The organism is Cellvibrio sp. 25HG11W-0 (assembly GCF_057815475.1).
Genome location: NZ_CM174230.1, coordinates 2,479,873 through 2,537,543, shown reverse-complemented (window position 1 = coordinate 2,537,543; position 57,671 = coordinate 2,479,873). Strand labels below are relative to the sequence as shown.

Sequence of the window (57,671 nt, the reverse complement as noted above, 5' to 3'; positions counted from 1 at the left end):
CCAATCGCGGTGCTCTCCCAAGCGCGGATCTTCGTGCTCATAAAGCGCGGTGCCATCAAAACGGGCGAGGGCATGCGCATCTTTGGGGAAATGTGCTGGCACCCAATCAAGAATAATGCCTAAGCCGTGCTGATGGAGATAATCGACGAAGTAGCGAAAATCGTCTGGCGTCCCAAAACGACTCGTGGGGGCAAAGTAGCCGGTGGTTTGATATCCCCATGAGTCGTCAAGTGGATGTTCACTAATTGGTAAGACTTCAATATGCGTAAAACCAAGTGGTTTAACATAATCGACTAATTGATGTGCTATTTCGCGATAGTTTAGAAACTCACCAATCCAGCCCCGACGCCAAGAGCCAAGATGTACTTCATAGATAGAGAGTGGGGAGTGCTGCCAATCCCATTTGGCGCGGTTATCCATCCAGTTGCCATCGCGCCATTGATAGTCGTCTTTAGCCGTGACTATAGAGCCGGTGAGCGGGCGCATTTCAAACGCTTGACCATAGGGGTCTGTCTTCAGAAAAACTGAGCCTGACTCACGGTTGCGCACTTCAAACTTATACAGCGCGCCAGGCTTTACTCCGGGAATAAAAACCTCCCATAAGCCACTCCCTCCACGCACACGCATAGGGTGATGGCGACCATCCCAGTCATTAAAATCACCCACAACACTTATACGTTCGGCACTGGGGGCCCAAGTGGCAAAAAGCACACCATCAACCTCATCAACCTTATGTGGATGTGAACCTAAGTGCTCATAAATGTTCCAATGTTGCCCTTCATTAAAAAGATGAATATCTAATTCGCCCAATTGTGGTGCAAAACAGTAGGGGTCAAATTCACAGTGAGCATTGTTATGGCGATCAACCCACTCAATCTGATAAGCAGTAGGAATTAATTTTCCAAGGCCGCTCCACTCAAAAAAATCTGTCCCTTCAATACGCACTAGCGGTTGTGACCCTTGATGAGTCAACAAAGATGCGTTGCGCGCACCAGGCAAGTACACACGAATGAGCGTATCGCAGGCTACATTCGCTGCAGCACCAAGTGGGTGCCTACCTAACACCTCGAAAGGATCGTGATGGGTAGCGGCAATAATGCGTAGGAGTTCATTGGGGAGGCGCTTGTCTTGCTTCGCATTCAGCATTCGTTTCTTCCTAGGAGGATTATTTTTGGCACATTAAGCTACATTTTATTAAAAATATGAGGCAGCTTTGACTTACATTAAAGCGTAATGAGTATGAGTCTACTATTGTGGCATTTTTTCATTGCACCATTATTTATCAAAAAGAGTGAATTTTGAAAAAACAATTGCAGGTTCGGTGCCAAACTTAAGGCTACACTAGCAATTGCCAATTAACTCTTCAGATAAAAGCCTACTGGAGTGTAATGAAAAAAGTAATTTAATTGCTAATCAGACAATAGCAATTTATTGGCATCGATATTGCTCCTGCTAAAGTAATACAAGCTTCACACTTTCGTCCTATAAAAGCCATAAGGAAAACGTTTTAATGAGCAAAAACCAAACTTCGGGTCGTTTCGTCAGTCGTTTAACGCGCGAAACATTGGCAATTATTCTCGCAGGCGGACGTGGTTCTCGCCTACATCAATTAACTAACTGGCGCGCAAAACCCGCAGTACATTTCGGCGGAAAATTCCGCATTATTGATTTCCCCTTGTCTAACTGTGTCAACTCGGGAATACGTCGCATTAGCGTATTGACGCAATACAAATCTCATTCACTCGATCGTCATGTGCAGCGTGGCTGGGGCTTCCTGGGCGGCGAGATGGGCGAATTCGTAGAATTGATTCCTGCGCAGCAGCGTTTGAATGAATCGTGGTATGCCGGCACTGCAGATGCCGTTGTACAAAACCTCGATATTATTAGCCGCCATATGCCTGAGTATGTATTAATTCTGGCTGGCGATCATGTTTATAAAATGGACTACGGCACTATGGTTGCTGCGCACGTTGAACGTGGTGCTGATATTACGGTAGGCTGTATTGAAGTCCCCTTAGAAATGGCATCTGCTTTCGGGGTAATGGATATAGACAAAGACAATCGCGTCGTGAAGTTTACCGAAAAACCTGCGAAGCCTGATCCAACTCCCGGCAATCCTGATTGCGCCTTAGCCTCTATGGGCATCTACGTTTTCAGCACAAAAGTCTTATTTAAAGAATTACAAAAAGATCGCGACAATCCTGGCTCATCTCATGATTTTGGCAAGGATATTATTCCAGCCATGATCAAGTCTCATCGTGTAATGGCGTTCCCATTTAAAGATCCCGTTTCTGGCGGCGATGCCTATTGGCGCGATGTGGGCACCGTTGATTCACTTTGGGAAGCCAACCTGGAATTAACGGGAATCACCCCTGAGTTGGACCTCTATGATGCCGATTGGCCAATATGGACATATCAAGAGCAAGTTGCTCCCGCAAAATTTGTTTTTGATGATGATGGCCGCCGTGGTTTTGCTGTTGACTCTATGATTGCGGGTGGCTGTATTGTTTCTGGCTCTGCCGTGCGTCACTCGCTGTTATTTCCGCGTGTGCGGGTACACTCATATTGTGAAATTACCGATTCAGTTTTATTTCCAGGCGTCGAAGTAGGGCGGAATTGTAAAATTCGCAAAGCATTAATTGATCGCCGCTGTAATATCCCCGCAGGCACTGTCATTGGCTATGATTTGGAAGAAGATAAAAAGCGCTTCCATATATCCCCCAAAGGTGTCGTTCTCGTAACTCCAGATATGTTAGGGCAGGATGAATTTTATGGCTAATAACGGCAAGACTAAGGTTGTTTTACTTTGGCATATGCATCAGCCAGATTATCGCGACATTATGACGGGCGAATATTATTTCCCTTGGACATATTTACACGCCATTAAAGATTATGTGGATATGGCTGCTCACATAGAGGCGCAACCAAAAGCAAAAGCTGTGGTGAATTTTGCGCCTATTTTATTAGAGCAGCTAGACGATTATGCGGATCAAATCACCGCCCACTTTGCAAATAACACTCCCATTAAGGATGTCGTACTAGCATCTTTAGTTGAGCCAAGCTTGCCGGCATCGGGTAGTCCTGAATTTATTAAGCTCGCGCAAAAGTATTTGCGCGCCAATCGTGAGCGCATGATTGAGCGCTTCCCTGTATACAGAGAGCTCGCTGATTTAGTCAATAATCTTGATCAACATCCCGTTATCAGTCGCTATCTCAATGACCAATTTTTAATTGATCTTGGTGTCTGGTATCACTTGAGCTGGATGTCAGAGATTGTGCGTCGGCAAGATGCACGCATTATTCGCTTACAAAAAAAAGAACGCGACTACACATTTGAAGATCGCTGTGAACTCCTCAAAATTATTGGTGAGCTAGTCGCATCTATTGGTCCGCGTTATCGCAAGCTGGCTGAATCAGGGCAAATCGAACTTTGTATGAGTCCTTATGCTCATCCAATCGTGCCTTTACTGCTCGATTTAGAAACAACCAAAGAAGCTATGCCTGATGCGCCCATGCCAAATGCCACTTGTTATCCTGGTGGTAGGTTGCGCGCCCAGTGGCACCTTAACGAAGGCATCAAGACATTCGAACAATATTTCGGTAAGCGGCCACGGGGTTGCTGGGCCTCTGAAGGGGCGTTAAGCGACGCCACTTTGGCGCTATTACAAGAAGCTAAATTTGATTGGACGGCAACAGGTGATTCGGTCTTGCATAATAGTTTACGTGCTGATGAAAATCATGCCGTTAATCAAGCAATTCATCTCAATAAAACATCCTTGCACCGCCCGTATCACTTTGCTGGTGTTAAACTTAATACATTTTTCCGCGATGATGGTTTATCTGATTTGATCGGGTTTAAATATGCCACTTGGCATTCTGATGACGCTGTCGGTGATCTGATTAATCACATGGTGACAATTGCTACAGCAAGTAATGATACAAAAAATACGGTTATCTCCGTTATTATGGATGGTGAAAATGCGTGGGAATATTTTCCAGAAAATGCATACCACTTTTTGTCGTCACTTTATAAGCGATTAACCGATCACCCACAGTTAGAGCTATCGACATACAGTGAAATATTAGATGCACAAAAACCTGTCCCGATTGAAATGCCTCACTTAGTTGCAGGTAGCTGGGTATATGGTAGCTTTTCAACATGGATTGGCGACAAAGATAAAAATCGCGGCTGGGATATGTTGTGCGACGCTAAAAAAGCAGCCGATACCGCCCTGAGTGAAAAATCCTTCAGCGCAGATCAGCTCGTGCAGATTGAAAAGCAATTAGCACTCTGTGAAGGCTCTGATTGGTTCTGGTGGTTTGGAGATTACAATCCATCACAGAGCGTAAGTGATTTCGAATATCTATATCGTCGCCACCTCAGTAATTTATATGCGCTAATAGAAACGCCAGCACCAGCTTATTTGTCTGAAGTTATCAGCGTAGGTGGCGGTGCGCCAGCAACTGGCGGAGTTATGCGACAAGGTCACAACAATTGATTTTAAAATCAATTGTTGTGATTGACCTAATTTGAGAATTATAGGGAAGGGCATCAATGTCAACCAATACACCGGAAAAGTCACCATACTTTGAGGTTCGTAGCGCCGGTGTTTTATTACATCCCACATCATTACCTTGCTCGGAGTCATGCTGGGGTGATGCACAAGAAAAAGCTTTTGGCACACTCGGGCGAGATGCCTATCGTTTTCTTGACCTGATCGCAGCTGCTGGTTTAAAAGTTTGGCAGATGTTGCCCACAGGGCCAACGCAAGCCGACATGTCACCCTATCAATCTATTTCTGCACACGCAGGAAATGCCGAACTCATCAGTCTCGACTGGCTGGTAGAGCAGGGCTGGGTTGCAGCAAAAGATATAGTCCTCCGTGAAAAAACAGCCACAGGTGTCCGCGGTGCAAGGCGTCAATGTGCACAAAGCTTCATCGATTTCATTAAGCGAGAGGAGGGCGCATCAACCCAAAATGAATATCAAGAATTTTGCCGTCAACAAGCTTATTGGTTAGATGATTTTGTTCTTTTTTGCGCGATCCGTGATCACCATCAAAACAGCTCTTGGGTTGAGTGGCCCGAGAGTTTACGAAAGCGCGATCTTACATCATTGGAAAAAATAAAAATTGAACTCAGCGCAGACATAAATGTTTATATGTTTGAACAGTTTGCTTTTTTCTCACAGTGGCAAGCGCTGCGTCGATATGCAAAAGATCGCGGCATCTGGTTATTTGGCGATATGCCTATATTTGTTGGGCACGACAGTGCCGATGTGTGGTCGCAACAACATTACTTTCAGTTAGATGAATTGGGGCATCCTTTAACTGTGGCCGGTGTTCCTCCCGATTATTTTTCAGAAACAGGGCAGCATTGGGGCAACCCTCATTACGCATGGAAAGTAATGGAAGCCGATGGATTTCAGTGGTGGCTTGCACGCTTGCGTACACAATTAGCGCTATTTGATTTCATTCGGATTGATCATTTTCGCGGCTTTGAATCTTACTGGGAAATTCCAGGAGACAAGCATGATGCACGCTTAGGAAAGTGGGTAAAAGCACCTGGTGAAGCCTTACTGGAAGCCTGCTTTGAAGCCTTTCCAGACTTACCGCTAGTCGCTGAAAACCTCGGAGTTATTACCGATGAAGTTGAAGATTTGCGCCATAAATTTTACTTGCCGGGCATGTTGGTATTGCAATTTGCATTCGATGGTAACAGTCAAAACCCTCATTTGCCCCATAACCATCGCCCAAGCGATGTCATCTACACCGGCACGCATGATAACGACACAACCCTCGGGTGGTGGGAGAATTTAGCACCACAAAATCGTAAGCAGTTTCAAACCTATCATTTTGATTCACAAGAGCCGATGCCTTGGTTGTTAATTCAAGCAGCATTGGCCTCTGTAGGCCGCATGGCGATCATCCCCATGCAAGATTTTATGGAACTGGATGGACGGCACAGGATGAACATGCCGGGTACAACAGATAAAAATTGGGCTTGGACTTTCACTTGGGATCAAGTTGATCCGCATTTGGCTGAGCATATTCGGCCGCTTCTGGAGATTTACCATCGCTTAACGTAAGGGCTGAGCGCCGTAAATCAAAAGCTCACTCAATTTATAAGGATTGCCCATGGAACATAGATGCAGCACACGCTACTCAGCGGACATCAAAATTTTGATCTATCAATATGGCGTACCAGTCGCTATAGGGCGAATCAAAAATGGTACTCGTCATGGTTTATTCATAGAGTCTGATTTTGCCAACGTAAAATCTTTGCAGCATTTAGGCATTGAAGTTTTGGTTTACCGAAGTGCACAAAAACTGCAGCGTTATAAATTCAACTCCATTGTGATACATACAACTGAGCATGGCTTTGGTGTTGAATTAGATACATTAAATGATGAAGCTGCAGCCCAACTAACCGAAATATTGCGCGCAGCTCCAGTTACACCACAAGAAAGTGAACTACACACTATGGTGGCCAATGCATAGTTGGCACACTAAAGACTAGATGTCAGTATGAGATTGGTGGAATATAAGCACTGTAGACTCATGGATTAAGATACATACCTACAACCACATGTGCGCATAATGTATATTATGTTAAATAGTGTGCTTGGTTCTGGTAATGCTCAACTCCTCATAAGCAAGGACGTTTACTGGCGCTGCTCTGCCCACATACTGGCATCTGATTTATTCAGTAACACTTAATGCAGTAGAATAAACAAACCTCCTAAGTGATTGATTATGAAGCATTCTCAACTGTTAGAGCGTATTTACGCTGAAGTCAACACAGTCATTTTAAGTAAGCAACATCCCGTAACTGGGTTATTGCCTGCCAGTACTGCAATCAATAATCATGGCGATTACACAGACGCCTGGGTGCGCGATAACGTCTATTCGATTATCTGTGTATGGACGCTCGGTTTAGCTTTTCGTCATCAAGGTGAAACCCATAAAAGCGATGTGCTTGAGCAGTCCACCATCAAATTAATGCGCGGCCTATTACAATCTATGATGCGCCAAGCGCATAAAGTTGAAGCCTTCAAATACTCCCTCGATAACAATGATTCTCTCCACGCTAAATACGATACGGTAACGGGTTTACCTGTTGTGGCTGATGATGCTTGGGGACATTTGCAAATCGATGCAACGTCCGTTTATTTGTTGATGCTGGCACAAATGAGTGCATCAGGGTTACGTATTGTATGTACCCCGGATGAAGTTGATTTCGTGCAGAATCTAATTTATTACGTTGCCAGTGCCTATCGGACACCCGATTATGGTATTTGGGAGCGCGGCAATAAAGTTAACAATGGTAAAACTGAAATCAATGCCAGTTCTGTAGGCATGGCGAAAGCAGCATTACAAGCGTTAGACGGCTTTAATCTATTTGGTAAACACGCCGATAAACGTGGAGTGGTTCATGTGATTGCCGATGCCATATCGCTTGCACGCACCACCCTCGCCTCGCTTTTACCGCGCGAATCCCTTTCCAAAGAAACAGACAGCGCTCTCCTCAGCATTATCGGTTTTCCTGCGTTTGCAGTAGGCAAAGAAACACTTGCAACAAGCACACGAGATGCAATTTTAGAAAAGCTGGGTGGAAATTATGGTTGCAAACGTTTTTTATGGGATGGGCATCAAACCGTTTTAGAAGAAAGCTCACGCATTTATTATGAACATGCAGAGCTAGGGAATTTTGCTAACATTGAATCTGAATGGCCTCTTTTTTACACCTACTTATATATCTCTGCACTTTTTGATGGCAGTGAAGCTACCGCGCAACATTATCGTAAAAAACTTGAGTCACTGATGGTACATGTAGATGGCATTGGTCTTTTGCCTGAACTTTATTATCTTCCCAAAGAAAACATTGAAGCTGAGAAGAAAAATCCTCGCTCACAGACCCGTGTTCCCAATGAAAATATTCCTTTAGTGTGGGCGCAAAGTTTATATTTAACGGGTTTAATGCTCGACGAAGGTTTGGTAAGCACCAACGATCTAGACCCCTTAAAAATGCGCCGTCGGTCCACCAAATTTATCAAATCCAATATTGCCTTAGTAGTATTGACAGAGAACGATAGCACTAAGCAGCATCTAGCAAAATTTGGGGTTTTGGCTGAAAGCCTGCAAGATATCAAACCGATGAGCGTAGTGTCCGCAGCTGAATTGATGGAAGCCTACTCCCATGTGGGTGAAAATAAAGCCTTAGGATTAACTGGTCGTCCACGCCGACGCGCGCAAAGCTTAGCCACCTCACAAACTTATGAGATTAACAACAAGGTTTGCTTAAGCCTTTCATGGCTACAGAGTGAACGCGAAGACTATCGCATTTATGATGCGCAATGGATTGTTGAAAGCCTTACGAAAGAGATTCAATTCATACACAAACATTGGCTTAGTTCAGAAGTCGCCGTATACACACTGATGATGGATCAGCGATTATGTAAAATCCCCAATGCAGAACTCTTATTCGAAGCATTGCGCAATTTCCAATTGCGTACAGAACATGAATTTGTAGGCTATGCATCTGCAAACTTAGCCTATCGCGCTTCACGCGTTAACTCATTAAACATCCCTAACTTCCATATTCATTCCAAAAATGCGCGCATAGCACAAGAAAGCTCTGTCGATGATGAACCATTACAGGCTGAGCAACTGGAACCAGTGGCAAGTGCGCTCATCAAAAACTTTTATACCGAGAGCGATATTATTACTTATCGCAAGTTTGCCGCTTATCTCAAAAAGCATAGCTTGGAGGAGAACATAGGAATTAATGGCGCTCACATCACCGTTAAAGATTTAATTCGCGATGTGTTTAGCCGCTCGCAAAAAATGAATTATTGGCTGCTATCTCGCTTTTGTTTTTCTGAATTCAACTACACCTTAATTGACTTGGCCGACAGTTTAACCCTGCTAGCAGCGCGCAACTTAGTGATCACGGTGGGTGATAACAATCATACTCAAATTAAAATTGACCGATCTTTTTCGAACATCACTTACTTTGAAAGTGTGCGCCAAATGTTCCCAGACTTGCTAGAGCGTACCTTAGTCCAAGAAATACTTTCTGCAATTGGATCTCTGATTCGCTCTGAGCCCAGCCTGTTTGATGGACTGCATTCTGTGCAGCTACGCAACTTTATGCTGCTTTGTGCTATGGACAAGGGGGATGCAGAAGAAGTCAGTCTGCTTGAGTGGCTAGGACTTCAATCACCTGCAAAGCTCTATAAAAAAATCCGTACTATTTTAATGTCTCGTAAAAAAGTGTTTTCACAGGGCGTGAATCATGTAACGCCCTATAAAGTTCATCACAATGCAAACAATACCGTTGAAAATCCAATATTGGCTGACGCGCTCGATACGGATTGGCTGGAATGGCGTACTGCACGCGGCCTGATCACTCATTTTGATGCAAATTTCTTAAGGGATATTTGGCATAGCCTTATGTTTGCCAACACCTTGGTATTTGGTAATAGCAGTGGTCAAACATCATCTCTCGATTGTGAAACGACTCGTCGCTCGATGACACCGGGCGAAGAAAGTTTTGCTCATCTGATTGATCAACTTACTCATCAGCTATACCCTGCATACTACAAAAGTGCCTCAGTAGAGGCACTTTATGCGTACACACAATTCTGCATCAACAACCCACAAGTACGCTTTCGTCAACCACTGGAGTTTAAGCGTGTTCTTGATCGATCCGCCGAACGTTATGTTAAAGAGTGTAAAACTAAAGCGCTACAACCTGGGATTGAAACCAACATGACCCTTTTTATGCAGCAGTCGCCGCATATATTGAACCTTTACGTCACCCTTACATTGGCTGAAATTACTCAACCCTATTAAGGATTTCCACTCAGCTCTCGCAAATCCTCTTGAGAGCTGAGTGATTAATGGTCAGTTTTACAAATATATCGCACTTAGCCATAGGCTAGCGGTGCAGCAGGGTTTAAAATGCCTGATGTTTTTTGGGGCATAAGTAGCGATATATGAAATTACTGGGGCCAACGCTGCTTATTTTGGGCGCTATATTAAATATTCTTGCATTGTTTATGCTGATCCCCTTAGCATTTTCCATTGCCTATAACAGCGCAAATCAACTAGCATTTTTTTCCGCCGCCACCGTAACCAGTATTGCTGGTATTATTTTTCTTGTCATTGGTAAGCGCTCCAATATTGAATTCATGCAGCCGCGCCAAGTATTTCTTATCACCAGCTGTGCATGGACAGGTGTTTCACTCTTCAGCGCCCTTCCCTTTTTACTTCTTGCAACGCCGCTAACGTTTAGTGATGCTATTTTTGAAGCTGTATCAGGGGTAACGTCAAGCGGCTCTTCCGTTATGTCTGGCTTAGACTACCTATCCAAAGACATATTGTTATGGCGCTCTATTTTAAATTGGATCGGTGGTGTAGGTATCATAGGTATGGCGATTGCTGTGCTGCCTTTTCTGCGGGTAGGCGGTATGCGCCTGTTTAAAACAGAATCTTCTGAGTGGTCTGATAAGGCTATGCCAAGAGCACGTAGCCTTATGGCAATGATTATTTATTGCTATATAGGTCTCAGTCTCGTTTGTGGCCTACTCTATTGGCTAGCGGGAATGGATTTATTTAACGCAATCAATCACGCCATGACAACAGTGTCTACGGGCGGATTTTCCACGTCAGATAGTTCCTTTGCACAATTTGACAGCATACTTATACATTGGATTGCCATAGTATTTATGCTGGCAGGTGCCTTCCCATTTGTATTGTTTGTGCGTTTACTGATAAACAGGAAGTTCGTATTCTACCGAGACACACAAGTACGCGGCTTGATGTTAGTAGTACTCATCACCACGGCAATCATTACTCTGTTACTGGTTGGGCAGGATATGGATATAGTGAATGCACTGACGCTCGCTTGTTTTAATTTGGTCGCCATTATTACTACAACAGGATATGCGTCGGGTGATTATCAAGCTTGGGGGCCGGTTGCCTTGGTGGTTTTCTTTTTTTGTATGTTCGTGGGCGGTTGTTCGGGATCAACCAGTGGCGGCATAAAAGTTTTCCGCATTCAAATTTTTTATGGTCTAGTCAAAGAACAAGTTCTCACCGCAATTCATCCGCGTGCCATTATTAGTCGTCGCTACAACCATCGGCTGATAAGCTCTGAAATTATTGCATCATCAATTTCTTATATGTTTTTAATGATGGGCTCTATGCTAATGATCGCGCTCATACTTGCGTTTACAGGTTTGGACCTGGTCACTAGCTTAAGTGGTGCAATCACTGCCGTAATGAATGTAGGTCCTGGTATGGGCGATATCATTGGCCCCGCCGGAAACTTTTCCAGCTTAAGTAGTACGGCAAAATTTGCGCTCTGTGCAGGCATGCTTTTGGGGCGCCTAGAGTTTCTGACAATACTTGTATTGTTTACTCCTGCTTTTTGGCGCTCCTAATGAATACTCAACAAATATTGCGTAAGTTCGCGTACCCCATAGGTATCTTATTTCCCTGGTTGTTAACCCCACTCGCTTTTTTTATAGCCAGCCATTTACCTAAGGCGAATATCTCACTGCTTTACATTACCTTGGTTGTTTTTATTGCCATTAATGTCACAGTGGAACTTGCCATCATTAATGCGTTATCAAGCTTCTTTGCCTTTAGTTTTTTCTTCGCTGAACCCTACGGTTCCATCATGATTCATCATGATGAAGATCTTTTTACAATATTGTTATTTTTACTCACATCAGCTTTGGTTGGTTACATGGCGACCAAACAAAAACAAGCTGTGCAAAAAATCCGTATCCGTGAATTAATGACAGATATGGAATTGGAGCTCCTAGAAAAACTACCCAAAGCACTCAACGCGGAAGAAATCATTAACGCGCTACGCGATGCATTAACTCCATGGGTAGATCACTGTGTCTTAATTACTCAGCATGAACCTTGGGCAACTCACCCTATGATTCGCCGCCTTGGATTCAAGCGCAAATGCGATCTAGAAGATTTGTTAGATTTACGTATTAGCGGATTCGCAAATAGTGATATAGCACGGCTAGAGCAAGAGCACGGGGTCTACTTCCTACATAACTCCAAGCAGGTTATCGCGCTTATCAAAATCGATATCGCTCAAATAAAATATTTACCTGAAGATATTTTTATATTGCTTATGCACCAGGTAAACATCTCGTTAGAGCGCACTAAGCTAACGGCAGAACTTGAAAAAGAGAAAATCGCTAAAGAAAATGAATTGCTGCGCTCAGCACTCTTGTCCTCTGTGTCACACGACTTTCGCACACCTTTAACCACCATGATTGGTGCCACCTCAACAGTTATTGAGTTAGGAGAACATCTCGATAAAACCCAAGTGAACGAGCTGCTCAATACTGTACTGGAGGAGGCCCAAAGACTTAATCGTTATACGCAAAATCTGTTAGATATGACCCGTTTAGGTTTTGGGCAGCTTCGTCTAGAGCGCGGCTGGGTTAGTATTGAAGAAATACTCAGTGTTGTAAAAAAACGAATAAAACCTTTATTGATCCATAATACGTTGGTGCTCGATGTAGAACCAAGCCTTCCAACCCTGCATGTACATGCAGCACTTCTTGAGCAAGCCATTTTTAATGTTATTGATAACGCGATTAAATTTTCGCCCAAAACCGCTCCCATTAGGGTGACCTGTAAAAAAGATGGCCCTAATATTTTTATCTGTATTGCAGACCTCGGGCCAGGGATTCCAGAAGATGAGCGTGAACGGGTCTTTGAACGATTCCACAGTGCACAAAAAGGCGATAGGCGTAAATCTGGCAGTGGTTTAGGGTTAACAATTTGTCGCGGTATGATCATGGCTCACGGAGGCACCGTTAATATCCAGCACAATCCCGAAATATCCAGCCCCAACCATGAGCGCGGCTGCTGCGTGAATATTTTTCTACCTATAGAATCGCCTGGCGAAGTTCTCGCAGAAAACGACCGACGCAGTGATCGCTCTGAATAGTAGCTAACCTCGCCGAATAAAATAACAGCAGGAATACCTTATGAGCAAAATATTAATTATTGATGATGAACCCCAAATTCGTCGTTTTTTACAAATAGGTTTAACCGCTCAAGGTTACAGTATTCTCGAAGCAGAAACAGGTCGCGATGGTTTAGTCTTGGCGGCTGAACAGACTCCCGATTTAATTATTTTAGACTTGGGATTACCTGACTTAGATGGGCATGTTGTGTTAAAAAAATTGCGTGACTTCTATCATGCCCCAATTATTATTTTATCAGTTCGAAACCGAGAGGCAGAAATTGTTTTAGCCCTTGATACGGGTGCCAATGACTATGTTGTAAAACCTTTTGGCATACAAGAGCTACTCGCCCGCATACGTGGACTTATAAAAGCCTTTGGCCCAAGCGTAGAAACTATTCGTTATTTTAAAGATGATCGCGTTGAAATAGACTTGCAAGAACGCAAGTTACAAGTAGATGGAGAATCTATAAAACTATCACGAAAGGAATTTGAGTTACTAAAGCGTCTTATTAATAATGCCGGTAGATTAGTCACGCAACAGCAGCTATTGCGTGAAATTTGGGGCGGAACCCATGTAGAGGATACGCACTACTTGCGAATTTTTATTGCGCGACTACGCACCAAGCTCGGCGACGAACCGTCAAACCCTCGCTATATCGAGACAGAGCCAGGTGTTGGGTACCGTTTTTTACCAAATATAGATTAACGGCAAATTGCGCCAGCGCGCTCAACGAGGCCTGATGTGGCTTCTCCTATGCAGCCAGCTTTATTATCAACAAACTGTACAGCCAGCATCATATTATTTATACAGGAATTATCATTGGCTAAGAACCCATAGCCTCCAGAACCTGCAATCACAACACTTGTGAAGGTGTTCCCTGTGGCTGGCTTACTTGTATCTGCATCTACTTGAGCCAAAAATATTCCATGCTGGCTGCTATTGCGAATATGTAAATTAATAAACGTATTATCAAGTGAGTCACGCATAAATATTCCAACAGTTTTATTGTCGAGAATAGTCACATCATTAAATTTATTATTGTTAAACTGAATATCCGTTGAAATACCTGCTCCTTTATTGGCATAAAGTGTGATTGCATTGAAACTACTGTCTTCTGTTTCATAACCTGCCAAGCCATCAAACTCATTGTCATAAGATGTGTACTGATTTACATACAGACGGCGACAGCCTAACTCTGTAACCAAGCCCCCCGAAATAGCCCCATAAACAGTAACAGATTGCACTTGGCAGTCCACACAACGACGTATTGATATACCATTATTACGCAACGGGAATTCTGCACTGCATGGCCCCCCCATACATTCAGAGTTTTGATTTAAGCGATTGCCGTCGATAATTAAATCGCGAACCTCAACATGATGTGTACTATGACTTGGGATATTCTCAGCAGATCCCATAATGATAACGGGTGCATTGGTGTTGTCGGCCAAACGCAAAAGCGTTCTGGCGCCCGCACCACGCAGCAATATATTATTTTTATCAAGAATTATAGGCTTGGTACAACTATAAATACCTGCTGGAATAAAAATTTCACCGCCATTACTGCCTAGCTGTTCAAGAGAATTTTGAATTTTGGTGCAGTCTTTCATTTTTGCCGTAGACGCTATTGCAGCCTGAGAGGGTAAGCTTAGCGAAAATAACATAACAATTAAAATAAGATATGAGAGCCACCAAGAATCTTTAATCAAACACATTGATTGCGAAAATCTCATGATCTACTCCTCATACTTTTTGACAAATTAAAGCTAGAAATTTAGTCCCGTGTTAACACCGCGAAAGACTATAAAAGTAGCTTCACTTCTTATTAAGAGTAGTTTTATGTCGCATAAATGCTAGTGGATTAGGCCTCATATCTCTAATGAGTCTAAATATGTTGATATGTGAATGGCTGAGCTATAGCTCGGCCACCTAAGTGTAACCTAAGGTAACTTACTGTTTTTTAGGGGGAGCTTGGGAAGCACTTAAACGATCACAGTTGCTGTTTAATTGACTCTAAGGCGGCAAGCACATTATTTTGTGGGGCACCAATATTAAGCCGCATAAATCCACTGCCTCCTTGCCCAAACACACTCCCTGGGTTCATGCCGAGTTTGCATTTTTTAATAAAAAAATCACGCAACTGCACATCGCTCAACGCTAATTTGCGACAATCCAGCCAAAGTAGATATGTAGCCTCTGGCTTTATGCATGTTATGTGCGGTAACTCTTGTTCGATAAAATCTACTGCTGCATCTCGAGTTCCAGTGAGATACTGCATGAGTTGATCCAGCCATGAGTGCCCTTGGCGATACGCAGCTTCAAAAGCTACTATGCTCAAGGGGTTGCCATTGCCAGAGTGCAACAGTTCAAATGCTGCCTTCATCGCCTTACGTTGATCCGAATTCGGTATAACCAGTGCCGACAAACCTAAACCAGGAATGTTAAATGTTTTATTGGGTGCAATTGTGGTAATGATATTATCGCCCTCTTGCGCCAAACGTCCGAGCATAGTGTGCGTCGTTCCGGGGTACACAAGATCACAATGAATATCGTCGGAGATGATCGTCATATCATATCGGCGGGCCAATGTGAGTAACTGCTGCAACTCAGCCTCACGCCAAACTCGCCCAACGGGGTTGTGTGGACTGCACAAGAAAAGTAACCGCGCACCATTGCGCGCACAGTCTTCCAAATGCTCAAAATTAATTAGGTATTTACCCTCTTTTTCTTCCAATGGGTTTAATACCAATTTCCGCTTATTTGTCGTCACCGCAGAAAAAAAAGGAAAATAGACAGGCGGCTGAACAATAACGCCTTCATTTTCCTGAGTAAATGCATGTACCGCAGCAAAAAGCGACGGCACCACGCCGGGGGCCATAAGAATCCAGTCGCGTTCAATTCGCCAATTGTGGCGCGTGTGAAACCAATCAATAATTGTCTGATAAAGACTTTCGGGGTAAAGACTATAGCCAAAAATAGGATGCTGTATGCGTGCCTGCAATGCTTCTGTTATACACATAGGTACAGCAAAGTCCATATCAGCAACCCACATGGGCCGCACATCCCGGGTGCCAAAATACTCTTGACGTGCATCATACTTAACAGAGTCGGTTCGCTCCCGAATTATTACTTTATCAAAGTCAAATTGCATTAATGTTTTATCCACCCGCTAGAGAATTCTTTCCCAGAAAGTAACTTCTGAAAGACTATGCTGAAATTTCCGTTTGGTTTCTCGAATAACAAAAGGCACCTCTTGTGGCCCATGCAACAGTCGAAAATGTTTAGCTAATTGCGCTTGCAAACCATCAAGGGTAGTAAAGCTCTCGCCGTCTTTTTTAAAGCCACCGACCCAATCCTCCTTAGGTGTGTGCTCCTCCAACCAAGTATAGGGTGAGGCCAACATAAGCACGCCACCAATATTCAAACGCTCATGAATACTACCCAAAAATTTAGCTGGTTTATAAAGTCGGTCGATTAAGTTAGCTGCCAGTATAAAATCAAAACCCGTCAATTGTGGTTTAAGGTTGCACGCATCCCCTTGTGAAAACTCAACCCGGTGCTGGGTTGCTGCCAAGCCTAGCTCAGCAAGGCTGCGCGCTTTGTAGGCAACCAAATCGCCCTCTTCTGCCAAGGTGTAGCGCAGCATTTCGCCACTGGCCAATAACACGCCTTGAGTAATAAAGCGCGCGGAAAAATCGACGCCGGCCACCTGATCAAAATGGCGCGCCAATTCAAAGGTGGCGCGACCGGATGCACAGCCCAAATCCAAGGCTTTAACTTTTGCTTTATCCCCCAGTATCGATATTGCTAGATCAACCAAATTTTTCGAGAAATTAACCACACCAAAATATTCATCACCGTAGTGAAATTCAGCGTATTCCGACATGAGTTTATCAGTTTCATAATGAGAACTTGGCACAGGTTTTAAATCTCCAGAGACAACATAGCGAAATCCCGCATGTTGAAAAAAGTGGCGACGAAAGGCATAGCGTGCAGCATAAAGTGTTTCATTGCCGCAAGAAATCCAGGAGCCGCCTTTAATTAAGTTATGGCGTTCATCAAATGTCGGCGTTGTAAAGTCGTCGTAGATAGTGTGGACTTCAAACCCATCAAAGGGATAGATAGGTGTTTCAGTCCATTGCCAGACATTACCCACCACATCATAAAAATCGCCCTGTTGACACAGGTTTACAGGGCAAGAAGAAGCGCCAAGTTGTAATTGATAATTAGCTGTTGTTGGATGCGCTGTGTTTAATCCCACGTGATCACACAGACGATACCATTCATCTTCCGACGGCAAACGCACAGCCAATCCCGTTTCCGCTTTTTTCCAATTACAAAATGCTTTTGCCTCGTGGTAATTGACCTCAGCGGGCCAGTCCCAATACATGGGAACTTCTTCCGTCATTAAGCGCAAATACCAACCTTGGGTTTTCTTGACCCAAAATGTAGGATGCTGCGCTTGAGAGAATTCCAACCAGCCTCTGCCCTCTTCCTCCCAGTAGTGAAAATTGAGATAGCCACCTGCTTCAACAAAAGCTAAAAACTCTTGATTGCTCACTAAATACTGAGAGGCTTCAAAGCTTGAGATGTCGGCTTGATGCTCGCCGTATTCATTATCCCAACCATACAGTGGATCACTTTTATTTTTATTTAAAACAATACGCCCAGCAGGAACCTTGAGTAATTGATTGGTAGGCGCCTTGGCGCTTTGGGTCAAGGCTTTCCATTGAGGGGATTTTTTCACCAAGGCTACTTTATGTTGACGAATTAAAACCGAGGAAGTTTCAAGGTGAATTCGTTCATGCTCGATACCCATTATGATTGCCCACCAGGGGTTATTCCAATCTATGGTCAATGCCAAGGGCGCTGTGTCGATTACCTCGAGTACCAGTGCACGAACTCGATCACGATAAGCTTTGACTTGGGCAACGCTGGGCCAGCTGTAATGAGCTTCATTAAGATCATCCCAACTCATTTCATCAACGCCAACTGCAAAAATTGACTCAAAATTTTGATCGACGCGCTGGTCGATTAAACGCGCCAATAAAAGTTTGTTTACAAAAAAAGTAGCTGTGTGACCATAATAAAAAATTAACGGATGGCGCAGGCTGATGGACTTGCGGTAATAGCCTTCATCGCTAGCCAAGCAATCAAACAAGGACTCGTAGCAGTCAAAGGTGCTAAGGAAGTAAGCGCGCAGAGTCGCACGCATTTGCTCAGGCGTGCCCTGCTGTAAATTGGGTGTCTGAGCGATAATGGTTTGCTGTCTAGCGTCGAGTGCAAGGGTTTGCTGACACTCAGTGTCCTTGCGCAGATTAGTTTGTCCTGATTGCATATGCTTTACGACCTTGTGATTGATCAGTTAAGTCCGTGAAACCAAATAAATTGAGAGAATCCTCTTAGATTGAGTTATACCCCTCGGGCAGAATTCTATCTATAGCGATTGCCCCAAATTGTCAGTAGTCACTTTTTAGCCTTAATGCAGCCGCTCGCCATAACCTTGATGTAGAAGCTAACGGCCTGCAACATCAGATACTTCAAATCACTCAATGTTACAGCTGGCGGCCGACGTAATCCTTGGCAAACTGCCAAGCCACGCGGCCACTGCGAGCACCCCGGCTTCTATGCCAAAGCAACGCGGCCTCTTGGGCGTCAAGGTTCCACTCGCTGCCAAGATTTTCAACCCAATATTGGGCTGCAGCGAGATATTCATCCTGTGAAAAGGGATAAAAACTCAACCACATACCGAAACGCTCCGATAAAGAAATTTTCTCTTCAATAGAGTCGCTTGGGTGCACTTCTCCGCCTTCATAGCTAACATCGAGGTTGTCGCGCATTTTTTGCGGGATTAGATGGCGGCGATTACTGGTGGCATAGAACAACATATTCGCACTGGGCGCAGAAATAGATCCATCAAGTACGGATTTAAGTGCTTTATAGCTAATTTCGCCCTCTTCAAAGGACAGATCATCACAAAAGACAATGAACTTTTCGGGGCGCTCGCCCAATAAATCAACAATATCAGCCAACGCCAAGAGATCTGTTTTATCAACCTCGATAATCTTTAAGCCCTGATCAATAAAATGGGTCCAACAAGCTTTTATCAGTGTCGACTTGCCGGTGCCCCGGGCGCCCGTTAAAAGCACATTATTGGCTGCGCGACCGCTGACAAACTGCTGGGTGTTGCGCAAAATGGCGGCCTTTTGCTTCTCAACATTTTTAAGCGCTGCCAAATCAATTTGGTGAGGATGCTTAACCGCTTGGAGGTAGCCTCGCCCCTCCCCTTGGCTACGCCAACGAAAAGCAGGCGCGGACCAATCGGGCGCTGGCGCCGTTGCAGGCACCAAGGTTTCGATACGCGCTACTAGCTGCTCAAGGCGCGTCATAAATTGTTCAAAATCAGCCATAAATTTCTCGGAAATAAGCTTGTGCCCTAAGACAACATTAAATTACATCAACCTCTGCCATAAAATCCAAAGCCGCTTGGTTGCGAATAGTGCGACGATGATTCTCCATTAGCTTTTTGATTTTTTCCGGCGCGCAGACTTGACGATCTAATAGCACTCGGCTTTTTAGTTCGCCTACAGCTTCAGTGGTTGGGCATTTGCTAAACACAAACTGATTAGAAATTAAATCCATAAAGGGGCCGGATTTACTACTGGGCATAATAAAAAGCAATTGCAAACCGAGGCTTTCGGTTAAATAGTTGATCACTTCGCGCGAACGGTGCTCATCCATTTTGGAGAAGGCTTCGTCGACCAATACCATGCGCAAATGACTGTTACCTTCATTAAAGCGAAATGCTGAGGTAATAGCCGCGCTGCGAATAATATAGGCCGGTGTTTCCAGCTGCCCGCCCGAGCCCGTGCCGTATTGGCTGAGTGCTATAGGCGCTTTGCCTTCGGGCTCTTTGTAAATTTCGTAGCGGCGATAATTGCGATAGTCTGCAATGCGAGTCAAATCGCGCAGCGCTTTTTGCTCATCTTCATCCAGCAACATATTCATCAAGCGCTCGCGCACCTGCTGATGCTTGGGCTCTAGTTTCATTTCAAACAAGCTTTCGCCATCGCCCAAACTGGGGTTATCGATAATGGCTTTAAAAAACTGCCAGTATTCTTTGAACTCAGGTACCCAATCGTAGCCAAAGCGGAAGCGCTCCCTGTCGGCACCAAAACGATGATGCTCAAGCTCTGCATTTAATTCGTCTAGAACTTTTTTGCCGTCCTGAATCGCTTGATAAATAGAATGGCAAAGGTTGGTTACAAAGGCATTATTAAAGCTGAGGCGCAAGGCTTCCAACTCGGCATGGCGCTGCGCCAAAATATGATTCTTATCACGATTATAGAGGCTGTCGAAATGACGACGAATGGAGCAAATTTCACGGAAGTTCTTTTGCCCAAAATCATCTTGATAATCGAGCACTAAAGACAAGCCATCAGCCGTGCGACAAAACTGATTGTGCTGTAAGACTGCTTGTTGCAGCTTGTGATTATAGGATTTCAACTCAGCCTGCAGCGCCAACAAATGCTGCTCAAAATAGCTTAGCTGCTGTGCTTGTGCATCCAAGTCTGCCTGAGCCAAGCGTGGTTCCGGATCAAAGTCGGTCCAAAATTCACTGATGGCGCGCACATTTTCTTCACAGCCATCCACTCTTTCAAGTGTCTTGTCCTGCTCGTCATTGAGCTGCCGACATTTTTCATCGAGGTTGAGCAACTTTGCTTTAATATCAATACGGCTATTGTTCAGCTGCTGGCTTTCTTGGCCAAGCAGCTGCGTTTGCTGCTTGAGTTGCGTCAACTCTTCATCGAGGTTTACGCAATCGCTCAGATCAAGTTGTTGTAATTTTATTTCTATGCTTTGTATACGGCGCTGCGCGGTTAGCATCTGCTGCAACACATCGGCATAGCCAACTTGATTTATTTTATTCACCGCGCGCCATAGCAGACTGATTTCATTTGCGTAGTCGCTCGCAGCTTGCCACTCTTTAGTTAATTGTTCCAGCTCACGGCGTTTTTCTTCCAAAGCGCGCGCGCGTGCATCGCGGCCAAATACCAGTTCACTCTCCGCAATATCGCAGCGAAACATGGCGTAGTTGCCCGAGCCCATTGCATCCTTGGTAATACCGCGGCGGGTATTTCGCAAGGCCGCCGCATCACTCACCCGCTCAACGCTACCGTAACTCGCTATTACATAATATTCGGCGGTGGAGTGACTAAAGTTCATCACCTGCACAATGGAGCTGTTACCTATAGCGGGCATTTTTTCACAATCGCGGCGTGCTTTATCACCTTGAATAACTCGCGCACTCTTGCCCTGCCCCGGCATGTTACGCACTATACGAATCGCTTCTGCTTCATATTCCGCCGCGACAATAATGCCAAACCGCGCTGCGCCTAAATAGCCTTCAATCGCTGCTTGCCACTGTGCATCACTCACTTCTACATAGTCGCAGAGCACGCGTGCATCGGCCTGCGGGCACTGCTGTTGCAATAGTTCCAAAGCTGCGCGCACAAAATGTGGGTAGACAACTTGATCGGACTCCAAGCTGTGAATATCGCGCTGCTTCGACTCCACTTGCTTGTGTAAACGCTGAACCAGTTGCTGGCGTTTGTCGCGCTCTTGTGCGAGAAAATCGCGCAGATTCTGGCCTGCGGTTAAATCTTCATTGAGCCAATAGGCCGCGAATTGGTTGTGTTGCTTCTGCTGCTCTAAAGCTTCATCGAGCATTTTTTCTAAGGGAGAAATATCAATCCAATCGCGATTCAGTAAACTGTGCAAATCAATTTGCAGGTGATTATCCACTAGTTGTTTGAGCAGTTTTTGAAAATACTTATCCGCCAGCTGGGGGACTTCCAAGGCTATGGATGATTGTTTGAGCGCATGGCTTACCGCTTGTGCAGCTTGCAAGTTAACTTGCAGTTGCTGATCCTGCGCCAACAACTTAGGCACTAATTGATGCAGCTGCTGTTCTTGAGTTTGTTTATCTTGCTGCAACTGATCTTTATCGCGCAATGCAGGTACACCCAAACGACGAGCAGTAGCATCCAGTATTTGCTGATTCAAATCTTCCTGGCGCTGATCATTCAAACTGAGGGCTTGCTCATTAGTTGTGAGCTGTTCGCGCAGTGCAAGTTGCTGCTGTTTTTCAGCTAGATAACGCCCTTGGCATTCGCTATAACGACGCTTAGCCAAGCTGTAGTGCAATACCTGCAGCTCCAACCAATTGGCGATATAGCTATCGGCGGCAGCGCGTCCTTGTGCAAGGCGCGCAATGGCTTCGCGCAACTGACGCGAATCAGATTCCATAGTGTGAATGCGTTTAAGCATGGCGGATACAGTGCGAATTGCTTCGCCTAAATCGCGCTGTTCCAACACTTCGTTGGCGACAAACTCATCTATGCCCTTGATCGGTTTGTAAGCCATAAAGCGCGAAAAAGAGCGGGCAGCATTCATAGCTTCGCGCTCGGACACTGCGTCTTTTTTACTACCGCGTAAAATTCCGTAGAGACGACAGAGGTAAGCTTTTTTCTTATCGTACTTTTCTAAATTATCGCTGCCAAACTGGCGGCGCAGGCTGGTGTAAATTCGATCGAGTGGAACCACGTAGCGCTGGGTCTTATCATCTTTAAGCAAGTCGCCAAGTGACAAAGCTACATCGGGCAGTATAAAAAATTGGGTTTCTTCAAGTCGTGCAATTTTTTGTGCGCCCGCCCCTTCAATACTCGCACGCATACCTATGAGTGCAGTAAAGGGTTCACTGGCTTCGCCTTCAGTCGGATGAAACACCGCCGCAATATAACCATCGCAACCATAGGGGCGCGCATAGGCGCCGTCGTCACAGCCGAGCACATAGGATGCAAGTGTACGCACCTGCTTGCCACCGCGACCGCGCTGGCTGGATTCGTCTTGTCCAGGGTTGAAGTGAAATAAATTGTCGTGCGCGGCGGTCATGATGGTTTGCACCGCATCAGCAGCCGTAGTCTTGCCCGAGCCGTTGCCGCCCGAAAACAAATTGATGGGTCCGAAATCGAATTCACTATTGGGTACATTGCCCCAATTCACATAGATAAATTTTTTCAAATACATAGCTTTAATATCCGCACATCGAAGGCACTAAGCCTTTGACATAAAATAGCTGCAATCAATCGAAGAAGAGTGATTTTTTGGTTTTCGCGCTTGTTTCTTTTGTTGCTTTGGCCTTCGTAGATTTAGTGGCTGTCGTTTTAACATCGTTTGAGCCACTAACTGTAACCGCAGACGGTTTAACAGTGGCAGCTTTAGTTCTAGCAGCTTTCCCTGGAACAACTTTCTCTGGAGTAATTTTAGTTACAGCAGCTTTTTTGGGTGCTGTTTTAGCCGGTGTAGTTTTAGGGGATGCTGCTTTGGCCGGTGTAGTCTTGGCTGAAGTAGCTTTAACCGCGGCTTTTGACGAGGCGAATTTGGCAGAAACAGACGAAGCCACAGAAGCCTTAGATTTCGGTTCCGTCTTAGGTTCCGACTTCGGTTTAGGCTTCGGTTTAGGCTTAGGTGGCTCTGCGAAAATGGACTTAGCTGGCTCAACAATTTTTTCGGCGACTGCTTCGGTGGTTTTCTGTGTTACTTTTTCGTTTGTTCTTTCTATAGATACTATAGGCACAGCAGACTTTAGCTCAGCAGTCAGAACCTCTTCAATGCCAGCGTCAGCGTTCATAAACTCCGCATGAGCCGCTAAATCGGTACGAATTTTTTCCAGCCACTCATTACTCACTAAATTAATGACCAGGGGTCGTACCTTAATCCAGCTTTCATTCTGATCCAGATCCACATCTTGCACATAGTGAATTAAGCGCAGTTGACGCAAGCGCTTAAACACCTGGCGCCGCTCGCCCAAATTATCGGGTAAGGTGCGACGCAGCAAGTTTTTCATCGCAAGGGTTACAGATTCTAATGAAAGCGCAGTACAACCCTGTTCATCGATAAGCCCTTCGCGTAACGCCTTATCGTATTCGGCGCGCAACACCAAAATTAATGCAATTTCGTGTTGGTTCAATCGCTGCCGAAAACCACCGTTAAACGGCTCATCACTTTCATCATCAAGCCCGGGCAGACGCGCACCAGGTGGAATGAGCCGCACAAATTGAAAATGCGTATCGTGCTGCAGGCGCACACCCATGAGATGCAAATAGTCATCTACTAGTGGCTGGATACGCACGAAGTGATCGTAAAATTCGGCTTCAACTTGGCTGTCGGCGCGACACAAAACACCGTAGTCCAATAGTCGTTGAATCAGGCTCCGCCAATCATTCAAATCGAGATTGTGACCGCGGAGCTGCTGCTCCAAATGTTCAGTTAAGTTGGGACTGCTCATCTTCACTCTCTATCAAGCGAATAATAAATTCATCGCGCTGGGTAAAATAATCATCTTGCTGTACACGCGGTGCTTCGCTCAACCACTCAGGTTTTTGCTCCACACTAAATTGGTAGCGCGATGACAGATTATTAATGGCGCCGACTTCAATGGCGTGGGCCAAATTAAGTAATTCCGGCATATTGGTAGCACTCAACTGACGGCTATTAATATAGCCAGTATCCGCCAGCGCAATTTGAACATAATCGCGCAGGCTGCTGGCTTGAATACTAAAGGCTTGATCCAGCAGCTGTTGAATAAAGAGCGCTTTTTGCGCCTCTGGGTCGAGCGCACTCTCGGCATCTATACCTGAGCGAACCACAGATTTTTTCCAGGGTGTGCGCAATTGCAGCTGGCCCGGATCTATAAAGGCTAATTGCATTGCATCCAAGGTAGGACTGGTTTGCATAAATAGCGCGTCTTGCTGGGTTTCACTCAATTGCGCGAGCTGTTTACACAGGTCAACAATATCGTCGGAACCCTGCGCGTGGATATAGCTTAGCTGCCGGATAATAATATCGGCGCGCTGAGTAAAGGTATTCAGCGCACGGCGCAGCGCGGGCAACATGACCTCACAGGCATTTCGCAAACGCGACTCTATAGTGTGAAGCAAGTTATCTAATATCGAGATATTGGGTTGCGCGCGCTGGGGCATCATCTTGCGCAGACGAATCTCCATAACTGCGCGCCAATCTTTTTCGGCCTGTTCTGCATCGCCTTTGCCGTATTTACGTTTGCGGCGGATGTCTTTAATAATTTTACTGATTTGATCGCGGTATTTTTCGACGCTATCCGCCGAGAGCCGAACCTCCAAGTCCGGCTTGAACACCCGTTCCATAAAATCGAAAAACTCATCGCTGGCGTGTTGAATTAATTGACGCGACTCTACCTCGCGCACAAGTTGACGCTTGCGCTCTTCCAACTCAGAAATCACATCGGTAAAGTCACTGATAATCCGCTCTGAATATTCATAGGCATCGAGTAGATCGTGAATTTCACCTTGATCATAAAACGCTTGCAGGCTGTTGCGGGTGTTGCGGGTGTTGCGATTGCGCGTGCGAAACTGATTGCTGTGATTATCGGCAAAAGGCTGGGTAAACAGGCGCCCCATACGACTAAAACCGTAGGTGCTTTGCAAGCTAGCTTCATCGACCTGCTTCTCTAGCCAGCCGTTATCAACTAAGCGATTCACAATAAAACTGGCTAAATCGCGCTGGGACTTAAAACGCCCTTCAGCAGCATCTTCACTGCCCTCTTCCTGGTCATCAACATCCAAGGTCGGCGCGCGCGCAATGGCCTCTTTAAAAATATCGAGCAACTGTTCGCGATTCATAGCATTGCCGTAATCACGCAAATCCGTATAGAGTCGCTGGTACAGCAAGCGCAGGCATTCAGCTACCTGCTCGCGGTATTTACCCGTAAGAGGCGTGAAAAAATGTTGGCGTGTATCGCTAAAAAACATCTGTGGGATTTACACTCAGAGCCGAGTACACACTTACAAACAGCGCTGAGCAAACAATTGCTGCTCAGCTTCCGACCATGCATCTGCATCTTTTATCATCATAAGCGCGCACCAATCTTCCGAGCCAAGCTCAGGAGCTTCGCCATTCAAGGCAGCAATACGATCCGCATACAGTTGCGGCTTTACATCTTTAATAGGGCTGGTTGCATCTAAATTACGTGTTTGCTCAAGTTGATCTGCCGCTTGTCGCGCAATATTTTGCATAGACTCAATGGTTGCTTGCTCATTAGTATTGGGGGTTAACTGTTGCTCAGAATAATTTTTCAACAAAACACCTGCAATAATGACAATAACACTTATCAGTAAAAGCGCGCTGATTAACTTTTGGCTGCGTAAAATTTCAATAAGATTCATGGGGCTACTTTCAACAGAGACAAATTAATTACACCAAGATTAAAGCCAGTCAGCTACTTTTTCTGCGTAATAGGTAATGATTAAATCTGCTCCAGCACGCTTAAATGCCAACATAGATTCCATAACTATGGCCTCTTCATTGATGACACCTGCAGCAGCACCTGCTTTAATCATGGCGTACTCACCGCTCACCTGATATACCGCCAAAGGGCGTGCGGAGTTTGCGCGTATATGCGCAAGAACATCCAAATAAGCCATCCCAGGTTTCACCATTAAAATATCAGCGCCCTCAGCTTCATCTTGCAAAGATTCTGCGAGTGCTTCACGACCATTGGCTGGGTCCATTTGATAGGTATTACGCGAACCCTTAAAACTACTATCAACAGCATCCCTGAAAGGCCCATAAAAAGCGGATGCAAATTTAGTGGAATATGACATTACCGGAATATGGGAGAAGCCTGCATCATCTAACGCCTGCCGTATCGCGCCAATCATGCCATCCATCATGCCCGAAGGTGCGATCATATCGACACCGGCTTGCGCTGCCACAACAACTTGCTGCTGTAAATTACTGAGAGTGAGGTCGTTATCTACATCATCAGATGCTATGACACCGCAATGCCCATGGCTGGTGTACTCACAAAAACAATTGTCACTGATCACCAACATCTCTGGCTGTGCTGACTTAGCAGTGCGAATCATGCGCGCCATTAATCCATCTTCATTCCAACTATCTGCTCCCACCTCATCTTTGTGCGTTGATACACCAAATAAAATAATAGCGCGCACACCCTTGCTATAAGCCTGCCGCACTCGCTCGGCCAGCATCGCTTCAGGATAGCGATAAACATCCGGCATAGACTTTATCGCAACGGGTTCATTAATGTTTTCCTCTACAAAAATGGGCAAAATAAAGTCGCTCATTTGTAGCTGGGTTTCGCGCACCAGTGCGCGCAGAGTCGCTGATTTACGCAGACGCCGAAAGCGAAATCCAGGCGTTAATTGTGATCTAGACATAGACATCTCATTAAATAGTTAGCGAACCTTCATGGCTCCATTCACAGCGCACGCGCATATCGCCAGAACCCGGCTTATGAAAACTGCCATTAGTTTCCCACGTAAAAGTATGAGTTCCTGATAGCTCAGTTTCCAAATGTACTGTCGCACTCACCCAATACATTTTGCTCAGCAGTGCTTCGAATTGAGCGATCCACTGGTCCCATTCGTACTCAACAGCTTTATAGGATGCGCCAAAGTGCATAACGTCCGTTTGATAATTATTTTTGCAAATTTCTAATTGCGGTATAGAGAACATTTCCTGGCTTATAAAAGGCCATTCATCCGCATGAGGTAAAGCCAACATAGCTTCGCGATTGATGCGAATACGTTCGGACTCTCCCCAAGAAATTGAAGGTGCAGTGTCCTTGATGCAACCATATACAATCGATTCTTGATCCATAGTCACAATGCCTAAGGTTAATATTTAGGAATAATTAAAACGGCCACCACCAACTACCTTGAAAACGTTTTTCACAGCCTTGTAGTTGCTGATTATAATTTGTTGCGCGTTCAGCCACTTTTTGTGCTGTGGACATCAACCAAGGTTTTTTTCGATAACTACCTCGATTAAATCCGCCGTGCCCCTCGTGATAGGCAAGATAAAGACCGTAACTATCGCTTAACTGAATTTTGCTGCGAATTTGGCTTTGCTTGTTGTACCAGCCAATAAAATCTAACGCATCTTTAAAGTTATCCCTGCGCGACCAACCATTGCCGCTATTAGCTTGATACTCATTCCACACGTCATCTTTTGCTTGAGGATAGCCATAAGCATCACTCGGACGCGGGCCGGGGAAAACCCATAGAATTTTTGTGCGTGCCGGACGTGCATTGTGCTTGAATTGCGATTCTTGGTACATGATGGACATCATGGTTGGAATCGAAGATCCCCAGCGTTTTTCAGCTTTGTGCGCAGCCTTGTACCATTTAGGCTTGTCATCAAATATTGCACAGACATTGTCAGGCTTAGCAGGCGGCATAGAAGTACAGCCAGCGAACATAAGGCTGATTAAAGCAATCAGCATTAATTTAATGTGGATAAGCATTACAGATTGCACCCATGCTCACGCAATAAGTTCAGCAATTGCGCTTCATCTAAAATATTCAAACCAAGCTCTTCTGCTTTTTTTCGCTTTGATCCAGCACCTGGGCCCGCTACTACATAATCTGTTTTGGCAGAAACACTACCTGCGACCTTAGCACCTAAACTCAATAAATGCGCCTTGGCATCATCGCGCGTTAAACTTTCTAAACTGCCAGTTAATACGTAAATCAATCCTTTTAAGGGTAAGTCAGCCTTAGCGCTCACATCTATATTTTGCCAGTGCACGCCCGCTGATTGCAGTGCGGCTACCGCATTGCGATTGCGCTCTTGCGCAAAAAAATCAGCTACGAAATGTGCGACTACGGGGCCCACATCAGGAACCTGCTGTAATGTTTCTTGATCTGCTGTGGCTAATGCCTCGAAGCTACCAAAGTAGTTAGCTAAATTACGTGCGGTTGCTTCACCTACCTCGCGAATACCTAGAGCATAAATAAATTTTGCTAAGCTTGTAGCTTTAGAATCTGTCAGCGCCGCCACTATGTTGTCGGCAGACTTTTCACCCATGCGCTCTAGAGCCGCTAATTGATCGCGGTTTAAAGAGTAGATATCAGCCAAGGTGCTCACCAATTTCATATCAACTAACTGCTCTACCAGCTTATCGCCGAGCCCTTCAACATTCATGGCCTTACGGGCCACAAAATGTTTAATCGCTTCTTTGCGTTGTGCTGCGCAAATTAGGCCGCCGGAACAGCGCGCAACGGCTTCGCCCGCCAAGGTTTCAACAGACGAACCGCATACAGGGCAAGCGTCAGGGAAATGTATTTCACGTGCAGTGGAGGGTCGCTTACTTTCAACGACAGCAACAACTTGTGGGATTACATCACCTGCGCGTCGGACAATAACGGTATCGCCAATTTTAATACCTAAGCGCTGAATTTCGTCGCGATTATGTAATGTGGCATTAGATACAGTAACACCACCAACAAATACTGGCTGCAAACGTGCCACTGGCGTTACTGCACCAGTTCTTCCCACTTGAAACTCCACATCTTGTAACAGTGTCATCTCTTCTTGCGCAGGAAATTTATAGGCTATGGCCCAACGTGGAGCGCGCGAAATAAATCCTAAAGTGTCTTGTATGCTGCGCGAGTTTACCTTGAAAACTATGCCATCAATATCATAGGCAAGGTTCGCGCGCTTTTCTTGGATTCGGCGGTAGTACGCAAGACAGTCCTGAATATTATTAGCCACTGTCATTTCGCGATTAATTAAAAACCCCCAACGCTGAAGTGCATATAAGGTGTTGGTATGACTTGCAGGAATTTCACCACCTTCAAATAGCCCAACAGAATAGGCACACATCTCCAATGGCCGATTGGCCGTTAAACGCGAATCTAATTGACGCAGTGAACCTGCAGCAGCATTGCGGGGATTAACGAATAGCTTTTCATTAGCGGCGCGCGCGCGCTCATTTAATGTATTAAAGCCAGCCTTGGGCATATAGATTTCGCCGCGCACCTCAAGTACTTTGGGGTAATCTTTGCCTATTAAGCGCAGAGGTATTGAGGGGATAGTGCGCACATTTTGCGTTATGTCCTCACCGTTTGCACCATCGCCACGGGTAGCGCCACGTATGAGTAAACCATCACGATAAAGTAAACTTACCGCAATGCCATCAAGTTTTAATTCGCAGGCATATTCCAAGTCTTCGGTTGATTTTAAACGATCCAATACACGCTGATTAAAAGCCAGAAGATCTTCATCGCTAAATGCATTATCAAGAGACAGCATCGGCAACTCATGTGCAACTGTTGTAAATGCAGATAAAGGCGTAGCACCTACACGTTGCGTAGGGGAATCAGGCGTTATAGCGTCTGGAAATTTTTGTTCTAAGTCCCGCAAACGCAGTATGAGCCTATCATATTCAGCGTCGGGAACTTCTGGATTGTCGAGGGCGTAATAGCGGTAGTTATGCTGATTAATATCAGCGCGCAACTGATTTATTTCGGCAAGCGCTTCAGCGGGAACGTCATTAAAGAGTGGAAAATTGGACATGAATAAAAGTGATCCCAAAAAAAACTGGCCAACGGCGATTCATGCCCTCAAGCGATAACACATTTCATTTAAATAAATACGCTTTAACGCGGTGGGCGACGAAATAAACGCATGCGTTCAAAATCGCGCACGCGCTGGCGACAGTGCTCAATGGTCTGCCGTGTCATAACACTGCGCTGCTCATCTTTTAACTCACCATCTAAGGTTTCAGCGATAGCGCGCGCAGTATCTAACATTAAATCAAAGGATTGCATTGAGTCAGCTTTGAGCGGCAAGGTCATAAATAAACTAACGCCTGGTGTCTCAAACTCATCCATTGCATCTAAATCAAACGTGCCGGGCTTCACCATATTCGCCATGCTAAACAGCAGCGCACCATCACCCTTGGCATCGGTATAGCGATGAAAAATATCCATATCGCCGTAGCGCATACCGCACTTGAGCACTATATCCAACAAATCTGCCCCGTTAAACATTTCACCTTTAAAGGCCATAACATTAATGACGAGCACTTCCTCGGGTTCGGTGTTGGGCGCATCAGCAGCAACGAGGGGTTCAACATCATCCTCACCTTCATAATCTTCGTCTGCGTCTAACAACTCTTGCTCAGAGAGTTCCTCTTCATAAGCCTCCTCTTCATAGGCTTCTTCATCACTATCTTGCTCAGAAGAGTAGTCTTCATCTTCCTCGTAGCTATCATCAGCCTCATCGTCTTGACGACTGTCTTTTGCTGCGTCACTGCGATAAAGCGGATCATGATCATCCTCTTGCGCTGCAGCCGCATCTTCATAATCATCAAGTTCACTGGGGCTTAATGCAGAAAAGCTCGGCTCGATTCGCTCTTCAGCAGAATGACCTTTAGTATCCGCGACGGATTCCATAAGAATGGGCACAGATTCACCGAGGTTCAAATTGGCTTGCTCTGGCGAGCGGCGAGCGCGGCGACTATTTTCCGTTTGCAGGAGTTCTTGGCGACTTTGCTTTTCTAAAAAAGATTTAGCCTTAGCCTTTTTTTCAATACTAGGCAGCGGTCCTTGGTTATCTCGGGCACCAATTACCCGTGCACCGCCATTAGGCAGCTCACTGGTGTAGTTTGGCTTCTCTGATGTCACGTCCTCTTCTTCTACTTCTGGAGTCTTAGGGCGCTTTTTCAGGTTGCGTGATACTTTAATTTTTCCATAGCGCTCATTGCGCTTGCGTCTAATACCGTCGATCAAAATGATAATGATCAACAATGAAATAGATATGATGACCCACTCTTTCATAAGGTTATCCGTAATAAATTTAGTTGTTACACTGCTGCCAATTCGGCAGCCTCATCCACATCCACCGTCACAAGACGAGATACGCCTGGTTCGTGCATGGTAACACCCAACAACTGATGCGCCATTTCCATCGCATTTTTATTGTGCGTAATATAAATAAATTGTACTTGTGCAGACATCTCTTCCACCATACGTGCATAGCGACCAACGTTAGCATCATCGAGTGGTGCATCAACTTCGTCAAGCATACAGAATGGCGCAGGGTTAAGACGGAATATAGAGAATACCAGTGCTATCGCCGTTAGTGCCTTTTCACCACCCGAGAGCAAATGAATTGTGCTGTTACGTTTGCCGGGCGGGCGGGCCATGATAGTAATACCAGTATCCAACAAGTCTTCACCGGTTAATTCCAAATAGGCGTGACCACCACCAAATACCTTGGGAAATAACTCTTGCAAGCTTGCATTAACCTGATCAAACGTCTCTTTAAAGCGTGTCCGCGTTTCACGATCAATACGTTTTATCGCATTCTCGAGGGTTTCCAAGGCTTCCCTCAAATCTGCATTTTGCGCATCAAGATAATTTTTACGCTCAGATTCTGTTTTATATTCTTCGATAGCGGCAAGGTTTATCGGGCCAAGGCGTGTTATACGTCCAGCCAAGCTTTCCAATTCTTCCTCTAAAGGTTTAACCTCTGTGCCCTCGGGCATCTCCGCTAGAATAATATCAAGATTTAAATCATCTTCTTCGAGCTGCTCTGCAATACCTGCACGCTGAACCTCAAACATTTGCGCGGCAAGACGTTCCTGCTCCAAATGTGCGCGCACAGCCTGCACATCCTGCTCTGCGCGATTACGTGCCTGCTCAGATTGTCGCAGCTCATGCTCAACTGTTTCCAAGGCGCGACGCGCTTCGGTTAGGCTTGACTCTACCGACAATCGCTTAGCAAGGCAGGCTTCTAGTTCTAACTTAAACTCTTCTACAGGGTCGCGGTTATCGGTAATGCTCGCCATTAATTGTTCACGGCGCTCATGCAAACGCGCTGTTTGCTCACGCAAGCGACTTATGCCTAAACGTATAGAATCTAATTGGGTTTTAACTGATTGACAGCGCATAGCCAATTCATGCGCCTTGTCTTTATCATGACGCGCACGCTGACGTGCCGTATCTAATCCAGTGCGGATATCATCGCGCTGTTGCAACAAGTCTTCACGCAGGTCAGTGTCTTGGCCCATCATTTCAATGGCCTCACTGAGAATCATGCGCGCTTCCGACAGATGCTCAGCTTCCTGCTCCATTTGTTCGCGCGCTTCACGTATTTCATTTTCTGCGCGCTCGCGGCGCATATTTATTTGTTCAATTCTTACTTGCTTAGCGCTTAACTCTGAACGCAACTCGCCATGACGACGATTTTGCTCTTCGGCAGCGCGACGCAAATTCTCACGCTCTTGCTCAAGTTGCTTGGCCTGACTACGGCCCTCATCCAATTGTTCATTTATCGCATGAATACTTTCTTCCGCAATGGCAATTGCAGTCGTGAGCTCTTCTAGCTCCTGCCGACGAGCAATAACACCTGAGCTAGCGTCACTATCGCGTGCCACTCGCAACCATTGTGCGCTTAGCCATATACCATCGCGCGTAATGACGGATTCATTGGCACCGAGCTGCGCACGCAAGGCCAATGCAATCGATAAATCGTCAGCGATGTAAATGCCACTGAGTAAGGCTTTTACATCCCAATCTGCGCTGACCTTGGCGCTGAGTAATTCCGCTTTAGCGTTGCTCGTTAAGGCTACCTTAGCGCTGGTATCTAACAACACCAACTCACCCTGGGTGAGGCCACCTATTAGTTCGGCAACCTGATCCAGCTGATCAACACAAACCGCCTGTAAACTAGAGCCAAGCACAGTTTCCAGTGCTTTATCCCAACCGTCAGCAACACTCAAGGTTTCCGCAAGGCGCGCGTGATCGGTTAGTTTTTGCTGTGCGAGCCATTGTGTAACGGCTTTATTTTTCTCACCTAAGGCTGCTTGCTGTAAGGCTTCCAAGCTGGCGTGACGGCCGCGCATGGATTGCAATTTGCTGCGCGCTTGATCGAGATCATTTACCAGTTGATTATTTTTAGTACGAGTTTGGTCGAGTTGCTCGCCCATCTGCTCGACTTGATCACGTTTTTCTTCTGCGACCAAATCTAATTCCGCTAATTGTTCTGTCAGCTGCCCAATGGCTTCGTCATCCGAGCCAACTTGCAGATTATTTTTTTCTTCGCGCAACTTTTCAATGCGCTGCAAAAGACGCTGCTGCACTTGCTCTAAATGCTGAATACGAGACTGCTGCACTTCCGCTTTTTGGCGTGGCTCAGCGGCGCGCTGGTTGAAGGAATCCCATTCATTTTGCCAGCGCTGCATAGCTTCTTCAGCATCAATTAATGTCTCGCCGGAAGTTTCTTCTGCGGCTTTTATAAGCTCTAATTCAGGCTCAAGTTCGAGCAATTCTTCCTGCCAGGCCTCCGCTTTTTGAGTATCTATGAGCAGGTTTTCTTCTGCTTCTTTGCTGTCTCGCTGGGTTTGATCTAAGTCGGCTTGCAGCTGACGCGCACGTTCACTCGCATGCTGAATACTTTGCTCTAAGCGAGTTATGTCATTGCCTATAGCGTAGTAGCGGCCCTGCACTTCATTAAATTTGTCGCCCAGCTCAGTGTGTTGACTGCGGTATTTTTCAATCTGAGTATCTTTATTTACTTGATCGGTAACGAAAGACTCCATACGCAATTCTAATTCACGTATGCCACTCTGCTTAGCTTTAGCCTGTATATCTAGCTGTTGGTATTTGAGCGCTTGCAGCTGCGCCTTCAGTTGACGCTCTTCTTTTTTGTATTCTGAATACTTTTCAGCAGCTTGAGCTTGGCGCTGTAAACGCGACAGCTGGCGCTCTAGCTCATCACGAATATCCGTTAAACGCTCAAGATTTTCTTGCGTGCGACGCATCCGGCTTTCAGTATCGCGTCGACGCTCTTTGTATTTGGAAATACCTGCCGCTTCTTCAATATAAACCCGTAGATCTTCTGGTTTAGCTTCAATGAGTTTGGAGATCATGCCTTGTTCGATAATCGCATAACTGCGCGGACCAAGACCTGTGCCGAGGAAAATATCGGTAATATCGCGGCGACGACATTTGGTGCCATTTAAGTAGTAATGGTTTTGCGCATCGCGGGTCACTTTACGCTTGATAGATATCTCACTGAAACCGGCATATTCACCTAGCAAGGTGCCATCACTGTTGTCAAACACCAGTTCAATAGACGCCTGCCCCACCGGCTTACGACCACTGGAACCGTTAAAAATAACATCGGTCATGTTCTCGCCGCGCAGGTTTTTAGCGGATGATTCGCCCATCACCCAACGCACAGCGTCAATAATATTGGATTTGCCACAGCCATTAGGGCCGACAACCGCACAGAGATTGCTGGGAAAGTTGACCGTAGTAGGATCAACAAACGATTTAAAGCCTGCCAGCTTGATGCACTTTAGGCGCATAGGTCCGTTTCACTCTTATCAATCAAGGCTACGAAAATTCATAGATGGAAAATTCATCAGCCTTAGAAATTGCTTGCCAAGCCATCTAGCAATAGAAAGCTAGTTAATTGATTTGGTTGCATTTTTAGCTTGAAGCAGCGCCGTTAAAGGGCTGCGAAAAAAATCTATAAGGGCGGGATTCTACACACTTGTCACCCGTATTACACCAGCTGGCCCAGAAAAATGGCCTGCACAGGTAGCTAAAGAGTGAAAGCGCGAAGAAGTAATAGTAGAGATCGCACAGCGGGTCACATCGGAGATGCTGGGGTCGTGTTTTGAGCAGTTAAGTTTGCAGCCAGACTCTTTACTTAACGAATCGCAGCTGCCACCCCGAATGACACTCCTCAACCGGGGCGCTCGCTGACGCCGCTATTCGCTTAACTGATGATCGATAACAAGCTTAATTTCCGCAGGGATATTGTCCAAATCCACTGGCCCAAAGCTGCCCTGCCAGTCACCTTTTTTGGCAATCGCAGTGCCATCTTGAGAAATACGCGCTACCACCTCTACTTGGGTGGCTTGCGCCAAGCTCATGCTCGGGGACATGGCCATTGATTCATTTAAAACCGTCAGATAAGGTAACTCGCCGACAGTTGCCCGGGTAATCGCCAAGGGTATTTTGGCGCCCTGCCATGCGCGGGCATAGATATAGACCTGCTGCTCTGGCGTAGCTGCTACTCCATCACCCAGTGAAACTGTCAGCGTGATTTCACGTCCATAAAGCGCCTTATTCAGCTCAGCCTCGGTACCGCCACTGACGATATAGAGTGTTTTTGCGCGTTCAACACCCGCGATCAGAGCCTGAGCCTCAGGCGTAGCGCTGCCAGTAATGGTTGCAGCACTCTGCCAATACTTGATCGCCTTTGGGTAATCTTCCTCGCTAAACGCACCTATCCCCGCCAAGCCTAAGGCCATGGTGTTTTTCGGCTCGAGCTTAAGCGCACTCTCCGCCATACCTTTGATAGTGCTGCTCATTTTATTGCCGTCACGCAGAAACATTGCTTGCGCCAATTCTGCCATTACCATGCCCGACTGTTGATCCCTGCGCAAAACCTCTTGATAAGCCTGCGCCGCTTGTCCAAATTCGTTCAGCTCCATATATGTACGCGCCAGAAAAAACCAATACTGCAACTGCTCAGGCTCATCTTTAAGGCGCGCCTCAATAAGCGATATCAGCGCCCGTGCACGCTCTGGGTTTGGTGCTCGCTGCGCTGCAGCATCTTCAGCGTCAAGCAGCAACTTTTCAGTCTGCGCCTGACGAATTTCTACATCAGCACTGCTACCCAATTGATGGTAAAGCACTGCTGACATAGCCACCACTAAGAGACCAATAAGCGCAAAGGTTTTCGCACCCACATGTAAATTACCTACACCTTGAGTGCGCTTAACATTGGCTTCGTCTTCAAGCAATCCACGCTCCAGCTCCAACTTAAGTTGAGCAAATTGAGCCTCGTCGATACGCCCGTCAGCCAACTGCACTTCTAGCTCACGTAAATGTTCGTGAAAAATACGCACATTTTCTTGCACCCGAGCATCGACATCGATATTCGTCATCCCTTGCCGCTGCGTTTTGTGCTTTAAAAAAGGCCAACCGACAAACCCTACGGCCAATAAACTAAGTAAGCCTATAGCCAACCAAAGAGACATCATTATTTTTCACCCTGTTTGTTATTTATATTGGATTTGGTATCTGAACTATTTTTAGTCAGTAATTGCGCCAACTGTGCTTGCTCACTAACAGAGAGTCCTGTTTCAAGTTCACCCATGGCTTGTCGGCGTCGGCGCACCATCAAGGTCAATACGAGCGCCCCCGTAATCAACAGGACTGCAGGCAATAGCCATAAAAAAGCCGTTGCGGCAGAAAATGTGGGGCGGTAGAGAATAAACTCACCATAACGCGCCACCATAAAATCAATAATTTCGCGATCTGATCGACCACTGGAAATCATCTCATAGAGTTCTTCACGCAAATCCAGGGCGATAGGGGAATTGGAACCTGCTAGGTTTTGATTTTCACACTTGGGACAGCGCAGCTCCTCAATAAAGCTTTGATAGCGCAGCCGATCAACCTCACTGGCAAATTCATGCACCTCAATAGCTGCAAAACTCACAGATGCAAAAAGAAATAACAGCAATGCTGAAACAAAACGAAATGAATAGCCCATCATCTTACTTACCAAATTTAATCAGGATTTTATTGTGGTGCGAGTATATCAAGTCACGCATCGAATTGCCGAACAAGACTACAAAACATGCGCAAGCGTTTGTTTTTTCACCATTTTTTAGATTTTTTAAAATATTTTGCAGGATTTGTAAAAAAAAGGTTGACCATAATTCTCACATGATTAGAATACGCGCCATCAACAAGGTAAGCGCCAAACAGCGCGAAGCTTTGGGCGGTTAGCTCAGTTGGTAGAGCAATGCCCTTACAAGGCATGGGTCACAAGTTCGAGTCTTGTACCGCCCACCATTTTTACTACGAATAGTAAAATGATTGTTGATAGATATGCGGACCGGTAGTTCAGCCGGTTAGAATGCCGGCCTGTCACGCCGGAGGTCGCGGGTTCGAGCCCCGTCCGGTCCGCCACTAATTCTTAAAAGCCCTCCTTGTGAGGGCTTTTTTATTGTTCATTTTTAAATATTTATCTATACCAATCTTCTCTACTCAAAGGCAAAGCGCCCAATTTTTGGGACTCAAAAATCATCAAACACAAGAACTAAAAAAGCCCCATTTGGGGCTTTTTTAGTTCTTGAATAATCAACTTTTCGCTATAAGCCTGATTTTGATTTTGATTTGGATTCGAAACGCTCAGTATCAGATTTGATATGCCTATAAGCATAAAGCCCCACATAACCAACAACAGCGCAAGTAAATGCCACGATCACTAAGCCAGTTACCACAATAGAGTCTAGGTACATATACGACCTCCAGTTTCTCATTAGAATCTCATCTGCACTCAGTAAGCTGCATTCACAACTTTAGTGTAAGAGACTCTGAATCTGAGACTGTTGATCGAGATCAACAACGAGACGAATAGAACTTAGTGCTGCAATCCTTCATAGATGGGCTTTATTAGCTGATCCCAAACTTCTTGGTTAACATCACCCGCATGCCGATAGTGAATAACACCCTGCGCATCGAGCACATAAGTCTCAGGTGCACCGTACACACCCAGATCCAAACCAAGGCGACCACTGGTATCTTCAACACTAAAAACATAAGGATTATGCAGCTCCGCCAGCCATTGCAGCGCTGCTGAGCGCTCATCCTTGTAGTTGATGCCATAAATAATGACACCCTGAGCCTTGAGAGTATTTAAAAATTCATGTTCTTGACGACAGGTAACGCACCAGGTAGCCCACACATTCAGCAGGCTCACCCTACCCTTCAGTAGATTTTGATTTGCCCTAACCATACCCTCGGGGTTTTCCTCAGCGGGTAATATTGGCAAATCAAAAACAGGCACCGACTTGTTAATTAACGCTGAAGGCTTTTCTTTAGGATCAAGAAATAAACCACGCAAAAAAAACAACGATAAAATACCAAACACAATTAGTGGTAAAAATAAAAGTATACGCTGCTTATTCATGAGCAATAGCACCCGCCGTATCTCTCGCTGCCCCAGCAGCGACATTTTGCTTTATAACTTTGCGATAGCGTTTATCTGCCACAGCCAAAATTGCACCAAATGCCATCAACAATGCCCCCAACCATATCCAGCGTACAAAAGGTTTAAGGTGAACGCGCATAGCCCAAGATGAATCGCCTAGGGATTCACCCATTGCCACATAAAGATCGCGAAATAAGCTGACATCTAAAGCAACTTCAGTCATAACGCTGCCGGTTGCCATGTAACGACGCTTTTGTGGCAACATCTCTTTGAGGTACTTGCCCTCATAAAACACACTGATAACGGCCTCGCTTGCTGTGTAATTGGGGCCTTGAACATCATCAATTTTATTCAACACAAACTCATAATGCCCAACCGACACTTTTTGCCCCACATCCATACGCAGGTCACGCTGATCACTGTAGATGCTGGTGAGGCATACGCCAATTAAGGTTACTGCGATTCCGGTGTGTGCGATAAACATTGCAAAGTAACTGAGGCTCAATTTTTTTAGCCCAAGCAAAAAAGAATCGCTATGCCGCACGCGATAAAACATATCACTTAATAATGCGGTAAATATCCAGCTCGCAATAAACACCGCGCCTGCTGCTGCGACCGAATACTTATCGCCATAAATCAGCGGAAATAGCAGCCCAAAACCAAGGCTAAGAACCCAAGGCTTCCAGAGAGCAGCAAACAATTGCTTTACCGTAGTACGTTTCCAGTTCGCAAGAGGCCCAAGAGCCATCAGCAAACAGAGCAGCCCCATAAGCGGGAGGAAAAACAAATTAAAGTACGGTGGACCAACAGAAATTTTGCCAAGGTTTAATGCATCGGCTATTAAAGGATAGAGGGTGCCGAGCAATACAGTGAGCATCACAATAGACAATAAAATGTTATTACCCATGAGCATGGTTTCACGCGAAAGCCAACTAAACCCTGTAGAGCTTTTTACTACCGGTGCGCGCAATGCAAAGAGCGTTAAAGAACCCCCTACAACAACAAACAAAAAGCCCAATACAAAAATACCGCGCTGGGGATCATTTGCAAACGCATGCACCGATGTGAGAACACCAGAGCGCACCAGAAAAGTTCCCAGCAAGCTGAGCGAGAAACTGAAAATCGCCAATAGAATTGTCCAGCTCTTAAACAAACCGCGTTTCTCTGTTACCGCTAAAGAGTGGATCAACGCAGTGCCGACCAACCAAGGCATAAAAGAGGCATTTTCGACCGGGTCCCAAAACCACCAGCCACCCCAACCTAATTCGTAGTAGGCCCACCAACTGCCGAGCGCAATACCTACGGATAAAAAGCCCCACGCCATAATAGCCCAAGGCCGCGACCAACGTGCCCAAGCGCTATCCAAGCGGCCCGTCAACAAAGCTGCAATTGCAAACGCAAAGATCACACTAAAGCCCACGTAACCCATATAAAGCACAGGCGGGTGAATAATTAAGCCTATATCTTGCAGGAGCGGATTGAGATCGCCGCCATCTTGCGGTGGCAAAGGTAAGATGCGATCAAAGGGATTAGAGGTGAACAAAATAAATGAGAGAAAACCACAGGCGACAAAACCAAGAACTGACAAGACCCTAGCTTGTACATCCAACGGCAGAGAACGACTAAAAACGGCAACCGCCAAGGTCCAGCCCGCCAGCATGAAAATCCACAAGAGCAATGAACCCTCATGCCCACCCCAGACCGCACTGATTTTGTAGTAAACCGGTAAGAGCGTATTCGAATTGGACGCGACGTACTTTACGGAAAAGTCATCATGAATAAAGGAGTATACCAAGCAGCAAAAAGCAAAGGCGACAAATACAAAAAAGCCAACACTTAAAGAGCGCCCCATATTCATTAATAAGCTATTGCCTTTATAGGCACCTAGCATGGGAAGCGCGAATAGCGCCAAGCTAATACAGAAAGATAATATAAGTGCGAATTGACCCAACTCAGGAGCCAAGTCAATGAGATTAAGCGCCATACTTTAAGCCCTCGCAGGTAGCTTGATCCTGTCTAACATCACGCATAGTTTCAGCCACTTCAGGCGGCACATAATTTTCATCGTGTTTGGCGAGCACTTCGCTGGCATTAATTTCTCCCGCTTCTGTGACCACCCCATTGATCACCGCCGCTTCGCCTTCTGCAAAAAGATCGGGCAATATGCCATTAAAATTCACCTTAACATCCGCAGTACCATCGGTAATTAAAAAATGAATTTCCAGTGAGTCGCTCGCGCGCTGAATACTGCCGGGCTTCACGCAGCCACCAGCACGAATGCGCGTATTATGTGGCACAGCACCTGCTGCAATTTTACTGGGCGGATAAAACAAGTTGATATTCTCGCGCAGTGCGTAGGCCATAAGGCCCACAGCCACACTGGAAAACACGACGATGAAAACAACAATGAGTAGGCGTTGCTTACGGATTGGATGCATAAAAATTCACTCTAAATCAAGGTAAGTTTACCGCCTAAGCACTCCGCTAGGCGACAAAACACTATTGGGGAGTATTTACACTCAATGCTTCAGCTTCTGCCAAGCGTTGCAATTTTTGTTGCTGGCGCACAAAAGCCTTACGTTCCAGCAAAGGGTTAATCAATAGATACAAAAGTGCTGCAAAGGTAATCGCGTAAGAAGCCCATACGTAAGGGCCATGACCATTCATACTCAAAAAAGCGGCTAGGCTATCAAATTGAAATTTCATGGTTATTCCCCCTGCTTAATCGACTTGGCAGCATCGGCTGGCTGAGATTTAACGCCGGCTATTAAATCGCGCACCCACTGGGTACGACTTTCACGACGCAATACTTCCATGCGCGTATTCATTAATAGCACCAGAGCATAAAAACAATAAAAGCCAATCACCATCACCAATAAGGGATAAAGCATCGAGGGATCAATCGTCGACTTACCTACAAACTTGATAGTGGCGGGTTGATGCAAGGTATACCACCAATCAACTGATTTATAAATTATGGGAATATTAACAGTACCGACTAACGCCAAAATTGCGCTCGCTTTATCGGCTGTATCACGCTGTTGAAATGATTGCTGCAAGGCGATAATACCTAGGTAAAGAAAGAGCAATATCAGCATTGAGGTTATACGTGCATCCCACTCCCACCAAGTACCCCAAGTCGGTTTGCCCCACAGGGAGCCAGTCACTAAAGAGACAAATGTCAAGAGTGCACCAATAGGTGCTGCAGACTTCATTACCATGTAGGGCAGCTTCATCTTCCAGATCAAGCCTACCGCACCAGCGATCGCCATGATGTAATAACCAGCGAGCGCCAAAAATGCAGCGGGCACATGGATATAAATAATGCGGTAACTATTGCCTTGTTTAAAGTCTGCGGGGGCAAAGGCCAATCCCCAAACTCCCCCAACAATCAGTAGGCTGAGTGTTACCAAGGTTAACCAAGGCATCCAAGGAGTTGTTTTCTCGTAAAACCAGCGAGGGGAACCTAATCGATGAAACCATTGCCATGCCATAGTCATACCTTCTTATTATGTTTGAACATGAAAAGCGATTAACCGTTGCTGCTCACACGCAGTGAGCCAAGTGCGGCTAAAGGTGCCAATACCAGCGCCAGCGCCAAAAAAGCACCCAGTACTGCCAACTGCATATTAATGGGGCCGCCTTCTACTGCAGCCTTAACTGCACTGGCACCAAAAATTAATACTGGAATATAAAGCGGCATTACAATCAGGGAAAGTAATAAGCCACCTTTGCGTAAGGATACCGTTAAAGCGGCACCCACGGCACCCATTAAACTCATGGTCGCCGTTCCCAAAATGAGTGAGAACACCAGCGGTAGGTAACCCTCAACGGATAAATTCAACATTACGCCTAGCAATGGCGCCAGCAATGTCACAGGTAAACCTGTTGTTAGCCAGTGAACCAGCACCTTAGCCAGAACGCTAAAATAGAGCGATTGAGGGCTAATCAACATTTGCTCCAATGACCCATCATCATAATCACTGCGAAACAAGCTATCGAGCGAAAGCAATGTTGCCAGCAAAGCCATGACCCATAAGATTCCTGGGGCCAAGAGCGCTAAAACTGACGCTTCAGGACTAACACCAAGGGGAATAAGCGTAATGACAATCAAGAAAAATACGAGCGGATTGGCCAGCTCTGTTTTATGTCGCGCCGCAACCAGTAGGTCGCGCTTAAACGTTGCCCGAAAGCCCGCCCATAACGAACTATTAGACGCGTTCATTAGTAGGACTCCGCCGCTTCACGCGCACGGTAAAACGCGGCCGTAGGTTGATAGTCCTCTAAATTAACATTTCGCAATTGTGCCAAACTCAAATCTTGATGAGAGGTTAGGAGCACGAGCCCCCCTGCCCGACAATGTGTATCTATTAGCAGTTCTAATTGGCTCACACCTAATTTATCAATAGCGGTGAAGGGCTCGTCCAAAATCCAAATACGTGCCTGACTCAAGTGCAGCCGCGCTAAGGCGACACGGCGCAGTTGGCCTGCCGATAATTGATAGCACGGCGTATCCTCATAACCATAAAGCCCAATCGCCGCTAATGCTGCATTGATTTCCATAGATGCACCTGCTTGCGCTTGATACCACGCAAGGTTTTCTGCGGGGGTGAGATTCTTTTTAATGCCGGGCAAATGTCCCAAATAAAGACTATCGCAAGCCAAATCCCACCTTGCCGCAGGTAATGAAGCGCCGTTGTATCTAAGCTCACCTTGATACTCACCACTTATGCCAGAGATGGCGCGCAATAAAGTCGTTTTACCTGCACCATTAGGGCCGCTAATTTGCACCAAATCGCCCGCATTGAACGCAACGCTAAGCCCTGCAAAGAGTACGCGCTCATCGCGCTCACAGCTGAGATTGCATAATTCCAATAGTGGGGATGATTTAGTCAAACTTAGGTCTCTCTTATTATGTAATTATCCTAGGCGACTACTTAGGCTTAACTTAAGGCTTAGTAGCGACGCAAAGAGCAAGCTGGTGCTCATTATTTTATTACCTTATGTTAAGGAAAAATGAGCCGCTATACTGCAGAAACACCTGACAACACTGTCAAAAAAAGCCAAAGTGGCGAAAGAGCTAGATTATAACGGCCTAGCTAGGTCCAAAACACCCTAATTTACCGTTTTTTCCATTCACATTTTTTAAGCTTAGGGTTTTCTTCGAAGATTAAGCGCATATCGAGAGTAATTATGGATGCCGGATCAATTAATGAAGGCCTCGTTAAAAACCTACAACAGCTTCAGCAGCTGCGTACCAATGATGTAATTCAGCAGCTAGTCGTAAAGCTAGGGATTAAACAAAACGCAGAATTTACAGCCAGTGTACAAAAAATAACACCCATGAGCCCCGAGGCGCGCGCGCAACTCCAGCAAGCTACTGCCCAAGCCTTGGCGCTAATCAATAAAAACTCTGCAGCCCCAGCGACTAAAGCACAAATCCAACAACTTCAAGCACAACTACAGTTACTTCAAAGCCCAAAGTTACAACTAGTAGAGCTGCAATTAAATCCTGCTATATCCACCTCTACGACAAAGGGCGCCGGAGAGCTTCTCACCTATACCGATAAGCCGCTAATACTGGGGCAAAACCTACTCGTTCGGTTAGATCAGGCACAGAAACTACTTTTGTTAGACACTGACCCCACTAAAGTGCAAAAAGTAGCCACAACCTCAAAAGATGCCCCGAATTTAACAGAACTGCTCAGTAATAATCAGTTGCAATTACGCCAAGCGCTTAATCCTAAAACCTTAGATGCTATTAGTAATGCATTGCGCAGCCTGCTTCCACTTAAAGACCAACCCAACGACTTACAGCAAACACTGCCGAAGCTCATGCAAGCATTACAAAATTTACCGTCTAGTGTGCGTTCGAATCTCGTCTCCAACAACGTACAACTGGCCTTGGGTCAGCTAGAAAAGATAATGCCGACTCCGCCCTTACTATCTACCCCGCAAGGTGTGGCTCAAGCACTGACCACATCAGGAATTAACTTTGAAAACAAATTTGCTCGGCTCATCCAGCCCTCAATAAACCCCTCTACCGCACAAAATCCAAGCGCACCTCAACCCGAAAAACAAGCCAATAATCCAGCAGCCTCGCCTGTGAGCAATCGATTTTTCATTCAGCCCAGTCTCCTTGCCGCATCCGAATCACTTAAGCCTCAGGTCGCTCTCACCAGCCTAAGAGCCAAAGCAAGCACCTCTATTCCTGTGAGCGCCACAACAATTGCACCAATGACACCTGCAGGCGGGAAAGCCATAGAGCAATTAGTTACGCGAGACTTAAAGGGCGCACTGCTAGCACTTAACCACAATCTTACAGAAGAACTTAAAGCTATTGGTAGCAGCTCGAACACTGGTGCCCAAGCCCTCGCGGAGGTGACTAAATTACCCCAGCTGCCTAATTTAATGCAGCTGCTAGGGCAAATGAACAGTCGTCAACTGCCAGAACTAAGCCAGAAAGTGCTGCGCGCGCAACTTGTTATGCTCTTACAGCAACAAACTTTTGTCGGCCTTGCAAAGGTACAATTACAACAATTACACAGTCTAAATCATCAGCAAACGCAAGCCGACTCTCTGTTGCCCAGCCAATCTTGGCAAGTTGATATACCCCTCCGCCAGGGACAAGAACTGCACCATCTGCATATGCAGTGGGAGCAACAGTGGGTTGATGTAACAGAAGAAAACGAGCAAGGGCAAACTAAAAGCACAAAACAGCGACAATGGAATGTAATGCTCAAGTTTGATTTACCCATAGTGGGGCAATTTTTTGCACAGCTGCAAATACTAGGCGACCAACTCAGTGCGCGTCTTTGGGCAGAGCAGGAGACAACCTTGGCTGAAGCAAAACTAAAAACTCAAGCCTTACAAGCACAGCTTGAGCAACAAGGCGTCAAGGTCACCCAAATCCAATGCCTGCCAGGGCTGCCCAGTCAACCCAAAATGACACTGAGCTACTCGCTCGTCGATATCAAAACCTGAGGCCTAGATGACTCAATACTCTCGCCAAGAGGTACAAAAAGCCGTTGCACTTTATTACGACGGTAAAAATGCCCCACATATCAGCGCCAAGGGCGCCGGCGCAGTCGCGGAGGAAATTATCGCCATTGCTCGCGAACACGGTGTGCCCCTGTGTGACAACAGCTCCTTAGTCGAATTATTAGTAAATCTTGAGTTAGGTGATGAAATTCCCGAAGCGCTCTATATTGCAGTAGCCTGTATTATTGCTTTTGCCTATGAGCTTGAAGGGAAAGCACCTGATGGCTGGGTACACACTTAAGCCAAACCTCAACAAACTATTTAGCCTCAGTACAGCACTAGTACACTTATTCCGCACAGAACCACTCAACACGCAGATCTCTATAGAATCTCACTGTATTCTAAGACTGTTAGCATTTTTGATGACTATAAATTCATTCTGCATATAAAATACCTCCACAATATTATAAAAAGTTCTTTTTGCGCTGCTACCCTCTTTCATAAGCTGATCATAAATGAGACTATTCGGCGCATATTTCAACATTGGTAGAGCCAATAATGATCAACTTAATTAGTCCCGAAGAGCTTAAACAGCGCCTAAACTCTCCGTCCGCGAGAAATCTTGTGCTGATGGATTGTCGTTTTCATCTTATCCAAAAAACACTTGGATTCGAGCAGTATCAACAGGGACATATTCCCGGCGCCTACTCTGTAAACCTCGACAATCACTTATCAAGTCCAACCGCAGCCCACGGCGGCCGTCATCCCCTGCCCTCAGCAAAAAGCTTTACCGATACTATGAACAATATGGGGGTTACAAGCCAAACCTTAATTGTGGTTTACGACGACTCGCGCATGGCCTACGCCGCACGTGCCTGGTGGTTGTTGCGTTATTTTGGCCATCAGCAAGTTGTTATTTTGGATGGAGGATTTAGTGCTTGGAAAACAATAGGAGGGGCGTTGGATCGACGCACACCTTTTGCACGTAAAGGTAATTTTATAGCGCAAGTACAGACTGGCTGGGTTGTAGGGCGAGAAGAGATATTAACGCGCGGTAAAAGCATATCCCTAATAGACTCGCGCGAGGCAAAACGCTATGCCGGCATAGAGGAGCCAATAGATCCAATCGCGGGCCACATTCCCGGCGCGCTCAATTATTTTTGGCAAGATGTGACCGATGAGCAAGGTAAGGTAAAACCAATATCTTGGCACGCTTTACATTGGCAAGACCTAACCTCAAAGCGTGATTTAGTCGTCTATTGCGGCTCAGGTGTTACCGCCTGCGTAAACATTTTATCCTTAGCCTTGTGCGGAATAGAGGCAAAACTTTATCCAGGTAGCTGGAGCGATTGGTGCTCTTATGAACAGTCTGACGACACAACAGTCGACTACACAACAGTCGACTACACAACAGTCGACTACACAACAGTCGACTAAAAACAGCGGTAAACTAAATAGCTTGAGTATGCTTAAGTACACATCCTCAAGCTTTACTTAAATTTATTTAATTTAAGTATTCATATTCAATGCGCACATCCCAAGGTGCACCACGCGCATCATCTATGTTTGAGCGCCCCTGAAAACGCATAAGATACTTGCCGTTAGGGTCGTAGGCGAGATAAATCGGATCACTGAAGAAAGACAATAGTTTGCGCGTAGGCTGGATTCGAAAATATTCCCAGGTGCTACCATACTGAGCATTGTATAACGGAGATTCCTTAGCCTTAATTTTCCGCACTTCTAGGTTTATGACTTCCAGACGACTCGGCATAGCAAAATCAAACTTCATTTGCTTGCCACTGAGCAACTTATCCCAATGCAGCTGTATATAGGCATCAAACCCAGCATCGATCACAACTCGTGCATTATCCATAATGAGCTTTTCATTGGCAGAGATGCCCATGCTATGTCGTAACACTAAGCGCGCGCCCTGAAATTGCGCTGAAAGGAGCTCATTGTCACGCTGATCCTCAAACGTAAACTCAGGCTGAAATAAAGCGCCTTTGTAACTCAGCAATTTAGTGGCGAACTGCCTTCCATCAGGTGCAACATAATCAACCTTCACTTCTTTATCTGCATTTATAGCAGTATAAAGCTCGCGATAAATAAGCTGGTTGTCTTCTAAATTGTAGGCACTACCCGCTGTCACATAATTCTCATCAGCTTGAGCACCGAGGCTGCATAAAACCCCCAAAAAGAATGCGCCTTTAACAACTAAGTTTGATTTTGTAATCTTGTACATAACCGAGAATCCTCATACAAAGAAGGCGATGAAGCGGCAACACAAACAACCAAAGTACTGAAATCAAGGGCACAACCTCAATCAATGGGCTTGTCCACTCCGCGCTAGAAAGGCGTATGCCGGCTAAGTAGGTCAATGGCCCACAAATGGCGCCCAATAGGCCCGCTAACAAAGGACGGCGATAAATCCAAATCAATGAATGATTAACATTTATACCCAGCAATCCCCATAAGCAAATCAACCAAAAAGGCGAAATTTCACGGGTTTCCGTAAATAGAATATGGCCACCATGTAACAGAATAGAATCGTGAATAAGACCAACTACCACAGCCACAATCACTGCTATAGCGTCTGCTAAGCGCAAGCGCGATCCATAGAAATGAAATATGAAAGCTAGCGCGGTAAATGACAACGCCCAAATATTGCCCAATAAAATACACACAAACCAGCCAAGCTGGAAAATAACGGCATTAGCGAGTGTAAAAAGTAGGGCTTTGTTACCTAATAAGTTAGAAACCATTCATAGTCTACTGTTTGGCAAGTTATGTTATCAATGAAGCAGTAACCGCTGCGATACCTACCTGAAAGAAAGGGTATCACGACTGCTTATTTTAATAACCAAAAGGGCTTTTTCAAGTGGCCAAGGCTACTATAAAAGCCCCTAGGCCGCATCTACAAATATGCTTAACATGTAGTATATCGCTACATCAGTGAGAAAAAAAATGAGCGCGATAAGATGGCTTGGCCAGTAATAGTTGAACAGTAGAGATACTGCGCTCTCTGAAACCGCCCTCACAGTAGCACAGATAAAATTCCCACATACGAATGAAGCGCTCATCAAAGCCCTGCGCGCGCACTTGCTCGATTTGCGCCAAAAACCCATTTCGCCAATGCTTTAAGGTTTGTGCATAGTGCTCACCAATATCTTCTAGGTGAATAATGTTCATATCTGTTTTGCGCTTCACCCATTCACTCATTACAGTAACACTGGGTAAAGAACCACCAGGGAAAATATAACGCTGAATAAAATCAACGCTCTGTTTAGCTTGATCATAGCGCTGATCATTAATAGTGATGGCCTGCAGCAACATCAGACCATTCGGCGCCAAGAGTTCAGCACAACATTCAAAATATTGCCCATAATTTTCGTGCCCCACGGCCTCTATCATTTCAATAGAAACTAACTTTGAAAACCTCCCCTTCAGATCACGATAATCCTCAAATAACACGCTTACTTTATCGCTCAAACCTGCTGCTGCAACGCGCGCCTGCGCCATCTCAAACTGCTCTTTAGAAATAGTCGTCGTAGTAACCTTGCATCCGTAATGTTGCGCCGCATAAATTGCCATGCCACCCCAACCAGCGCCTATTTCCAACAAATGATCTTCAGGCTTAAGCTGCAATTTTTCACAGACGCAGCGTAGTTTATATTCAGCGGCTTCAGCCAAATCGGCAGAGGGCTGCGGATAAATCGCAGCAGAGTACATCATGGTTTTATCCAAAAAAAGCCGAAAGAAATCATTTCCTAGATCATAGTGTGCAGCTATATTTTTACGTGAGCCTTTACGATTATTAGTATTGGCCCAATGGAAAGCTTTTAACGCAAAACGCGCCAACAGCGACTGCTTACTGTCTAAGCTATTTAAAACTGATAGATTGCGCGCTAACACTTGCATTACGCCAGTCAAGTTAGGAGTTGACCAGTATCCGTTCATATATGCCTCACCTGCACCGATTGACCCGCCAAAAACGAGCTCAGTAAAAAAGTCAGCATGATGAATATGAACATCAACAACCAAGTCAGCCTGCTCAATCGGCTCACCAAAACAGTAGGTCTGCTCTTGCTCGTGTATCCTTATGCACCCTTGGGTGATTTTTTTGAGGCGACTATAAGCCAATCCACGGGCAAAGCTATTCGAAGGTTTGATAGCCGCCCAAACGGATGTCGGCGACAAAAAATCTTCTTGGGATATTTTCACGGTTTTTTCTCCGTTTTTTTGTGTTGAGAAGCCAAACGCTCATCAGCGACGAGCGAGGAAACTGGAGGCAGATTTTGTTTATGATCATAAATAGGTGCGCGCTTCAACCACAATTTGAGCGCTTGCCAATAGATAAAAATAGGAACCTTTAGTGATAGCCATGGCTCGCGCCATAAAATCTTATTGAGTTCACGACTGCTCCAGGCGATTCGATCTAAGCTAAGCGTTGCATCCATATGACATAGATTTTTATGTTCAGTATTACCTTGCGGATAATTTTCCATGTGCACGACCAACTGCGCCGCGGGCGAAGTACTATTCCATTTATAAGTCATGGCGAGAGGATTAAATGGTGATACGTGAAAATCCTTGGCAAAGGTATGAGCAACCTTAGTGGAGAGGGAATTGCAGCTGACCGCATAAACATGCCGCTCATTCCAAGGGGTATTGTTTACCTGGGCCAATATCAAACTAGGGTTAGAATTATTGCCGTCAAACAAATAATAAAAGCTCACAGGATTAAAACAAAACCCAAAAATACGTAGACCTGTAAGCACTCGAATCGGGCCTGTAGGACAGCTGCCAGTTAAGCGTAGCGCCTCAGCACAAACCGCATCGCGCAAGTTTTTCCGTGGATCACCTAAATAATCTTTACGTAGGAACATACCTAAATTAATACTATTCAACGACCAAAACTTTTCATTTCTAAATAAATCAGGAAGCTCGTCTAGATCTAAATAGAAAAGACGAGATGAGTAAGAAAACTCATGCCGGAAAGGGAAAAAACGCCGGTGACGAACCACACCTTTGTAGATAGCGCTCTCCATTTAAACCTGCTCACTCGTTACGTCATGCGCCGGCTTCCATAAAACATCATACTGATTATTCGTTATGCCCTTCACACCCAGAGATGCGGCCACTTTAAGTGCAGAAACTACGCCATCCTCATGAAACCCGTTGCGCCAATAAGCGCCACAATAATAGGTGTTATTTTGACCATTAATCTCTCCCCAGCGTTCCTGAGCAGCTATTGTTGTTTTTGTGAATTGTGGATGTGAGTAGCTATAGCGCCCATATACTTTATCGGGGGATACATGGAGCCCATTATTTAGGCTTACACAGAATGTTGTTGGGGCATCTAAGTTTTGGAGAAGGTTCATATTGTAGGTAAGTATGGCTGACTCACTCTCGCCCTCATCTAAATATAAATAGTTCCAGCTCGCCCAAGCGCTTCTTTTTTGGGGTAAAAAGTTAATGTCACTGTGCAAGATAACGTCATTCTTCTTGTAAGGTAAGGCACTGAGTATTTCCACTTCAGCCTCACTGGGATAGACCAGTATTTTAAGGGCCTGATCACTATGGCAAGCAAAAATCACATCATCAAACATCTCTACTCCAAACTCACTGCTAGTCACTTCGACTAAGCCATTTCGGCGACGAACAGAGGTCACGGGACAACTGGTGTGAATTTTTTCAGCAAAGCTCTGGGTCAATGGCGTTATATAGCTGCTGGAGCCACCAATCAAACTAAACCACTGCGGCTGATTAAGTACGCTGAGCAATCCATGATTGTAAAAAAAACGAATAAAAAAATTGAGTGGCATAGATGCAGCAATAGAGATACCCGATGACCAGATAGCGGATACCATTGGAAAAATATAGTAATGCCTAAAGTGTTCACTATAACCATGGGCACAAAGGTAAGCATCTAGGGTCTCATCCTTATCTATAGCGCCACACTCATGAAGCGCGGTACACTCACGATTAAAGCGCAATATTTCTCTAAGCATGCGCCAATGCTTATAATTTAAAATATTTTCAACCTGAGCAAACAATCCTTTGATAGAACTGCCGCTATATTCATAGTTTGCAACCTGGCAAGATACCGAAAAGCTCATCTCTGCGGGCTGATAGCTAACCTCTAAACCCTCTAAGAGCTTGATGAAGTTTGGATAGGTTCTATCATTAAACACAATAAACCCAGTATCTATCGCAAATGTTTTCCCATCTACCTCAATAGATTTCGTGGCGGTATGCCCACCGATATAATTATCAGCCTCAAACAGTTTTATCTCATTATCTTGATTCAGCAGGTACGCTGACATCAGTCCACTTATCCCTGAACCAATAATGGCAATTTTTTTCGGCGTATTAAGGGGCATAAACAATCTCTTAGGCGCTCTGAACGTAGTTAATTTAATATTAATGATTAGTATAAAATCTAAGGCTGAGGTCTTATTTTCTGTAAGACATAGCTCTGCCACCTCAATGGCAGCAGCGCGACAAAACGAATTATCGCCACCAGTGGAAAAGGGAAATTAATTGTCAGTTTTCGTCGAGAAATACCGCGCATAATAATATCCGCTGCCCTTTCTGGCGAAACCATGAATGGCATAGTAAAATCATTGCGATCAGTTAATGGCGTTTTTACGAAGCCAGGCCGAACACATACAACGTCAATACCCTTATCCCATAAATCTACTCGTAAAGAATTGAGCAAGTATTCTAATGCTACTTTTGATGCCCCATAGGCTTCAGCGCGTGGCATAGGCAAACAACTAGCTAGACTTGACATGCCGACCAACTGGGCAGGCACCTTTGCGTGCGCAGCTTTAACTAATAGCGGTAAAGCAAACGCTAAAGTGTGCAGCACACCCTGCCAATTTATTGCCATTACTTTTAAAAAGGGTTCCAGCGAAAAATTCTCTAAATCAATATATTCACAGGTACCTGCATTTAAAATCACGAGGTTTAAATGAGAACAGAGAGACTCCAGTTTACGTCCAGCGATTTGAGCGTCTTGAGCATCACTCAAGTCAACACAGATAACGCTCAAGGTATTAGGATAAATATTAACCAAAGATGTTAAGTTTTCTTTGCTGCGCGCCATAACTACGACACGATTCCCCTTTTCTAAATATCCAAGCGCCAATGCGTAGCCAATACCGCTTGAAGCACCGGTAATCAAAATGGTTTTCTCACTCGCAGTCTGTTGCATTCGGTACCTACAATATCAATATCGTTAAACGACGCGAACTAAATGGGGGAAATTAAAAAGCCTTAAGCCACAAAATAATAATCTTAACTATTTTTTGCTGGCTGCAGGCCTTTAAACAGTGCGATTGTATCTTTGCGACTTTTACTCAAATCCACTATTGCGCTTGGATAGCCTTCGACCAAGGGCGGATTATGAATTTTCTTATTCGATAAATGAGAGAGCTCTGGTATCCATTTACGTAAGAATATTCCTTCTGGATCAAAACGCTCAGACTGACTTATAGGGTTAAAAATTCTAAAATAAGGCGCTGCATCAGTGCCGGTTGAGGCACTCCACTGCCAGCCGCCATTGTTAGCTGCAAAATCCCCATCAATAAGCTGAGACATGAAATAGGCCTCACCCCAGCGCCAATCTATTTGCAAATTTTTGGTTAAAAACATAGCGACTACCATGCGCAAGCGGTTATGCATCCAGCCTGTCGCATTCAATTGACGCATAGCGGCATCAACAATAGGAATACCTGTACGACCTTCGCACCAAGCGTTAAAGTCATTTGTATCTTTTCGCCAAGGAAATAGCTCTGTGTGCGCCTGCATTGCGCGACTCATAGACAAGCGTGGAAAATCAACCATTAAATGCTGATAAAATTCGCGCCAAATAATTTCACTTATCCAGCAACTTGCTCCCTCATTTTGCCCTGCCCACTCACCATGCGTAAAATTTAAAACCTCAGACACACATTGGCGCGGTGAAATAGCTCCCACAGCCAAATAAGGGGATAAGGTGGAGGTACCAGCCACAGAGGGAATATCGCGTTGCTCTTTATAGTGACGTAAGGAGTGTTCAATAAAATATTGCAAGCGCGTCTGCGCTTCGTCCTCACCCGCCGGCCATAGCTGACTGAGGTCTCGTAATTTCTCACCCATAAAGAGTGTTTCTATACGCTCTGGGAACACCACTGTATCTACAACAGAGAGAGCCACTTGCTTGTCGGGTACACCATGCGGCCGCATACTCATAGAGGACGCCGTCTGCAACCATTTTTTCTTATAGGCAGTAAAAACCCTGTAAGGCTCACCTTGACCATTGCGAATTATGCCTGGCGGCACTATGACGCGATCATGACAGCGCTTTACAACTATACCTACATCTTTTAGCGTCTGATTGACTTGCTGATCACGCGTCAACTCATCAAGAGGATATTCAGCATTAAAAAAACAATAACTGACTTCATATGACTGAGCGACGATTAATAATGCCGGTGCAATATTTTCTGGCTCAGCCACTTTAATTACAATGAGAGGAATATTAAGTTTCAACAAATCTCGCTGTAAAACAATCAAATGACGGCGAATAAAATCAAGTTGCGCAGGTGCAGTATTATGAGCCTTTACCTGTGCAGCGCAGTGCACATATACGGCAACCACCCCCTCCTGCAGCTCTGCTGCCTTACACAGAGCAGGATTATCATAAAGACGAAGATCATGGCGAAACCACACTAATGCCGTCATTTATTTGCCACCTTTTTTTTCAGAAAACTTATCGCACTTCCCAGTATAGGCACATGCTCGTAGAGCATGGCACCCACATCAAAGTAGTCGCGGTGGTAATAAACTTTATCTCTAAAGAGAATGTGAGAGTTGCCTGTTAGCTGCAAGAGTTTTCCAGAGTTAATTTTTTTGTGTTTATAGTGCATAGTCCAGAACAATACTGCTTCACCGCGAACCAGGTCCTCCATTGAGTGATGAAACTCAAAGCGACACTCAATGAGATTCTCCATCATGCTATCAAAATAGCTATTTAACGCAGGCAGCCCATTAATAGCATGCAAAGGATCTTTAAATTGAATGTCATGGCTATAGATATCAGCTAAAGATTGAAGTAAATTTTTGTCAAAGTGAAAATATAAACTACGAAACTTTTGAGGAATGCTAAGCATTTTTAGACTCGCCATGCAAAAATGTATAATTAAATAATTGATGAATCAGATGCAGAGCTTGCTGTTGCGTCTCGCAAGCGTAAACACCATGTTCTACCCTTGTATTAGCTGTAGGTATTACATGGCTTGCTATGGCTAATTCGTCTGATGTTAAACTCGACGCATACAGGCCGGCCAAAGGGCCAAGAATTAGGAGAGGGCAACATTCCAGCGCATGCCATTGGCTCAAATATAGCCTAAGCGAAGCTAAACTCTGCCCCTCTGGGCCCACCAATACGACCAATTTAGTATTGAGTGATGCGCAACTATTGCGTATCCCAGCTAAATTTAAACCTGCTAAAAAATCTGCTTGATAGTGATTTACCAAAAGACTGTAATTAAAATTAAGTGGCAGTATCGGATTATCATCCGGGGACCACGAAACCACCAAAATAGACTCCCCCTTCGCAGTTTGACGCTGACGATATTGCATCCTAAAAAGCTGCTCCATCAAAACGCTTGAAAAAAATGCACATTGTGCCGCCCCCTCTTCACTTAAGGAAAGCTGCTTAAGAACGGGGGCTAAAAGACTATCACCCACCAACTCTGCAGGATAAACGGCCAAAATCTCATCAAATATTTTTTCTATTTTATGTCGATTAAAGTCAGCTACAGCAGCCAAGAGTGCTTCCTTTATTTCAGCCCAAATTGAGTCTATTTCAACTTCAGAATCATCTACATTGTTACGATCTTGGTTATTAAGTAGTGCAAGCACCTTACTAATAGCTAAACCTCGACCAAGCCAAGCTTGTATCTCCTTTACTTTTGCAATATCTTCTGCAGAATAAAGCCTATGCCCCTTGTGGGTTCGTTGCGGCCGAAGCAGGCCATAACGGCGTTCCCACGCACGTAAGGTAACTGTATTAATGCCCGTTAGGCGTGATATTTCGCGAATAGGAACAAGGGATTCAGAGTCAACGATGGATTGTGTGTGGCCAGTCATAAATCACACCTGCTCAGTAATGTGATTCCGCAGCCCTAAATTCTCTGGGTGAGGTGACCAAAAAGTTTGAGATTTCAAATATGGATTATCGAGCTTTAGTAAATGATGCTTTAACAACGTCAATGGTACGACAAGAGGCACCATGCCGGTTTTATAAGATGTGATGAGTTGCGAAATTTCCTGCTTTTCTTGAGCACTAATACTTAACTTCAAATAACCTCGTAAGTGCATCATGGCATTAGTATTACCCTTACGACCCGCATGATGAGATAAAGCAGTCATAAACATTTTTAAAAATTCAGCGCAAGAATCGTTAATATCACGTGCGGCTAAATTAGCTAAAAATTTACCTATAGCAAAATAGCTGGGAACATGGTGTGCCATCACTTGGTATTTATAACGCGAGTAAAACTCTATAAGTTTTTTCGCTGTAGGTGCAACGGCAACGGATTGGCGCCAATCGTGTAATGCGAAAACTCGTGCAATAAAGTTATCGCGCAGACCCGCATCATTTAGCCGTCCAGCCTCCTCTACAGGAAGTAAAGGCATCAGTTCAAGTAGTCTTTGCGCATAGGCGCCACGCCCCTTACTGTCTATTGAATGGCCATTTTCAAGATAACGCTTCATGCCAAATACACCGCAGCTGGGAGAATTTTGCATAAATATATAGCCACAAATATCAGGCATAGCAGCTGCAGCAAAGTCAGCCTGCTCAGCCAGCTGATCCGTTACATCCATGTCAGGGTTGGCTACCCCTCGAACTCGGGTTTGGCCATCACTTACAATTAAACGAATAGGCTTACGTGGAACTCCCAAGCCTATGGCGACCTCTGGGCACACGCCTCGAAACTCCATATGCTCACCAAGCACATCCGTAACGTAGCGATTGCGCTTGTGCCCACCATCAAAACGAACTTGCTCACCTAAGAGGCACTGACTAACACCAACGGGGATCTTACTCATGCTAATACCTATACAGTTAATTCTCTATGTATAGGTTTACAACATAAAGCTATACAAAGCAAATTTTCCGTATAACTAATTTTCAAAAAGGGGAATTATCAATAATCGTGAACTATAGATATTTTATGAGGAGGGGGAAGCAAAGAATCAATAGCAGAAGTTAAGCTATTGATATACATAAAAAAAGCCGAACATAGGTTCGGCATTCTGGAAGAATTAAACGTTAAATCACCTTAATGAGTAGGCAGCTGCACATTTTCAAACAATTCATCCAATTCGGCACGAGAATGGCGATTGAATGCTTCATTAATAATGTCTTTCGTAAGGTGAGGTGCAAACTTCTCAATAAAATCATACATAAAGCCACGCAAAAAGGTGCCGCGACGGAAGCCGATTTTAGTTACGCTAGATTCAAACAAGTGACTTGCATCGAGCGCCACTAAATCATTATCTAACACTTCGTCATGAGCCATCTTAGCAATAATGCCCACACCTAACCCAAGACGAACATAGGTTTTAATGACATCGGCATCAGCAGCCGTAAAGACCACTTTAGGCGCCAAGCCGCGATTAATGAACGCTTCATCCAACTTAGAGCGGCCGGTAAAACCAAAGACGTAGGTCACGATTGGATACTTTGCTACTTCTTCTAACGTCAGATTGGATACTTGCGCCAAAGGATGGTTCTTAGGCACGACAA

At 45.2% G+C, this 57,671-nt stretch carries 46 protein-coding genes, 2 tRNA genes and 1 pseudogene (2 of these 49 only partly in view); 14 read left to right on the top strand and 35 right to left on the bottom strand.

Features of this window, described 5'->3' with window-relative positions:
- Positions 1-1,146 carry the 5' portion of a 1,4-alpha-glucan branching protein GlgB gene (gene glgB / locus AC0KUT_RS10665; protein ID WP_488829868.1) on the bottom strand. It extends 1,062 nt beyond the left edge of the window, so the window shows 1,146 of its 2,208 coding nt (coding positions 1-1,146); the start codon lies at positions 1,144-1,146; the stop codon falls past the left edge of the window.
- A 364-nt stretch (positions 1,147-1,510) separates the two neighbouring features.
- On the opposite strand from glgB, the gene glgC reads away from it, so the two are divergent.
- The 8 genes from glgC to AC0KUT_RS10625 all read left to right on the top strand — a co-directional run bounded on the left by glgC (position 1,511) and on the right by AC0KUT_RS10625 (position 13,717).
- Positions 1,511-2,779: a glucose-1-phosphate adenylyltransferase gene (gene glgC, locus AC0KUT_RS10660; protein ID WP_488829867.1), complete on the top strand. Its 1,269-nt coding sequence runs from the start codon at positions 1,511-1,513 to the stop codon at positions 2,777-2,779.
- Positions 2,772-4,499 carry a glycoside hydrolase family 57 protein gene (locus AC0KUT_RS10655; protein WP_488829866.1) on the top strand — a complete coding sequence of 576 codons (1,728 nt, stop codon included), beginning with the start codon at positions 2,772-2,774 and terminating at the stop codon, positions 4,497-4,499. The genes glgC and AC0KUT_RS10655 overlap by 8 nt, the downstream gene beginning before the upstream one ends.
- Before the next feature lie 56 nt (positions 4,500-4,555).
- A complete protein-coding gene (gene malQ, locus AC0KUT_RS10650) occupies positions 4,556-6,088 on the top strand; it encodes a 4-alpha-glucanotransferase (protein WP_488829865.1) in 1,533 nt (510 codons plus the stop codon).
- 49 nt (positions 6,089-6,137) lie between these two features.
- On the top strand, positions 6,138-6,500 hold the full coding sequence (locus AC0KUT_RS10645; RefSeq protein ID WP_488829864.1) for a hypothetical protein: 363 nt from the start codon (positions 6,138-6,140) through the stop codon (positions 6,498-6,500).
- 255 nt (positions 6,501-6,755) lie between these two features.
- The gene (locus tag AC0KUT_RS10640; protein WP_488829863.1) at positions 6,756-9,857 is read left to right on the top strand and encodes a phosphorylase b kinase regulatory subunit alpha/beta; all 3,102 of its coding nucleotides are present in this window, start codon (positions 6,756-6,758) and stop codon (positions 9,855-9,857) included.
- A 143-nt stretch (positions 9,858-10,000) separates the two neighbouring features.
- A complete protein-coding gene (locus AC0KUT_RS10635) occupies positions 10,001-11,449 on the top strand; it encodes a TrkH family potassium uptake protein (RefSeq protein ID WP_488829862.1) in 1,449 nt (482 codons plus the stop codon).
- Positions 11,449-12,990, top strand: a complete 1,542-nt coding sequence (locus AC0KUT_RS10630) for an ATP-binding protein (protein WP_488829861.1) — start codon at positions 11,449-11,451, stop codon at positions 12,988-12,990. The genes AC0KUT_RS10635 and AC0KUT_RS10630 overlap by 1 nt, the downstream gene beginning before the upstream one ends.
- A 40-nt stretch (positions 12,991-13,030) precedes the next feature.
- Entirely contained in the window at positions 13,031-13,717 is a 687-nt protein-coding gene (locus AC0KUT_RS10625; RefSeq protein ID WP_488829860.1) for a response regulator, read from the top strand.
- Here AC0KUT_RS10625 and AC0KUT_RS10620 read toward each other — a convergent pair.
- The 16 genes from AC0KUT_RS10620 to AC0KUT_RS10545 all read right to left on the bottom strand — a co-directional run bounded on the left by AC0KUT_RS10620 (position 13,714) and on the right by AC0KUT_RS10545 (position 37,444).
- A complete protein-coding gene (locus AC0KUT_RS10620) occupies positions 13,714-14,745 on the bottom strand; it encodes a right-handed parallel beta-helix repeat-containing protein (RefSeq protein ID WP_488829859.1) in 1,032 nt (343 codons plus the stop codon). The two genes, AC0KUT_RS10625 and AC0KUT_RS10620, sit on opposite strands and share 4 nt — an antisense overlap.
- Positions 14,746-15,002: 257 nt before the next feature.
- The gene (locus AC0KUT_RS10615; RefSeq protein ID WP_488829858.1) at positions 15,003-16,163 is read right to left on the bottom strand and encodes a MalY/PatB family protein; all 1,161 of its coding nucleotides are present in this window, start codon (positions 16,161-16,163) and stop codon (positions 15,003-15,005) included.
- Positions 16,164-16,181: 18 nt separating this feature from the next.
- Positions 16,182-18,350, bottom strand: coding sequence for a 5-histidylcysteine sulfoxide synthase (gene ovoA, locus AC0KUT_RS10610; RefSeq protein ID WP_488829857.1), 2,169 nt, complete (start codon positions 18,348-18,350; stop codon positions 16,182-16,184).
- 217 nt (positions 18,351-18,567) lie between these two features.
- On the bottom strand, positions 18,568-19,422 hold the full coding sequence (locus tag AC0KUT_RS10605) for an ATP-binding protein (protein ID WP_488829856.1): 855 nt from the start codon (positions 19,420-19,422) through the stop codon (positions 18,568-18,570).
- Between the two features lie 37 nt (positions 19,423-19,459).
- Positions 19,460-23,101 carry an ATP-binding protein gene (locus AC0KUT_RS10600; RefSeq protein ID WP_488829855.1) on the bottom strand — a complete coding sequence of 1,214 codons (3,642 nt, stop codon included), beginning with the start codon at positions 23,099-23,101 and terminating at the stop codon, positions 19,460-19,462.
- Between the two features lie 55 nt (positions 23,102-23,156).
- Positions 23,157-24,362, bottom strand: coding sequence for a DUF4194 domain-containing protein (locus AC0KUT_RS10595; RefSeq protein WP_488829854.1), 1,206 nt, complete (start codon positions 24,360-24,362; stop codon positions 23,157-23,159).
- Complete coding sequence (locus tag AC0KUT_RS10590; RefSeq protein ID WP_488829853.1) at positions 24,340-25,863, bottom strand: Wadjet anti-phage system protein JetA family protein; 1,524 nt, start codon at positions 25,861-25,863, stop codon at positions 24,340-24,342. The genes AC0KUT_RS10595 and AC0KUT_RS10590 overlap by 23 nt, the downstream gene beginning before the upstream one ends.
- A 33-nt stretch (positions 25,864-25,896) precedes the next feature.
- Positions 25,897-26,277 (bottom strand): DUF3012 domain-containing protein, encoded by a 381-nt coding sequence (locus AC0KUT_RS10585; RefSeq protein WP_488829852.1) that lies wholly within the window; start codon positions 26,275-26,277, stop codon positions 25,897-25,899.
- Positions 26,278-26,316: 39 nt separating this feature from the next.
- On the bottom strand, positions 26,317-27,294 hold the full coding sequence (hemB, locus tag AC0KUT_RS10580) for a porphobilinogen synthase (RefSeq protein WP_488829851.1): 978 nt from the start codon (positions 27,292-27,294) through the stop codon (positions 26,317-26,319).
- A 10-nt stretch (positions 27,295-27,304) separates the two neighbouring features.
- A complete protein-coding gene (locus AC0KUT_RS10575) occupies positions 27,305-27,736 on the bottom strand; it encodes a hypothetical protein (RefSeq protein WP_488829850.1) in 432 nt (143 codons plus the stop codon).
- Between the two features lie 34 nt (positions 27,737-27,770).
- Positions 27,771-28,382, bottom strand: coding sequence for a transglycosylase SLT domain-containing protein (locus AC0KUT_RS10570; RefSeq protein ID WP_488829849.1), 612 nt, complete (start codon positions 28,380-28,382; stop codon positions 27,771-27,773).
- On the bottom strand, positions 28,382-30,436 hold the full coding sequence (gene ligA / locus AC0KUT_RS10565; RefSeq protein ID WP_488829848.1) for an NAD-dependent DNA ligase LigA: 2,055 nt from the start codon (positions 30,434-30,436) through the stop codon (positions 28,382-28,384). Before ligA ends, AC0KUT_RS10570 begins: the two co-directional genes overlap by 1 nt.
- A gap of 83 nt (positions 30,437-30,519) precedes the next feature.
- Positions 30,520-31,701: a cell division protein ZipA gene (gene zipA, locus AC0KUT_RS10560; protein WP_488829847.1), complete on the bottom strand. Its 1,182-nt coding sequence runs from the start codon at positions 31,699-31,701 to the stop codon at positions 30,520-30,522.
- 26 nt (positions 31,702-31,727) lie between these two features.
- The gene (smc, locus tag AC0KUT_RS10555; RefSeq protein WP_488829846.1) at positions 31,728-35,237 is read right to left on the bottom strand and encodes a chromosome segregation protein SMC; all 3,510 of its coding nucleotides are present in this window, start codon (positions 35,235-35,237) and stop codon (positions 31,728-31,730) included.
- A gap of 408 nt (positions 35,238-35,645) precedes the next feature.
- Positions 35,646-36,926, bottom strand: a complete 1,281-nt coding sequence (gene ccmI, locus AC0KUT_RS10550; RefSeq protein WP_488829845.1) for a c-type cytochrome biogenesis protein CcmI — start codon at positions 36,924-36,926, stop codon at positions 35,646-35,648.
- Entirely contained in the window at positions 36,926-37,444 is a 519-nt protein-coding gene (locus AC0KUT_RS10545) for a cytochrome c-type biogenesis protein (protein WP_488829844.1), read from the bottom strand. Before AC0KUT_RS10545 ends, ccmI begins: the two co-directional genes overlap by 1 nt.
- 226 nt (positions 37,445-37,670) lie before the next feature.
- On the opposite strand from AC0KUT_RS10545, the gene AC0KUT_RS10540 reads away from it, so the two are divergent.
- Positions 37,671-37,746: transfer RNA gene (locus AC0KUT_RS10540), tRNA-Val, on the top strand.
- A gap of 40 nt (positions 37,747-37,786) precedes the next feature.
- Positions 37,787-37,863, top strand: a tRNA-Asp gene (locus AC0KUT_RS10535).
- Between the two features lie 454 nt (positions 37,864-38,317).
- Here the strand turns inward: AC0KUT_RS10535 and AC0KUT_RS10530 are convergent.
- The 7 genes from AC0KUT_RS10530 to ccmA form a co-directional block, all read right to left on the bottom strand.
- A complete protein-coding gene (locus AC0KUT_RS10530) occupies positions 38,318-38,866 on the bottom strand; it encodes a DsbE family thiol:disulfide interchange protein (protein ID WP_488829843.1) in 549 nt (182 codons plus the stop codon).
- Entirely contained in the window at positions 38,859-40,850 is a 1,992-nt protein-coding gene (locus AC0KUT_RS10525; protein ID WP_488835714.1) for a heme lyase CcmF/NrfE family subunit, read from the bottom strand. The genes AC0KUT_RS10530 and AC0KUT_RS10525 overlap by 8 nt, the downstream gene beginning before the upstream one ends.
- Before the next feature lie 10 nt (positions 40,851-40,860).
- Positions 40,861-41,325, bottom strand: a complete 465-nt coding sequence (gene ccmE, locus AC0KUT_RS10520; protein ID WP_488829842.1) for a cytochrome c maturation protein CcmE — start codon at positions 41,323-41,325, stop codon at positions 40,861-40,863.
- 61 nt (positions 41,326-41,386) lie between these two features.
- The gene (gene ccmD, locus AC0KUT_RS10515) at positions 41,387-41,593 is read right to left on the bottom strand and encodes a heme exporter protein CcmD (protein WP_488829841.1); all 207 of its coding nucleotides are present in this window, start codon (positions 41,591-41,593) and stop codon (positions 41,387-41,389) included.
- A 2-nt stretch (positions 41,594-41,595) separates the two neighbouring features.
- Positions 41,596-42,381, bottom strand: coding sequence for a heme ABC transporter permease (locus tag AC0KUT_RS10510; protein ID WP_488829840.1), 786 nt, complete (start codon positions 42,379-42,381; stop codon positions 41,596-41,598).
- A 38-nt stretch (positions 42,382-42,419) separates the two neighbouring features.
- Positions 42,420-43,112, bottom strand: a complete 693-nt coding sequence (ccmB, locus tag AC0KUT_RS10505) for a heme exporter protein CcmB (protein ID WP_488829839.1) — start codon at positions 43,110-43,112, stop codon at positions 42,420-42,422.
- Positions 43,112-43,783, bottom strand: a complete 672-nt coding sequence (gene ccmA, locus AC0KUT_RS10500; RefSeq protein ID WP_488829838.1) for a cytochrome c biogenesis heme-transporting ATPase CcmA — start codon at positions 43,781-43,783, stop codon at positions 43,112-43,114. Before ccmA ends, ccmB begins: the two co-directional genes overlap by 1 nt.
- Positions 43,784-44,080: 297 nt before the next feature.
- Between ccmA and AC0KUT_RS10495 the strand changes: the two genes are divergently transcribed.
- The 4 genes and pseudogenes from AC0KUT_RS10495 to AC0KUT_RS10480 all read left to right on the top strand — a co-directional run bounded on the left by AC0KUT_RS10495 (position 44,081) and on the right by AC0KUT_RS10480 (position 47,305).
- On the top strand, positions 44,081-45,871 hold the full coding sequence (locus AC0KUT_RS10495; protein WP_488829837.1) for a flagellar hook-length control protein FliK: 1,791 nt from the start codon (positions 44,081-44,083) through the stop codon (positions 45,869-45,871).
- Between the two features lie 7 nt (positions 45,872-45,878).
- Complete coding sequence (locus AC0KUT_RS10490; RefSeq protein ID WP_488829836.1) at positions 45,879-46,169, top strand: EscU/YscU/HrcU family type III secretion system export apparatus switch protein; 291 nt, start codon at positions 45,879-45,881, stop codon at positions 46,167-46,169.
- Between the two features lie 257 nt (positions 46,170-46,426).
- Positions 46,427-46,753 (top strand): annotated as a pseudogene (locus tag AC0KUT_RS10485) (sulfurtransferase); the annotation flags it as partial.
- 156 nt (positions 46,754-46,909) lie between these two features.
- A complete protein-coding gene (locus AC0KUT_RS10480; RefSeq protein WP_488835712.1) occupies positions 46,910-47,305 on the top strand; it encodes a sulfurtransferase in 396 nt (131 codons plus the stop codon).
- Between the two features lie 67 nt (positions 47,306-47,372).
- Here the strand turns inward: AC0KUT_RS10480 and AC0KUT_RS10475 are convergent, their stop codons facing one another.
- The 11 genes from AC0KUT_RS10475 to cysB all read right to left on the bottom strand — a co-directional run.
- Positions 47,373-48,110 carry a hypothetical protein gene (locus AC0KUT_RS10475; protein WP_488829835.1) on the bottom strand — a complete coding sequence of 246 codons (738 nt, stop codon included), beginning with the start codon at positions 48,108-48,110 and terminating at the stop codon, positions 47,373-47,375.
- Positions 48,076-48,630 carry a DUF2878 domain-containing protein gene (locus AC0KUT_RS10470; protein ID WP_488829834.1) on the bottom strand — a complete coding sequence of 185 codons (555 nt, stop codon included), beginning with the start codon at positions 48,628-48,630 and terminating at the stop codon, positions 48,076-48,078. Before AC0KUT_RS10470 ends, AC0KUT_RS10475 begins: the two co-directional genes overlap by 35 nt.
- Before the next feature lie 187 nt (positions 48,631-48,817).
- Positions 48,818-50,089: a class I SAM-dependent methyltransferase gene (locus AC0KUT_RS10465; RefSeq protein ID WP_488829833.1), complete on the bottom strand. Its 1,272-nt coding sequence runs from the start codon at positions 50,087-50,089 to the stop codon at positions 48,818-48,820.
- Positions 50,086-50,916, bottom strand: a complete 831-nt coding sequence (locus AC0KUT_RS10460; RefSeq protein WP_488829832.1) for a DUF1365 domain-containing protein — start codon at positions 50,914-50,916, stop codon at positions 50,086-50,088. Before AC0KUT_RS10460 ends, AC0KUT_RS10465 begins: the two co-directional genes overlap by 4 nt.
- Positions 50,917-52,353, bottom strand: a complete 1,437-nt coding sequence (locus AC0KUT_RS10455) for an NAD(P)/FAD-dependent oxidoreductase (protein ID WP_488829831.1) — start codon at positions 52,351-52,353, stop codon at positions 50,917-50,919.
- Positions 52,311-53,087 carry an SDR family NAD(P)-dependent oxidoreductase gene (locus tag AC0KUT_RS10450; protein WP_488829830.1) on the bottom strand — a complete coding sequence of 259 codons (777 nt, stop codon included), beginning with the start codon at positions 53,085-53,087 and terminating at the stop codon, positions 52,311-52,313. Before AC0KUT_RS10450 ends, AC0KUT_RS10455 begins: the two co-directional genes overlap by 43 nt.
- Before the next feature lie 83 nt (positions 53,088-53,170).
- Positions 53,171-54,598, bottom strand: coding sequence for a cryptochrome/photolyase family protein (locus AC0KUT_RS10445; RefSeq protein WP_488829829.1), 1,428 nt, complete (start codon positions 54,596-54,598; stop codon positions 53,171-53,173).
- Positions 54,595-55,041: a nuclear transport factor 2 family protein gene (locus tag AC0KUT_RS10440; protein WP_488829828.1), complete on the bottom strand. Its 447-nt coding sequence runs from the start codon at positions 55,039-55,041 to the stop codon at positions 54,595-54,597. The genes AC0KUT_RS10445 and AC0KUT_RS10440 overlap by 4 nt, the downstream gene beginning before the upstream one ends.
- Complete coding sequence (locus tag AC0KUT_RS10435) at positions 55,019-56,008, bottom strand: MerR family transcriptional regulator (protein ID WP_488829827.1); 990 nt, start codon at positions 56,006-56,008, stop codon at positions 55,019-55,021. Before AC0KUT_RS10435 ends, AC0KUT_RS10440 begins: the two co-directional genes overlap by 23 nt.
- Positions 56,009-56,011: 3 nt before the next feature.
- Positions 56,012-56,971, bottom strand: coding sequence for a YbgA family protein (locus AC0KUT_RS10430; protein WP_488829826.1), 960 nt, complete (start codon positions 56,969-56,971; stop codon positions 56,012-56,014).
- A gap of 233 nt (positions 56,972-57,204) precedes the next feature.
- Positions 57,205-57,671: the final stretch of an HTH-type transcriptional regulator CysB gene (gene cysB, locus AC0KUT_RS10425; protein ID WP_488829825.1), read on the bottom strand. 508 nt of this gene lie beyond the right edge of the window; the window shows 467 of its 975 coding nt (coding positions 509-975); its start codon lies beyond the right edge, outside the window; the stop codon is at positions 57,205-57,207.

Coding starts and splice junctions, on each gene's coding strand:
- glgC (WP_488829867.1), top strand. CDS start 1,511: ATGAGCAAAAACCAAACTTCGGGTCGTTTCGTCAGTCGTTTAACGCGC.
- AC0KUT_RS10655 (WP_488829866.1), top strand. CDS start 2,772: ATGGCTAATAACGGCAAGACTAAGGTTGTTTTACTTTGGCATATGCAT.
- malQ (WP_488829865.1), top strand. CDS start 4,556: ATGTCAACCAATACACCGGAAAAGTCACCATACTTTGAGGTTCGTAGC.
- AC0KUT_RS10645 (WP_488829864.1), top strand. CDS start 6,138: ATGGAACATAGATGCAGCACACGCTACTCAGCGGACATCAAAATTTTG.
- AC0KUT_RS10640 (WP_488829863.1), top strand. CDS start 6,756: ATGAAGCATTCTCAACTGTTAGAGCGTATTTACGCTGAAGTCAACACA.
- AC0KUT_RS10635 (WP_488829862.1), top strand. CDS start 10,001: ATGAAATTACTGGGGCCAACGCTGCTTATTTTGGGCGCTATATTAAAT.
- AC0KUT_RS10630 (WP_488829861.1), top strand. CDS start 11,449: ATGAATACTCAACAAATATTGCGTAAGTTCGCGTACCCCATAGGTATC.
- AC0KUT_RS10625 (WP_488829860.1), top strand. CDS start 13,031: ATGAGCAAAATATTAATTATTGATGATGAACCCCAAATTCGTCGTTTT.
- AC0KUT_RS10620 (WP_488829859.1), bottom strand. CDS start 14,745: ATGAGATTTTCGCAATCAATGTGTTTGATTAAAGATTCTTGGTGGCTC.
- AC0KUT_RS10615 (WP_488829858.1), bottom strand. CDS start 16,163: ATGCAATTTGACTTTGATAAAGTAATAATTCGGGAGCGAACCGACTCT.
- ovoA (WP_488829857.1), bottom strand. CDS start 18,350: ATGCAATCAGGACAAACTAATCTGCGCAAGGACACTGAGTGTCAGCAA.
- AC0KUT_RS10605 (WP_488829856.1), bottom strand. CDS start 19,422: ATGGCTGATTTTGAACAATTTATGACGCGCCTTGAGCAGCTAGTAGCG.
- AC0KUT_RS10600 (WP_488829855.1), bottom strand. CDS start 23,101: ATGTATTTGAAAAAATTTATCTATGTGAATTGGGGCAATGTACCCAAT.
- AC0KUT_RS10595 (WP_488829854.1), bottom strand. CDS start 24,362: ATGAGCAGTCCCAACTTAACTGAACATTTGGAGCAGCAGCTCCGCGGT.
- AC0KUT_RS10590 (WP_488829853.1), bottom strand. CDS start 25,863: ATGTTTTTTAGCGATACACGCCAACATTTTTTCACGCCTCTTACGGGT.
- AC0KUT_RS10585 (WP_488829852.1), bottom strand. CDS start 26,277: ATGAATCTTATTGAAATTTTACGCAGCCAAAAGTTAATCAGCGCGCTT.
- hemB (WP_488829851.1), bottom strand. CDS start 27,294: ATGTCTAGATCACAATTAACGCCTGGATTTCGCTTTCGGCGTCTGCGT.
- AC0KUT_RS10575 (WP_488829850.1), bottom strand. CDS start 27,736: ATGGATCAAGAATCGATTGTATATGGTTGCATCAAGGACACTGCACCT.
- AC0KUT_RS10570 (WP_488829849.1), bottom strand. CDS start 28,382: ATGCTTATCCACATTAAATTAATGCTGATTGCTTTAATCAGCCTTATG.
- ligA (WP_488829848.1), bottom strand. CDS start 30,436: ATGTCCAATTTTCCACTCTTTAATGACGTTCCCGCTGAAGCGCTTGCC.
- zipA (WP_488829847.1), bottom strand. CDS start 31,701: ATGAAAGAGTGGGTCATCATATCTATTTCATTGTTGATCATTATCATT.
- smc (WP_488829846.1), bottom strand. CDS start 35,237: ATGCGCCTAAAGTGCATCAAGCTGGCAGGCTTTAAATCGTTTGTTGAT.
- ccmI (WP_488829845.1), bottom strand. CDS start 36,926: ATGATGTCTCTTTGGTTGGCTATAGGCTTACTTAGTTTATTGGCCGTA.
- AC0KUT_RS10545 (WP_488829844.1), bottom strand. CDS start 37,444: ATGATGGGCTATTCATTTCGTTTTGTTTCAGCATTGCTGTTATTTCTT.
- AC0KUT_RS10530 (WP_488829843.1), bottom strand. CDS start 38,866: ATGAATAAGCAGCGTATACTTTTATTTTTACCACTAATTGTGTTTGGT.
- ccmE (WP_488829842.1), bottom strand. CDS start 41,325: ATGCATCCAATCCGTAAGCAACGCCTACTCATTGTTGTTTTCATCGTC.
- ccmD (WP_488829841.1), bottom strand. CDS start 41,593: ATGAAATTTCAATTTGATAGCCTAGCCGCTTTTTTGAGTATGAATGGT.
- AC0KUT_RS10510 (WP_488829840.1), bottom strand. CDS start 42,381: ATGGCATGGCAATGGTTTCATCGATTAGGTTCCCCTCGCTGGTTTTAC.
- ccmB (WP_488829839.1), bottom strand. CDS start 43,112: ATGAACGCGTCTAATAGTTCGTTATGGGCGGGCTTTCGGGCAACGTTT.
- AC0KUT_RS10495 (WP_488829837.1), top strand. CDS start 44,081: ATGGATGCCGGATCAATTAATGAAGGCCTCGTTAAAAACCTACAACAG.
- AC0KUT_RS10490 (WP_488829836.1), top strand. CDS start 45,879: ATGACTCAATACTCTCGCCAAGAGGTACAAAAAGCCGTTGCACTTTAT.
- AC0KUT_RS10475 (WP_488829835.1), bottom strand. CDS start 48,110: ATGTACAAGATTACAAAATCAAACTTAGTTGTTAAAGGCGCATTCTTT.
- AC0KUT_RS10470 (WP_488829834.1), bottom strand. CDS start 48,630: ATGGTTTCTAACTTATTAGGTAACAAAGCCCTACTTTTTACACTCGCT.
- AC0KUT_RS10460 (WP_488829832.1), bottom strand. CDS start 50,916: ATGGAGAGCGCTATCTACAAAGGTGTGGTTCGTCACCGGCGTTTTTTC.
- AC0KUT_RS10450 (WP_488829830.1), bottom strand. CDS start 53,087: ATGCAACAGACTGCGAGTGAGAAAACCATTTTGATTACCGGTGCTTCA.
- AC0KUT_RS10445 (WP_488829829.1), bottom strand. CDS start 54,598: ATGACGGCATTAGTGTGGTTTCGCCATGATCTTCGTCTTTATGATAAT.
- AC0KUT_RS10440 (WP_488829828.1), bottom strand. CDS start 55,041: ATGGCGAGTCTAAAAATGCTTAGCATTCCTCAAAAGTTTCGTAGTTTA.
- AC0KUT_RS10435 (WP_488829827.1), bottom strand. CDS start 56,008: ATGACTGGCCACACACAATCCATCGTTGACTCTGAATCCCTTGTTCCT.
- AC0KUT_RS10430 (WP_488829826.1), bottom strand. CDS start 56,971: ATGAGTAAGATCCCCGTTGGTGTTAGTCAGTGCCTCTTAGGTGAGCAA.